Genomic DNA, 57,671 nt, shown 5'->3' with positions numbered 1-57,671 from the left:
GCCGCGCAAAAAATCGTCGGTCGCTCCGGCGTTGAACAGCAGCGCGCCCTGGGTTTTGAGCGCATCGGCCAGCGCCAGCGTCTCGTCGGCGGGCAGGGCGCTGACGAACATTTTGACGCCCCGCGCCAGCAGCGGTTTTGCTGCTTCGACGGGGCTTTCATCCTCGCCAAGCTCGACGTCGCGCAATTCAAAACTCTGGTCGAGAAAGGCGCCGGTGGTGGCGTTGTCCTGCACCGCGAGCTTGGCGCCGTCAAAACCTTCGCCGGGCGGCGGGGCGTCGATCACATAGGGCGGCGACGGGGCGCGGGCGCGCGCGATGAAGGCGATCTCGATCTTCAACGGGTCGGCCCATGCGGCCGCCGCCAACACAAGCGCGAGCCCCGCGAGCGAAAAAGCTCGGCTGAAGCGCCGGAGGGCGAGGGAGCCGGGCGTTGCTTGCGTCATGACAAGAATTCAGCCGATTATTTTTAAGTCGTCAATGTGAAAATCATAAGAGAGTTCTAAGACTCCCGCCCATGCGGCGACAGAAGCTCCGTGCCATAATCATGGTGCGATAGTCTTGCCGCAAGACTTGGCGTTTTTTCGTGGGAGTGTTCGCAAGTCTGGCGTTTTTTCATTTAAAACTGCTTGCGGGCAAGCCGCGCGCGAAAGTGGAGGCTTCTGCGATGCTGAAAAAGCTCATGCAATTCTTCAATATCGGCTCCGACGCCGACTCAGGTTCGGAGACCGCCGGCTCACCGACGTCCAACGTTTCCATGATGCGAAAGGAGGCCCCCATGGCGCTGAAACTTCACCCGTCGATCGATAATGGCGTCAGGAAAGGCAACCCCAATTTCGCGGGCGGGGCGCTCACCTGCAAATGCGCCGATCATCCGGTGCAGGTGCGCATCACCGGCAATGTCGCGCATAATCACGCCTGCGGCTGCACCAAATGCTGGAAGCCCCAGGGCGCGGTGTTCTCGGTCGTCGCCGTGGTCTCGCGCGACAATCTGAAAGTCGTGTCCGGCGCCGAAAAGCTCCATGTCGTCGATGCGTCCGCGACCATCCAGCGCCATGCCTGCCGGGACTGCGGCGTGCATATGTACGGCCGCATCGAAAACGCCAACCATCCGTTCTACGGCCTCGATTTCGTTCACACCGAACTGTCGAACGAGCAGGGCTGGCAGGAGCCGCAATTCGCCGCCTTCGTGTCCTCGATCATCGAATCCGGCTTCCCGCCGGCGAAAATGGGCGAGGTGCGCGCGCAACTCAGGTCGATCGGGCTGGAGCCTTACGATTGCCTGTCGCCGCCGCTGATGGACGCCATCGCCTCCCATGTCGCCAAGGCGGCGGGCAAGCTGGCGGCGTGACTTATTTCAAGGGAATGAAGAGCGTCGGCGCTTGCGCCGGCGCTTTCTATTGCCGCAACACTGGAGTCGTTGATGGAAACCGTATCGACCGCCAAAGCGCATGGGGGCGTTCAAGGCGTCTATCGCCACGATTCGCGCGAGACCAAAACCCCCATGACCTTTTCGGTCTTCGTTCCGCCTCAAGGCGTGACGGGGAAAGTTCCGGTGCTGTGGTATCTCTCCGGCCTCACCTGCACCCACGCCAATGTCACCGAAAAGGGCGAGTTCCGGGCGGCGGCGGCGCGCCATGGCGTGATGATCGTGTGCCCGGACACCTCGCCAAGGGGCGACGATGTGCCCGACGAGAAGGACAATTGGCAATTCGGCTCCGGCGCGGCCTTCTATCTCGACGCCACCCAAGCGCCCTATGACCGCAATTACCGCATGTATTCCTATATTGCGCGGGAATTGCCCGAGCTGATTGCGGAGCAATTTCCGGCCGCCGACCTGTCGCGCCAGGGGGTGTTCGGCCATTCCATGGGCGGCCATGGCGCGCTGACCCTGGCGCTGAAACATCCCGAGCGCTTCAAGAGCTGCTCGGCCTTCGCGCCCATCGTGCAACCCTCCACCAGCGACTGGTCGATCCCCGCGCTGACCAAATTTTTGGGGGCCGACGAGGCGGCATGGCGCGCCTACGACGCCACTTTGCTGATCGCCGATGGCAAAAAATTCAAGGAATTCCTGGTCGATCAGGGCGGCGCCGACTCGTTTCTGGACAAGGGGCTGAAACCCTGGCTGCTGGAGGCGGCCTGCCGGAAGGCTGGCATTCCGCTCACGCTCAACATGCGCGAGGGCTACGACCACTCCTATTATTTCATCTCAAGTTTCATGGCGGACCATATCGCCTGGCACGCCGCGCGCCTGTGACAAGGTTTCAATGCATGTGCCGGTGGTGCAGATCCGGGTAATGCGGGTGGGCGTGGATCAGCCGGGCGTGACGATGCCAGTGCGCATGCGGCTCGACCACCGGCTGTTCGTCGTGCCCGTGCTGGTGATGTTCGTCATGCACATGCGCATGCGCATGGTCCAGAGCCTCGTGTTCATGGTCATGCTCGTGCCGTTCGGTGAGATGCAGCCAGACGCCGGCCGCCATCATCACGCCGGCCACGGCCAGTTTCATCGTCGGCGCTTCATGCAGCAGGCCGATGGCGGCGAGGGCTCCGATGAACGGAGCGAGCGAGAAATAGGCGCCGGTCCGCGCCGTTCCAAGATGGCGCAGCGCAAGGATGAAGAGGACGAGGCTGACGCCGACCCCGAGAAAGCCAAGCAAGGCCGCAAGGCCGATGGCTGTCGGCGAAGGCATCGCGGCGCCGCGCCAAAAAGCCGCCGCGACATTGACCGCGCCGGCGACAAGCCCCTTGATCGTGGCGATGCTCACCGGATCGGCAAAGGACAATTTGCGGGTGAGATTGTTGTCGACGCCCCAGGCCAGACAGGCGCCGGCCACCAGCAGCGCGCCCGTGTCCAGCGACAGCCCGCGCCCCTGCCACGACAGCGCCGCCGCGCCCGCCAGAATGGCGGCGGCGCCTGCGAGCAGACGCGCGTCGACATTCTCCCGGAACACCAGCCAGGCGATGGCCATGGTCGCCAGCCCTTCCAGATTGAGCAGCAGCGAGGCGTTGGCGGCGCTGGTCCGGTTCAGGCCCTCCATCAGCGCCAGCGGACCGAGCACGCCGCCCGCCAGCACAATGGCCGCCAGCCAGGGCAGATCCGCGCGCCGCAACGGCGCCTCGGCCGCCGGCCTGCCAACAGCGCGGCGCGCGAAGACGACCCCGGCGAGGCCGAGTCCGGCGCCGAGATAAAGCCCGCCCGCCAGCAATTGCGGATCGAAGGCGGCGAGCAGACCCTTGGCGAGCGGCGCCGTCATCCCGAACAGGACGGCCGAGCCGAACGCCAGCGGCACGCCCGGCCAGAGATGCGAAAATAGGCGAGTCCCGATCATCGACGCTTGCTCCTGCGACGCAGGGGTGGCGATGGCCCCAGTCCGGGTGCGACACAACCCCGATCCAATCCAAGCTCCCCCGAAAGCGAAAAACAGATTAGGGCCTGATAATGCAGGGAGCGACGCATTTAGAGCAATTTTTGAGCGAAGGGGATGCCGGTTCGCGTCAAGAAAATGCGAAAGACAACAATCCAAAGTCCCGATCCGGTTCAATCTGACCGGAACAGGTTGCAGAATGGCCGCCGGGGCCAGCCGCAACTTGCCGCGTCGTGCTGGCCATGCTAGCGGGAGGGCGTCACGGGGTATAGCGCAGCCTGGTAGCGCGGTAGTTTTGGGTACTACAGGTCGCAGGTTCGAATCCTGCTGCCCCGACCAAACAATCCAAGGGCTTCCGGTCCATCAATAGAGAGAGCCGAACGGCGTTGTCTCGGATTTGGGTCGCGCCGGGGCGCAAATGGCCGAGATTTCGGCCGCCCGATCTGTCGCGCAATAGCTGCAAAGGGCAGAATCGCCGCGCCGCCAACCGGACGATCGCCGGATAGGTGGGGCCGCCATCACCGCAAACGCCGCCGTTGAGAGGCGATCCCAAGGCGATGGGCCTGACCGGCGTCCGGGTCGGCGTCCACAGCGAGGTTACGCCCGCGCTCAGAGGCGACGTTGGCTTAATTTGCGCGCGTGAGGCGTGGAGCGCCGGAGCGCGCCTGTGTCGAATGGGCAATTCCGCGGAAATTTTTCTGTCGGGCCTTGGCCGCGGTGCTTGAACCTCCATAGGTTTTCGTCGCTTATCCGCAAAGGGCGCTGTGGAGGCGCCTCGGACGTTCTTGACTCGCGCGTCCAGACGGCCCGAATCGGCAAGGATGGGAGCGGCGTTTTTTTTCCGCGAATGAGCCGCCTTGGCGTTTTTGCTCGGACTCGGCGCTTTCTCCGGCGCATCAGATCAAGCGAGAGTCTTGACGACCCGATCATGGCCGTCATGTGGCGGAAAATTGTAGTTTTGCCATTGCGCGACCAACGGCTCGCGTGTATCGTTTCTTCATGGTTTCAAGCAATTGTATTACACAAGATTAACTATAAGAAACCCAATGTATAGAAGCACGCAACGTTTAGGAACTAGGGTTCTCGTCTCTCTTGAACCTGACTGCAAACAGCCTGATTCAAATTGATTAATTTTTTTTATTGATTTTTGCTATAATTTTTGCTAGATGGCCAAGCGGCAGGCTTGCCAAAAATGCGGATGGTGTAATGAGCATGTATCCTGGCGGCGTCTTCGGAGACGCGGAGGCATGTATGTCGTAGGGGGTGCGAGTTCCTCTTTATTCAAGTGCGTTCGTTGCACAGATCGTAGACCATCAGGCAAAAAGACAAGAAGACTGAAATGTCAAAGGCAAACACTCAAAAAGCACTAACCGGCGCCAACTCCCGCAGCGATGAGTTGACGAAGTTTTGCGCCGTTTTGCGGGCTGAACTGGGTGACGCCATTTACTCGTCTTGGTTCACCCGGCTTGAGTTGGATCGTATTGCGGATGGTTGCGCCTATCTGTCCGTGCCGACAAAATTTCTGAAAAGCTGGATTCATGCACATTATTACGACAAGCTTCGCGCGATAGCGCTCGCGCAATTGCCCGCGATATCCGAGATTTGCCTTTCTGTACGCACCACAACCTTCAGCGTCGTGGGCGCCGAAGCCGAACCCGCCGGCCAGTCGCGCGTTTCGGGTTCGCAGGCGGCGGCCGGGTCGGCGCGACCGCGTGAGATGTTCAAGGAAGCCAATACGGGCGTCGAGACCTCCGTGCTCGACACGCGCATGAATTTCTCGACCTTTCTGGTCAGCAAATCCAATCAACTGGCGTTCTCCGCCGCGCAGGAAGTCAGCCGCTCGTCATCGATCTACAACCCGTTCTATGTCCACGCGGGCGTCGGCCTTGGGAAAACGCATCTGGTCCAGGCGATCGCGCACAACGCGACGGTGGCCGGGCGCAACGCGCTTTATCTCACCGCCGAAAAGTTCATGTACAGTTTCGTGTCGGCGCTCAAGGCGCAGACGTCGCTGTCTTTCAAGGAGTCCCTGCGCGGCATCGACATTCTCATCGTTGACGACGTGCAATTCCTGCAGGGCAAGACGATCCAGCAGGAGTTTTGCCACACGATCAACGCGCTGATCGACAATGGGCGGCAGGTCGTCATCGCCTGCGATCGCGTGCCGAATGAGCTCGACAATCTCGATGAACGCATCCGCTCACGGTTGGCTGGCGGTCTTTGCGTCGAAATTCATCCGCTGGACGATGAATTGCGCCTGAACATCGTCGAGGCCAGAGTCGCCGCGACCAAAATTGTTCAGCCCGCGTTCGACGTCTCGCCCGCCGTCGTCAAGATGGTGGCGAACCTGATCCGGACCAACGGCCGCGATCTCGACGGCGCGGTCAATCGCCTGCTCGCCCATACCACGCTGGTTGGCTCCGTCTTGTCGATGGAGCAGGCCGAAAACGCCATTCGCGACCTGATCCGGCACCGCGAGGCCAAGCGCATCAAGATCGAAGACATCCAGAAGCTGGTGGCGACACATTTCAATGTCAGCCGCGCCGATATCCTGTCTTCGCGTCGCACGGCGAATGTGGTCAAGCCGCGTCAGATCGCCATGTATCTCGCCAAGATCCTGACGCCGCGCTCCCTGCCGGAGATCGGCCGTCGGTTCGGAGGCCGCGATCACACCACCGTTCTGCACGCCGTGCGTAAAATCGACGGGTTGGTGGCCCAGGACAATTCGCTGAAGCGCGAACTGGACCTGCTCAAGCAGTTGCTTGAGGATTGATAAGCAGGTTTTTTGATTATTGACGACCTTGGCCCTGTGCGTCCGCACAGAGGCCATTTTCAGCGCCAAGGCGCCCGGCTGTTACGCCAGCCAGCCCCAGTAAACCCCGACGATCAAGACAACGCCGAGGATGAAACGATAAAACACAAAAATCCACGACGAGAATCGCTCCAGGAATTTCATCAGGCTCCAGATCGCGACAAAAGCCGAGATTGACGCAACGATCAGGCCGACGCCGAGAATCATCCAGCCGTTCGCCGACAGATGCGCGTGGTAAAGCTCGTAGAATTCCTTGACGCCGGCGAGAAATATCGCGGGAAGTCCGAGCAGGAACGAGAAACGCGCGGCCTCGTCACGTTTGAGATCGAGAAACAGCGCGGCCGTCAGGGTTGAGCCGGATCTGGAAACACCGGGAATGAGCGCGCCGACTTGCGCCAGACCCACCAACATGGCGTCCTTGAGCGACACATTATCCATCGTGCGGCGATGCGCGCAGAATTTCTCCGCCAGCGCCAGCAACAGCGACATCACGATGCAAGCGGCGCCTATGACATAGAGACTGCGCAAGGGCGAACCGCAGGTGTTCAGCGTCTTTGACAGCAAAACCCCGAAGATGACCAGCGGGACGGTGGCGAGCAGGATCCAGCTGGTGAAGCGAAACTGCCAATCGCGAAAGTCGCGCCGCCAAACCGCGTTGAGCGAGCCGCCAACCAATCCCTTGATATCGCTCCAGAAATAGGAAATCACCGCAGCCAATGCCGCCATCTGCATGGCGGCGGAAAACGCCGAGCCGGGGTCGCGCCAGCCCAGCAGCGCCGGAACGATGCGCATATGCGCTGTCGAGGAGATGGGAAGCAGTTCCGAGATGCCCTGAACCACGCCGAGCGCCGCCACTTTCGCGAACCCGAGTTCAATAAATCCGGTGTCCAGTCCCTGTGTACAGGCTTCGGCGGCCATGCGCGCACTCCTGTCGAATCAAAACAAAACCTCCGCCGTTTTTGACCCACACGGCGGAGGCTGGCAATCTCATATGGTTGTTTCAGACGGTTTCGGCGGTTTTTTCCACCACGCGGACGATATCGGCCATGATGGCGTTGAGTTCGTAATCCTTGGGCGTGTAGACGGCGGCGACGCCTTCCGAAAGCAGCAGCTTTTCGTCTTCCGGGGGAATGATGCCGCCGACAATCACCGGCACGTCGGAAATCCCTTGCGCCTTCATCTTGGCCAGCACGTCGCGCACCAGCGGCAGATGCGACCCGGACAGGATCGACAGTCCGACGACGTGAACGCCTTCCTCAAGCGCGGCGTTGACAATCTCCGCCGGCGTGAGGCGGATGCCCTCGTAAACCACTTCCATGCCGGCGTCGCGCGCGCGCACGGCGATCTGCTCGGCGCCGTTGGAATGCCCGTCGAGGCCGGGCTTGCCGACCAGGAATTTGATGCGGCGCCCGATCTTCTTCGAGACGCGCTCGACTTCCGCGCGCACGGCGGCCAGCGAGCCGCCGGTGTCGCGCGCCGTGCGGCCGACGCCGGTGGGCGCGCGGAATTCACCGAACACCTCGCGCAGGGTCTGGCCCCATTCGCCGGTGGTGACGCCCGCCTTGGCCGCCGCGATCGACGGCTCCATGATGTTGCGGTCTTCCTGAGCGGCGGCGCGCAGCTCCGCCAAAGCCTTGTCCACCGCCTTGGGATCGCGCTGGGCGCGCCAGCTTTTCAGGCGCGCGATCTGTTCGGCCTCGACATGCTCGGAGATCACGAGAATGGAGCCGTCGCCCGTGGTCAGCGGCGAGGGCTCGCTTTCGACGAATTTATTGACGCCGACCACGATCTGCTCGCCCGCCTCGATCGATTCCAGCCGGCGGGTGTTGGACTCCACCAGTTTCGACTTGAGATAGCCGGTCTCCACCGCCGCGACCGCGCCGCCCATGGCGTCGATGGCGGCCAGTTCGGCCAGCGCTTCCCGTTTCAGCTCCTCGACCTTCCTGCTCAGTTCAATCGAACCGTCGAACAGGTCGCCATAGTCCAGCAGGTCGGTCTCGTAGGCCAAAATTTGCTGGAGGCGCAGCGACCATTGCTGATCGAACGGACGCGGCAGCCCGAGCGCCTCGTTCCAGGCCGGCAATTGCACGGCGCGGGCGCGCGCCTTCTTGGAGAGCACGACCGCCAGCGTCTCGATCAGAATGCGATAGACGTTGTTTTCCGGCTGCTGCTCGGTGAGGCCGAGCGAATTGACCTGCACGCCATAGCGGAAACGGCGATGCTTCTCGTCCTTGACGCCATAACGGTCGCGGGTCAGTTCGTCCCAAAGTTCGGTGAAGGCGCGGACCTTGGCCAGTTCGGTGACAAAGCGCATGCCGGCGTTGAGGAAGAACGAGATGCGGCCGACGACCTCGCCGAAATCCTCCTCCGCCACCTGACCGGATTTTTTCACGGTGTCGAGGATCGCCACCGCCGTCGCCAGCGCGTAGGACAGCTCCTGCACCGGCGTCGCGCCCGCCTCCTGCAAATGATAGGAGCAGACGTTCATCGGGTTCCACTTGGGAACTTCCTTGGTGGTGAACAGGATGACGTCCTTGGTCAGGCGCAGCGACGGCCCCGGCGGAAACACATAGGTGCCGCGCGACAGATATTCCTTGATGATGTCGTTCTGGGTCGTGCCCTGTAGCGCATTGCGCGGCGCGCCCTGCAAGTCGGCGGCGGCGATATAGAGCGACAACAGCCAGGGCGCGGTGGCGTTGATTGTCATCGACGTGTTCATCTGCGCGATGGGAATGCCATCGAACAAAGTGTTCATGTCGCCGAGATGGCTGATGGGCACGCCGACCTTGCCGACTTCGCCGCGCGCGAGGGGATGATCGGAATCATATCCGGTCTGGGTGGGCAGATCGAAGGCGATGGACAGGCCGGTCTGGCCCTTGGCGAGATTGCCGCGATAGAGCCTGTTTGAGTCCGCGGCGTTGGAATGGCCCGCATAGGTGCGGAAAATCCACGGCTTGTCGCGCCCGGTCTGGGTCTTCGTCATTCGAGCCTCTCACAAGGGTTGCGGCGATCTCTGTCGAGCGATGCTTTGCCCCACTTTTTCGCAAAGCACAATCGGACGTCAAGTCCGGAAAACAGCGCCCCTGCGCCCGCCTGACCCCCAAAAACCAGAGGTTTTCCGGCGCTTTAGCTCTGTCGCCCCGGGGCAAGAGAACAAAGCGGGCCTCGACTTATGGACGAACCGAAACGGCCGCGAGGACACTCGCCAAGCCTCAATAAAATGTATATTTCCCGGCTCAATCGGAGGCGGAGGCGCGAACTTTTCCGGCGCGCTCCCGTTTCCCGACGGCAAATTGCGGCAGCGCAGCAAATTTCGCTTTTGGATTTTGCGAACGCCGTTCTAGCATTGCGCCGCATCAGGGAAAAACAAAGGGAGTGAGCGTTGACCGATCAAACGCCAGCGTCAAGCGTCGATAAGGCGCCGGTCTACAAAGACCTCTACGATATCGGCGAAATCCCGCCCCTTGGCCATGTTCCGAAAAACATGCACGCCTGGGTAATCCGCAAGGATCGCCACGGGCCGCCGGAATCCGCCATGCAGCTTGAGGTCATTCCCACCTGGCCGCTCGACAGTCACGACGTGCTGGTTCTCGTGATGGCCGCCGGCGTCAACTACAATGGCGTGTGGGCGGCGCTGGGCGAGCCGATTTCCGTGCTCGACGCGCACAAGCAGCCCTATCACGTCGCCGGGTCCGACGCCTCCGGCATTGTCTGGGCGGTCGGCTCCAAGGTGAAGCGCTGGAAGGTCGGCGACGAAGTCGTCGTCCACTGCAACCAGGACGACGGCGACGACGAGGAATGCAACGGCGGCGATCCGATGTTCTCCTCCTCGCAGCGCATCTGGGGCTACGAGACCCCGGACGGCTCCTTCGCCCAGTTCTGCCGCGTGCAGGACCGCCAGTTGATGGTGCGCCCCAAGCATCTGACGTGGGAGGAAAGCGCCTGCTATACGCTGACGCTCGCCACCGCCTACCGCATGCTGTTCGGCCATGAGCCGCACCGCCTCAAGCCCGGCGACAATGTCCTGGTCTGGGGCGCTTCGGGCGGTCTCGGCGTGTTCGGCGTGCAGCTCATCGCGGCGGCCGGCGCCAACGCCATCGGCATCATTTCCGACGAATCCAAGCGCGACTATGTGCTTTCGCTCGGCGCGAAGGGCGTGATCAACCGCAAGGACTTCAAGTGCTGGGGCCAATTGCCCAAGGTCAATTCGCAGGAATACACCGACTGGACCAAGGAAGCCCGCAAGTTCGGCAAGGCGATCTGGGACATTACCGGCAAGAAGGATGTCGACATCGTGTTCGAACATCCGGGCGAAGCCACCTTCCCGGTTTCGACTTTGGTGGTGAAGCGCGGCGGCATGGTGGTGTTTTGCGCGGGCACGTCCGGCTTCAACCTCACCTTTGACGCCCGCTACGTGTGGATGCGCCAGAAGCGCATCCAGGGGTCGCATTTCGCCCATCTGAAACAGGCGGCGGCGGCGAACAATTTCGTGCTCGATCGCCGCGTCGATCCCTGCATGTCCGAAGTCTTCCCCTGGGGGAAGATCCCCCTGGCCCACACCAAAATGTGGAAAAACCAACACGCGCCCGGAAACATGGCCGTTCTGGTCAACGCGACAGAAACGGGCCTGCGCACCATTGAAGACGTGATCGAGGCCGGCCGGAAGGCGTGACCCGCCGCAAGCGCGCTATTTCGGGGCGGGAGGTTGCTCCCGCCCTTTTTTTTGGGAGCGCGCCAGTCGCGCCCGCGCCAGCGCCTCGTTCACTTCCGCGCCATAAATGAAAATGGCCGCGAGCGCGTAAAGAAACACGATGGCGATCATCACCGAAGCCAGGCCGGCGTAGGTCGCGACGTAATTGAACGCGAAGCGGGAGAGATAGGCGCTGAAGGCCAGCGCGAAAGCCATCCACGCGCCGAAGGTGAGGATGATGCCCGGCGCGCAATCGCGCAACCGCATGCGGGCGTTGGGCAGCACCCAATGCGCGACGATCAAGGCGATCTGGAGAATGACCGTGGCGACGCCGTAACGCGCCAACGCCACCAGATGACTCGCCGGCGCCAGCGCCGGGGCCAGTTTCAGCACGCCCGCCCAGATCAGCGGACCGAGCACAAGCATGAAAGTCAGCGACAGCAGGGCCAGGGCGCCGATCAGAACATAGCCGATGGACTGAAGCCGCAACCGCCACCACGGCCGCGTCTCCTTCAAGCCATAGGCGCGGTTCAAGCCCGTTCTCAGCGCTTCCACCCCGCTGGAGGAGAAATAGACCGCCAGAACCGCGCTGATGGTCACCAGTCCGCCGTGCCGCGCGCTCAAAACCTGGTGGATTTCGTTGAGAATGGGTGCGGAGACCTGCGGCGGCCAGATTTCGAAGAACGCTCCGGCCGCGTCGTCGGCCATTTTTTGCGCGCCGAAAAAGCCCCCCAGACTGGTCACGAAAATCAGGAAGGGAAAAATCGCCGTCAGACCCTGCAACGCAATATGGCTCGACATGGCGTAGCCGTCGTCGTTCTCGAAACTTCGGGCGCTTTCCAGCGCCAAACGCCAAAATTCACGCATGGGAATCCTTTCGCGCCCGGAAATCCCTCCGCGCCAAAGGCGCCAAGGCTTGGCTACCACGCAGCACGTGACGCGACGATGCAAATATCTGGCGCGCCGACCCCGCGCAGCCTATTTTCAACGCGAACGGAGATTTTTCATGACCGGACAGAACCCGCTCTTGATCGAGTGGACCACGCCTTTCGCCCTGCCTCCCTTTACCCAAATCAGGACGGACCAGTTCCCGGCCGCATTTGACCAAGCCTTGCGCGAACACGAACAGGAAATCGCCGCGCTGACGGCAAACCCGGACGCGCCGACTTTCGCCAACACCATCGACGCGCTGGAACTCGCCGGCCAAAAGCTCAACCAGGTCGGCGGCGTGTTCTGGAACCTGACCGGCACGGATTCGACCGAAGAATTGCGCGCCATCGAGCGTGAAATTTCTCCGCTGCTCACCCGCCATTACACCGCTATTTCGCTCAATCCCGACCTGTTCGCCCGCGTGGCCGAGCTTTATCGCCGCCGCGAGACGCTGACGCTGGACGAGGAACAGGCGCGGCTGCTTGAACTCACCTACAAAGGCTTCGTTCGCACCGGCGCGCAGCTGCAAGGCGCGGCTCGCGCGCGCTACGCGGAGATCGCCGAGCAGCTCACAACCCTCGAAACCGAATTCGCGCAAAATCTTCTGGCCGACGAGACCGATTTTCTGTTCGAACTGGAGGAAACCGACCTTGCCGGAGTTGCGGAGGATGTGAAAGCCGCCGCCGCCCAGACGGCAAAAGATCGCAACACAACCAAGCCCTATGCCCTGACCTTGCAACGCTCGAACGTCGAGGCTTTCCTGAGTCAGTCCAGCCGCCGCGATCTCCGGGAAGATTTGTTCAAGGCCTGGATCGCGCGGGGCGAAAATCCGGGCAAGACCGACAACCGGCCGCTGATCGCGCAAATCCTCGCGTTGCGTCAGGAGAAGGCGCGCCTGCTCGGCTATGAAACTTTCGCCGACTACAAGCTTGAGCCGACCATGGCGCGTGAGCCGCGCGCGGCGATGGCGTTGATGGAGCAGCTTTGGGCGCCGGCGCTGCGCGGCGCCGAAGACGAGCGCGCCGCCCTGCAACAGATCGTGGATGAAGAAGGCGGCAATTTCCCGCTCGCCGCGCCGGATTGGCGCTATTACGCGGAAAAGCTGCGGCGGTCGCGCTACGCGCTGGATCAGGCGGAATTGGCCAACTATTTCCAGTTGGAGCGCATGATCGAGGCCGCCTTCCACTGCGCGGAAAAACTGTTCGACCTGCGCTTTCAACAGCGCCGCGATCTGCCCGTCTATCACCCGGACGTACGCGCCTATGAAGTCACCGACGGGCAGGGCCGCCACGTCGCCATTTTCTACGGCGATTATTTCGCCCGCGCGGGCAAGCGTTCGGGCGCGTGGATGTCGGGTTTTCGCGGCCAGAGGAAGCTGGGCGGCGAGGAGCGCCCGGTGATCGTCAATGTGATGAATTTTTCCAAACCCTCGCCGGATCGGCCCTCGCTGCTGTCCTTGACCGAGGTCATGACGCTGTTCCACGAATTCGGCCACGCGCTGCACGGCATGCTCTCGGACGTGGTCTATCCCTCCATGAGCGGAACCTCCACGCCGACGGATTTCGTCGAATTCCCATCGCAGCTTTACGAGCACTGGGCGCTCCGCCCGGAAGTGCTGCAAAAATTCGCGACGCATCACGAGACCGGCGCGGCCATGCCGCAAGCCATGATCGACCGCATCGTCGCGGCCCGCCATTTCAATCAAGGATTTGGCACGGTGGAATTCCTGGCCTCGGCTCTGGTCGATTTCAAGCTGCATTGGCGGCCGGACGCGCCCGAGGACATCGGCGCCGCCGAAACCGAAATCCTGACCGGGGTCGCCATGCCCGCTTTCATGGTGATGCGGCATCGCTCGCCGCACTTCGGGCACATTTTCGCCGGCGAGGGCTATGCGGCCGGCTATTATTCCTATCTTTGGTCGGAGACGCTCGACGCTGACGGTTTCGCGGCTTTCGAGGAAACCGGCGACATTTTCGATCCCGAAACGGCGCGCAGGCTGCGGGACAATGTTTACGCGGCCGGCAACCGCCGCGACCCCAACGTGGCCTACGCCGCTTTTCGCGGCCGGGCGCCCGATACGGCGGCCTTGCTGCGAAAAAAGGGCTTTGCCTGATCAAAGGTCATATTGCGCCGCAATATGCGGCGCGATAATCCGCCTTCATACGAATTTTTGTCATCCGAAATGCAGGAGCCGACATGACTCAGGCCGCCAACGAAGACCTTTTTGCCCTCGGCCGCAAGGCGACCCACGCCATCCAGGCGCTTTACACCGACGCGGTCGTGAGCCTGCGCGGAAAAGTCGTTGAAAACGGCAAATTGTCCAATGCCCTGATCGAAAAGGAACAGCACGCCGCCCACGGCCTCGCCTGGTTCGCCACTTATGTCGAATCCGTGCGCGAAATGCTGGCCTATGCCGAGCGCATCAATGGCGAAGGCCGCTATGGCGAAACCGAAGACCTGCTGACCCGCATCGGCGTCGGCGAATATCTGGCGCAGATCTTTGGCGGCATCGCCATGAGCCAGGGCGAAATCATCCGCCTGTCGGATTTCGGCCTGTCGCTGGAATCGATCGCCGCCAAGAAAATCCCCGAGATCGACACGCTGATCGCGACCGGCAACACCGTCGCCAATCGCGCCCGCCTGGTCGATCTGGTCGATCACGCCGAAGCCTCGGCCACCGTCGGCGCGCCCGGCCTCGACGAGACGCTGGAAGCCATCCGCGAGGAAATCCGCAAATATGCGGAAGCCGAAGTCGTGCCGCACGCCCATGAATGGCACCTCAAGAACGAATATATCCCGCTCGAAATCATTCAGGGCCTCGCCGATCTCGGCGTGTTCGGCCTGACCTTGCCGGAGGAATTCGGCGGCATGGGCCTCGGCAAGGAAGCCATGTGCGTGGTTACCGAGGAACTTTCGCGCGCCTATATCGGCGTCGGCTCGCTCGGCACCCGTTCGGAAATCGCCGGCGAACTGATTCTGTGCGGCGGCACCCAGGCGCAGAAGGAGAAATACCTGCCGAAAATCGCCTCCGGCGAAATCCTGCCGACGGCGGTGTTCACCGAGCCGAACACGGGCTCCGACCTCGCCTCGCTGCGCACCCGCGCCGTGAAGGAGGGCGATAAATATATCGTCAACGGCAACAAGACCTGGATCACCCATCCGGTTCGCGCCGATCTGATGACCCTGCTGGTGCGCACCAACCCGAATGAGCCGGGTTACAAGGGCCTGTCCATGTTGCTGGCGGAAAAGCCGCGCGGCGACGACGCCAACCCTTTCCCGGCCAAGGGCATGTCCGGCGGCGAAATCCACGTGCTCGGCTATCGCGGCATGAAGGAATATGAAATCGCCTTCGACGGTTTCGAGGTTCCCGCCGAAAACCTGCTCGGCGGCGTCGAGGGCCAGGGCTTTAAACAACTCATGCAGACGTTTGAAGGCGCCCGCATCCAGACGGCGGCCCGCGCCGTCGGCGTGGCGCAATGCGCCATGGAGCTGGCGCTGCGCTACGCCAAGGAGCGCATCCAGTTCGGCAAGGCGCTGGTCCATTTCCCGCGCGTGGCCGACAAGATCGCCATGATGGCGGTGGAAGTGCACATCGCCCGCCAGATCACCTATTTCGCGGCGCGCGCGAAAGACGAGGGCAAGCGCTGCGACCTCGAAGCCGGTCAGGCCAAGCTGCTCGGCGCCCGCGTCGCCTGGGCCGCCGCCGACAACGCCCTGCAAATCCACGGCGGCAACGGCTTCGCCTTGGAATATCCGGTGTCGCGCGTGCTGTGCGACGCCCGCATCCTCAACATTTTCGAGGGCGCGGCGGAAATCCAGGCGCAGGTCATCGCCCGCCGACTGCTTGAAGGCTGATCGATCCGAGAGCGCGCCTTACAGGCGCGCTCATTCGCCCTCGGGCGCGTCGGGACCGATGAGCCGATAGAGTTTTTGCGCCTCGGGATAGGAGCCGCGCCGCTCGGCGCAGCCGAGGATTTCCAGGACAACCACTTTTTGCGCCAGGGCGATGGTCAGCACATTTCCCGAGCCGACCTGTCGGGCCACCTGTTGCGCCTTGCGGCCGTCAACGCGAACATAGCCGTGCTCAATCAACTCCTGAGCCAGCGCGCGCGTTCGCGCCATGCGCGCGAACCACAACCACTTGTCGAGGCGCTGGCGGCCGCAATCGCCGCTCATTCAGCGCGCCTTGATCCGCGCCAGAACGGTCTTGACCCTTTCCCGCAACGAGCGGCGAAACTTTTCGCGTTGCAACACGACATTGAACGCGAAGGCGCGATCCGGCGCGGCGCCCATCATGACGTCGGCGATGCACAAGCGTCCGCGCCAGAGGTGATCGATCATCGGATGATTGGCGACGGCGCAGGAATCCACCGTTGCGACGTCCTTGTCCTCGAGCAGGCGGTCGGTCATGTCCATGGTCAGCAAAACGCCCGGCGACAGCGAACGGTAATCCTCGTCATAGGTGGTTTTCCAGAAATAGGCGCCGCCCCGGGAATCCAGCAAGACGATATTTCCGGCGATCATCTTCTGGTTGAGCGACAGCCAATAGATCCGGCATTTGCCGTCAAGCCCAAGCGTCCGGCTCATCGCACGCAGGAAGGTCGCCAAACCCGCGTCATTGAGAAAGGCCGTGCCTTTCTCGCCCTTCCAGCCCTTGGCCTCCAGCAGCATATAGGCCTCGATCTGCGCGCGGAGGTCGTCGGCGTCGCGCGTCACATGGAACGCCACTGCGCCCAACTCGCGCAAACGCCGATACTGCCGCTGCAATTCCTTGCGTTTCCTGGACGAAATGAAGTCGCGGGCGCCAACCGCCACCGGAGTGGCGTCGAGTCTGGCGCGGTCATATTGCCCGACAATTTTGAAAGGAAGATTGTGTCGCCGCGCATGCTCGCTCATGGCGATGAAATCCGGATTGGTCTTGACCAACTGGGTCGTTTCCAAGACGCTGAGATGGCGGTGATGTTGGCGCAGCCACGCCGTCATCCGCTCCAGCGCGAAGGGCGCGCGGGCGCGGTCGAGCAAGGGCGCGCCGGAGCAACCGTAATCGTGGCTCCAACTCCGCGCCAGCGACGAAAACGTGGATTGCGGCAACAGGAGAGGCCAGACGCCCAGCAGACGGCCGCGCGCCTTCACGCCTTCAGCCTCCCAGCAAAACAGGAATTCGGGTTTGCCGGAGCCTGGAATATGGCGCGCGGCGTTCAAGGCGAAACCGGGCGCGAAGAAGATGTTCGGCTCCAGCGCGCGTTCACAGAGGTCCGCCCATTCGGCCGTATAGTTTTGCGCCTCTTCCACGCCGAGACATTCGAGGAAATGCGGGAAGGGCGGCTGAGAATCGTCGGCCCCGCGCGCGAGGTCCGCCTCCGGGGATCGCGGCGCGTCCAAAGCGCCCGGCGATAGCCCGTTCAAGAATGAGGCAGGAAGCCAGTACGAATCGGTCAAATGCTTCAACTCCGGCCATATCAGCGACAAAGTCCGGCATTTTGCGCCGTTTTGACACCAAATGACCTCACCAGAACAGCTCCAGTTAGAATCATTCAAACTTTGGGCCAGAATTCAGCCGAGCAGTCCGCCCGCTCGCGGCGCCAGCGGATTTGCGCTCAATGCGGTCGCGTCCGGCCTGTCGACGGCGGCCTGACCCGCGAAGGCGCGATAGAGCCCTTCGACGAATTTTTCGTCGAGATCCTTGACGATGAAGACCATCCGGGTGCGCCGATCCGCATCGGGCCAGGAGTCCAGCCGAACCGGCGGATGAAAGACGTGCTGGACACCATGGATGACGAGGGGACGCTCGGCATCGTCCGACAGCGCGATCAAACCTTTGACGCGCAGGAGATTTGGCCCGTGCGCGCTGCGCAGCATTTCCAGAAACAGACCGCAGGCGTTCGGACTCAGCGGTTCCGCGCTGGTGAGACAGAAACTGCGGATAGCCTCGTCATGGTTGCCGTGATCGTGATGGGCATGGTCGTGATGGGCATGGTCGTGGTGCGCGTGATCGTGGTCCTCGCCGCAAACGGCGCAGGTGTCGGTCGATGCTGTGTCGGTGACGGCCGTTTCGGCCAAGGCCTCGGCGTTCAGCCAGGCGCGAACATTCGGGCGCGCGGAGTCGGGATCATGCAAACCCGCATTGAGCAATTCGGCCGCGCCGATCGGATCCTCGGCGCGCAGCAAGCGCGCGGTCGGATTGATGTTGTGGAGCCGGCGCGTCAGAGTTTCGAACGCATGCCTTCTTTCGTCGCTGTCGAGCAGATCGGTCTTGGAAAGCACCAGACGATCCGCGATGGCGGCCTGTTTCAGCGCTTCCGGGTGATTTTGAAGCGTGGCTGCGCCATTGACCGCATCGACCAAGGTCACGATGCCGTCCAACCGGAAGCGCATCAGGAAATAAGGGTGGCTCATGAGCGTGTGCAGCACGGGCGCGGGATCGGCGAGGCCCGTGGTTTCGATGATCACCCGGTCGAATTCCCCCATGCGGCCGTTGTCGCGGTCACGCAGCAGTTTCTCCAGCGCATCGACGAGATCGCCGCGAATGGTGCAACACACGCATCCCGACGCCAGCATCACCATGTCGCCGTCGATCTTCTCGACGAAGAGATGATCCAGCCCGATCTCGCCGAATTCGTTGATCAGCACGACGGACCGGGCCAGGCCGGGATCGCGCAACAGGCGATTGAGCAGGGTCGTCTTGCCGGCCCCAAGGAATCCCGTGAGGATCGTCAGCGGAACCGGCGCGGGGCGTTGCGATCTCGATGAGGCGTCTGTCAATGCGCGGCCGCCTTGTCGTGCTTGGGCTGGTCGGCGCCCGCCTTCGCCTTGTCATCCTTTTTTGTCGCCGCGCCCTTGATCGCGGCCGCTTTGTGCTTGGCGGCCTTGTGGGCGTGGACCGGCTTCGGCGCGGGCGTCGCCGCATGATGGGAGATCGCCGAAGCCGCGGCGGCGGCTGGCGGCGCGGAATAAGCGATGACGCCGATCGGCGTGTCGGCGGGACGAGGACCGGCGACCGGTCCCTGATAGCCCGGCGCCGGGCCAACAAAGAGATCGACGGGTTCATAGCTGGGACGCGGCAAGGCGGCGATTGCCGCGCCGCTGGCCGGCGCCGCCTGTTCGCCTTCCGCCGCCGCGACCGGCGCGGCAAAATCCTCGCTCTCGGCGGCGAGTTGCGCTTGCTTGCTCCGGCCGCCGCAAGCCACGGCCTTCATGTTCGGCGGCGCGCCGCCAGCCGAGGGCAGGTCGGCGATCGTGGTGTTCGAAGCGGAACCGGCGAAGGATTGATTCAGCAGGTCAACCGCGTGAGCGGTGCGCACGCGCGCGGACGTGTCGCCAAAGACCACAACGATCACCCGACGGCCTGACCGCGTGGCGCTGGCGACCAGATTGAACCCCGCCGGACAGGTAAAGCCGGTCTTCATCCCGTCGGCGCCGGGATAGCGGCCGAGCAGCCCATTGTGGGTGGGCACGATCTGGTCCCCGAGCCTGAAGGCGCCGATATTGAAGAGATCGGCGCGCTCGGGAAAGCGCAGCAGGATGGCGCGACCCAAAATCGCCATGTCGCGCGCGGAACTGTAATGATTGGGATCGTGCAGCCCGTTTGGATTGACGAAATGCGACTCCTGCATGCCCAGGGCGTGCGCCGACGCATTCATCTCATCGGCGAAAGCCTCGACCGATCCCGAGACGCCCTCGGCGATGGTGACAGCAAGATCGTTGGCCGACTTGACCATCAGCATTTTCAAGGCATTTCCCAGCGTCACCTGGGCGCCCGGCGCAAAACCCATTTTGGAAGGTTGCATCCGGGCCGCGCGCGCGCTCACGAACAGGGGCGTATCGAGCGTAAGCCGCCCCGACTTGACAGCGTCGAGCGCCACGTAAACCGTCATCAGTTTCGTCACCGAGGCCGGGAACCAGGCGCGGGTCGAATCGCGTTGGGCGATGACGCGGCCGCTCTCCACGTCGATGGCGATATAAGGGGTCGGCACATGCGCGACCGCCGCTTGCGCGGGCGCGGCTTTGGCTTTGGCGTGCTTGCGCGCGGCGAAAGCCTGGTTCGGCGCAGCAAGGCCAGGCAGGAGGAGCGCCGTGAGCAAAGTCAGACGCAGAGAGGAACGAAAGGACTTGGGACTCATGGCGTTCCGCATACCTCCGGATCGCGTTTCAGGCAAATTCGCGTATTAGACGCTCAAGGGCGCGTTATGGACGCCCCCGCCGTCAAATCAAAGCTCAAAAGCGCGTCGGTTCCGATGCGCCTTGCTTGCGGCGATTTAATGACCGCCGTTCATTCGCCCGGCGCGCGCGTATCGAGCGCCAGCGCATGCAATCCGCCGGCGAATTCGTCGGCGAACAGCGCATTGACGGCGCGATGTCGCTCCACGCGGCTTTTTCCCGCAAAGTCGGGCGAGACGATCCGAACGCGGAAATGCGTTTCTCCCCCCTGCGGCGCCCCGCCTTCATGCACGATATGACCCGCATGCTTGTGAGAGTCGTCGATGACCTCGACCTCTGTCGAGGCGAAGGCCTGCCTGAGCTTCGATTCCATGCGTTCGCGGAGACTGAGCGCCATTTTTTTCACCTGTTCCTTCATTTGCGGGCAATTTGGTAAGTCAACGGATTTAATCTCCTCATCATCCTTGCCCCCGGCGCCGACCACGCCATATCATGCCGAACATGAACCTCAACTCACCCTTGTTCGACCGAATCAGGACGCGACGCGAAGCCAAGACGGAGCCTAGCCCCGCGCGTGGGACGGTTTGCTCGCATCCCGGTTGCCAGGCCCCCGGCGAATTCCGCGCGCCGATGGGGCGGTTGCGGGAAGGGCAGTATTTTTGTTTCTGTCTCGATCATGTCAAAGAATATAACGCGACTTACAACTATTTTAACGGCATGAGCGACGAAGATGTCCTCCGCTATCAGAAGGACGCCGTGATCGGCCACCGGCCGACCTGGAAAATGGGCGCCAACCGCGCTGGCGTCGCCAGCGCCGGCATGCAGGATCCTTTCCATATGCAGGGCGCCAAGGCGGGCAAGAGCCGGACGCCCAAGCACGGGGTTGTCGCCCGCAAGGCCTTGCACGTTCTCGGTCTTGACGATGAAGCGCGCCCCGCCGAGATCAAGGGGCGCTACAAGGAAATGGTCAAGAGACTGCATCCCGACGCCAATGGCGGGGATCGTTCCAATGAAGATAAGCTGCGCGAGATCATCAACGCCTACAATGTGCTGCGCTCCTCTCGGGCCGTATGATCCCGGCCTGATCCAAGAAATCCAAGCTTTTGCTTGTAGGCCCGCGCGCCGAAAGGCTATCAAGGATTCCGAGTCTTTGAGGCTAGGCCCGTCGCCGCCCGGACGTGCATGGATAAAACCCGTCGGATCGCGCGCGTCCGCTTCGCACTGGAGAGGAAAAAGCGCGGCGACAATGGAGGACAGAAGCAATTGACGTCGATGACAACGCCCAAGCTCGCGATTCCAGACACATTCATCGCGGTGCGCGAAACCTTCGGCTTCGATTCGGCTATGAAGGTTCCCGCGTTCTCCACGCGAACTGAACATGTGCCGGAACTTGATCCGGATTATCTGTTCGATCGCACCACCACGCTCGCCATCCTCGCCGGTTTCGCCTTCAACCGCCGCGTCATGGTCACCGGCTATCACGGCACCGGCAAATCGACCCATATCGAGCAGGTCGCGGCCCGGCTGAACTGGCCCTGCGTGCGCGTCAATCTCGACAGCCACGTCTCGCGCGTCGATCTGGTCGGCAAGGACGCCATCGTCCTTAAGGACGGCAAGCAGATCACCGAATTCCGCGACGGCATCCTGCCTTGGGCGTTGCAGAACAATATCGCTCTCTGTTTCGACGAATATGACGCCGGCCGCCCGGACGTGATGTTCGTGATCCAGCGCGTTCTCGAGGTCTCCGGCCGGCTGACGCTGCTGGACCAGAATCGCGTCATCAAGCCCCATCCCGCCTTCCGCCTGTTCTGCACCGCGAATACGATCGGCTTGGGCGACACCTCCGGTCTCTATCACGGCACGCAGCAGATCAACCAGGGGCAGATGGATCGCTGGTCGATCGTCACCATGCTGAACTACCTGCCGCACGACAAGGAGGTCGAAATCGTGGCCGCCAAGGTCAAGCACGGTCTGGCGGGCGGCGATGGGCGCGACACGATCGGCAAGATGGTTCGTGTCGCCGATCTCACCCGCAACGCCTTCATGGCCGGCGATCTCTCCACGGTGATGAGCCCGCGCACGGTGATCACCTGGGCGGAAAACTGTGAAATCTTCGGCGACATCGGCTTCGCCTTCCGGCTGACCTTCCTCAACAAGTGCGACGAACTCGAACGGCCGCTGGTCGCCGAATTCTACCAGCGCTGTTTCGGCAAGGATCTGCCCGAATCGGCGTTGAATGTCGCTCTGAGCTGACCATTTTTCGGCGAGGTCGCGCCCTTTGACGTCTTCCAACCAAAAGGCCCCGGGTCCCCGCGAGGCGCCCTCCGAACCGTTCAAGCGGGCGGTGGTCGGCTGTCTGCGCGCCATGGCGGCCAAGCCCGGGCTCGAAGTCAGCTTTGTCGTCGACAAGCCGGGCGCAATTCAGGCTGTGGAGCCTGGCGCGCCGCGGCTGCCCGAACCGCCGCGCCGGATGAGCGCGCAGGATGCGACCGTGCTGCGCGGCCAGGCGGATTCCGCCGCGCTGCGGATCGCCTGTCATGACGCCGGGTTGCATCGCAAGATCATGCCGCGCGGCGAGGCCGCGCGGGCGATCTTCGACGCGCTCGAGCAGACGCGCGTGGAATGTGTTGGCGCGCGGCGCATGGTTGGCGTCGCCCAGAATCTCGAAGCGGCCCTGAACGACCGCTATCAACGCGCGGGCCTGTCCGCCGTCCGCGCGCGCGACGACGCGCCGCTGGAAGACGCCCTGGCCCTGCTGGCGCGCGAGCGGCTGACCGGACGCCCCCCGCCCGACGCGGCGCGCGGAGTCGTCGAGCTTTGGCGCGACGTCATCGAGACCCAGGCGGGCGCGACATTGGCGCGCCTGGACTCGGCGCTGGAAGATCAGCGCGGCTTTGCGAAAATCGTCCGCCACATCCTGGAGGATCTCGATCTGGCGGAAGCCGGCGACGATCGGATCGACGAGGACGATGAAGACTCCAACGATCGCCCGGACAATGGCGAGGACGAGTCAGGGGGCGAGGGCGAGCAGGAACAGGCCTTCGATCAACTCAAGAGCGAACGCGTCGAGGATGCCGACGAGGCCACGCCCGACTTCGAGGGCGACGTGGAGAGCGGTCCGCCGGGCGAAACGCCCGACGATCTCGCGCCCGGCGAGAGCGACGAGCCCTCGGGAACGCGGCGTCCGCCGCCGTCCAACGCCATGGCGCCCGGCGCGGACTATCGCGCCTTCGCGCCCCAATTCGACGAGACCGTCAACGCCGAGGATCTTTGCGATCCCGAGGAGTTGGAACGGTTGCGCGCCTATCTCGACAAGCAGTTGCTCCATCTCTCGGCGGTCGTGGCGCGACTGGCCAACCGCTTGCAAAGACGGCTGCTGGCGCAGCAGAACCGCGCCTGGGAATTCGACCTCGAAGAAGGCATGCTCGACCCGGCGCGGCTGTCGCGCGTGATCGTCGATCCGCAGACGCCGCTTTCGTTCAAGCGCGAGAAGGACGCCGATTTCCGCGACACCGTGGTGACGCTGCTGATCGACAATTCAGGTTCGATGCGGGGCCGCCCCATCACCGTGGCGGCGACTTGCGCCGACATTCTGGCGCGCACGCTGGAGCGTTGCGGCGTCAAGGTGGAAATCCTCGGGTTCACGACCAAGGCCTGGAAGGGCGGGCAGGCGCGCGAAGCCTGGCTCGCCGCGGGTAAGCCGGCCAACCCCGGCCGCCTCAACGACCTGCGACATATCGTCTACAAATCGGCCGACGCGCCCTGGCGCCGGTCGAGGAAGAATCTCGGCCTCATGATGCGCGAGGGGCTGCTCAAGGAGAATATCGACGGCGAAGCCTTGGATTGGGCCTACAAGAGATTGCTCGGTCGTTCGGAGCAACGCAAGATTCTGATGATGATCTCCGATGGCGCGCCCGTCGACGATTCCACGCTTTCCGTAAACGCCGGCCACTATCTGGAGAAACATCTTCGCCAGATGATCGGCCAGATCGAGAGCCAGAACCTTGTCGAACTTCTCGCCATCGGCATTGGACATGATGTCACGCGTTATTACAGCCGCGCCCTGACCATCGTCGACGCCGAGGAGCTTGGCGGCGCCATGACCGAGAAACTGGCGGAACTGTTCTCGGACACGCAAACGCGCGCCCATGGCGGCCGATAAATTGGACGCGGCGCGCCAAGCATGGCTTGCATAGCGTCAACAAAAGCGGTAGCTAGCCGCACATTCATAGTTGATCGCGCGGTTTCAGGTCGCGTGCGGAGAGGATAATGGCCTACGTCGTCGTCGACAATTGCATCATGTGCAAGTACATGGATTGTGTCGAGGTGTGCCCCGTGGATTGTTTCTACGAGGGCGAGAACATGCTTGTCATCAACCCCGATGAATGCATCGACTGCGGCGTCTGCGAGCCGGAATGTCCGGCCGAGGCGATCAAGCCCGACACGGAGCCGGATCTTGAAAAATGGCTCGCGCTGAACGCCGAATACGCGCAGCTTTGGCCCAACGTCACGATCAAGCGCGACGCCATGCCGCAGGCCAAGGAACACGACGGTCGCGAAGGCAAGCTGGAGGCCTTTTTCAGCAAGAACCCCGGCCAGGGCGACTGAGAAAAGGCGACATACGCAAGTCGCATTCGCGACTTGCGGCGCCGATCTTAACCATTGACCGCCTGGAGATTTTGGCGGATCAATAATCCTTTGATTCGTTCGTTAATTTATGATATTGAAGCTCACGCAGTCGCCAGACAGAACGCGCGACAATCTTAAGCTCGTGAGGAAATAGTGACCAAACGGCACAGTCCCCGCTCAGGCGTGGGGCTTATTTTAACTTCGTCGCGTCATGCTTCGTCACGTCTCTCGCTCCGAATGCCGAGCTCACAACGGAGTCCGGTTTCCTGAAGCTCATGTGGTGATCGGGACATCGACTCGGCGGTGCGCGTTCGCTTTGCCGCGGCAACGTTCGGCTCGTAAGCAACAAAGGGAATCCGCATCGAAAAACGCGTCTGCAAGCGATTTCAGCCCCTACCGGGCTGAGAAGGGTGGACTGCCCGCCCTTATCGAAGTTTCAGCTCAAGGCCGATCGGCTTTCGGGCTGGAGATTTGAACTCAAACCTTAGCGAATGGTTCAAGGTGACGCAAAAAAAACTCTCCTTGTCGGCGAACGCCGCGACGACCGCTCCTCGTTCCAACGATCAAAACAAGCCTCAAGCCCCCATCAAACCTGCCAAGGGAGGATCGACGAAGGCGAGCTTCAGAGCCAGTGAATTCATCGTATATCCAGCTCATGGCGTCGGCCAGATCACCGCGATCGAAGAGCAGGAAGTCGCCGGTTTCAAGCTTGAACTCTACGTCATTTCCTTCGCCAAGGACAAAATGACGCTCAAGGTTCCCACGCCGAAGGTCGCGTCGGTCGGCATGCGCAAGCTCGCCGAAGCCGATGTCGTCAAGAAAGCCTTGGACACGCTGACGGGCCGCGCGCGCGTCAAGCGCACCATGTGGTCGCGCCGCGCGCAGGAATACGAGGCCAAGATCAACTCTGGCGATCTCGTCTCCATCGCGGAAGTGGTGCGTGATCTCTATCGGTCGGAAGTTCAGCCCGAACAGTCGTATTCCGAACGGCAGCTTTATGAGGCCGCCCTCGATCGCATGGCGCGCGAGATCGCGGTCGTGCAGAAGTTGACGGACAGCGAAGCGCTGAAGGTCATAGAGGGTCAGTTGCAGAAGAGCCCGCGTCGCACGGCCAAGACCGAAGAACCCGCCGACGACGCCGATGTCGAAGAAGCCGCCTGAGCGCATTCCGGCCATATCACGGATAAAAAGCGGCTTTCGAGCCGCTTTTTTTATGTCTGGCCCGACCGTCAGAAGGTTAAGCGTCGGTTAACCCGGCGACGTTATGCTGAACACCTCCCTAAATGCGCGAGGACAGACCCAGGGCTCATGCGCACGACAACCTTCCCCTTCGGAGATTTCATGCCCGAAACCGCGCGGCTGTTCATGCAGCGTCGGCTTCAGGAGCTTGTCGGCCTTGCGATCATAGCCGCAACCTTGGCGCTGGGCGCGTCCCTGGCGACCTGGTCCATCAACGACCCCAGCCTGAACCACGCCACCGACGCGCCCGTGCGCAATCTGCTCGGCGTCAACGGCGCCATCGTCGCCGACCTCGTCATGCAACTCATCGGCGTGAGTTCCATCGCCTTGCTCGCGCCGCTCGGGTTTTTCGGCTGGCGGGTCGCCGTTCACCAACCCGCCCGCCAGAGCCGGCTGCGGTCCGGTTATTGGCTGCTCGGCATCATCTCGTCGGCGGCGCTCGCGTCCCTCCTGCCCAACACGGAGCGTTGGCCTCTGCCGACCGGAATGGGCGGCGTGATCGGCGATTCGGTTCTTTCGCTGCCCCGTCTCTATTTTTCCGACGCGGGCCTGGTGCTGACCAGCTTCGTGCTCTCGGTCGCGGCGATCTTTTCCTTGTCCCTTGCCGCCGGCTTCGGCAATCTCCCGCAATCCGACAAACTGAAAACGCGCGACGAGGCGCGCCTCGGCTTCCAAGCGAAAAAGGACCGGGCCACGCGGCGGTGGTTCGATCGGTTGACACGATTTCTCCCTTTGAACCGCGCGCGTTCGACCGCCCCCTCCGCCGCTGCGCCTCGCGACGAGCCGGGGTTTGACGCCGATCAACAGGAGGTGGCCAAAGGCCGCGGCGCCAATGCAGGAGAGTCCGCGACGGCGCGAAACGCCGCCGCCCCCTGGCGCCAGCAGGTTCATTCAAAGTCTCGGCTTGCAAACGATCCCTTTGGCCTTCCCGAAACCGAATTGTTGAATCTTCCCAAAGCCGGACCGCGATCCGTTCCTCAGGAAAGCCTGGAACAAAGCGCGGTCCTGCTCGAAAGCGTGCTCGAGGATTTTTCCGTCAAGGGCGATATCGTCAGCGTCCACCCCGGCCCTGTTGTGACGCTTTACGAATTCGAGCCTGCGCCGGGGATCAAGTCCTCGCGGGTGATCGGGCTGGCCGACGACATCGCCCGCTCGATGTCGGCGGTCTCCGCCCGCGTCGCCGTGGTGCCCGGCCGCAACGCCATCGGCATCGAACTGCCCAATCCCCGCCGCGAGACCGTCTACCTGCGCGAACTCATCGCCTCCGCCGATTTCACCGATTCAAAGCACCGCCTCGCCATCGCGCTCGGCAAAACCATCGGCGGCGAGCCCGTCATCGTCGATCTCGCCAAAATGCCCCATCTGCTCGTCGCCGGCACCACCGGTTCGGGCAAGTCGGTCGCCATCAACACCATGATCCTCAGCCTGCTCTACAAGCTGAAACCGCAGGACTGCCGCCTGATCATGGTCGATCCCAAAATGCTGGAGCTGTCGGTTTACGACGGCATCCCCCATCTGCTCACCCCCGTCGTCACCGACCCGAAAAAGGCCGTGGTGGCGCTCAAATGGGCGGTGCGCGAGATGGAGGACCGCTACAAGAAAATGTCCAAGCTCGGCGTGCGCAACATCGACGGGTTTAACGCCCGCGTCACTGAAGCCGCGGCGAAGGGCGAGGTCATCACCCGCACGGTGCAAACCGGTTTTGACCGCGAAACCGGGGAAGCGGTTTACGAACAGGAGCAGATGGACCTGTCGACGCTGCCCTATATCGTGGTGATCGTCGATGAAATGGCCGACCTGATGATGGTGGCCGGCAAGGAGATCGAAGGCGCGATCCAGCGTCTGGCGCAAATGGCGCGCGCGGCCGGCATCCACCTGATCATGGCGACGCAGCGCCCCTCGGTCGATGTCATCACCGGCACGATCAAGGCGAATTTCCCCACCCGCATCTCGTTCCAGGTGACGTCCAAGATCGACAGCCGCACCATATTGGGCGAGATGGGCGCGGAGCAACTGCTGGGCCAGGGCGACATGCTCTACATGGCCGGCGGCGGCCGCATCGTGCGCGTGCATGGTCCGTTCGTCTCGGACACCGAGGTTGAGCGCGTGGTGGCGCATCTCAAGATGCAGGGGCAGCCGGAATATCTCGACGCGGTCACGGTCGAGGACGATGGCGAGGACGACGAGTCCGCGTCGCTGTCTACGGGCGACGACGAGGGGGCCGATCTCTACGACCGCGCGGTGGCGGTGGTGCTGCGCGACAAGAAATGCTCGACCTCCTATGTGCAACGCCGGCTTTCGGTCGGCTACAACAAGGCGGCCTCGCTGGTCGAGCGCATGGAGAAGGAAGGCGTGGTCGGCCCCGCCAACCACGCCGGAAAACGCCAGATCCTCGTCGGAGGCGGCGTGGATCGCGGCGCGTTCGAGGTGGAATAGCGTCCTATTGCCGCCACAAACAAAATTCTATAGTCCGGTCTCATGCGTCGTGGCGCCTCCTTGATCCATAACCCTTCAAGGCCTTGAGCCTCTGCACAGCCGGCCACCTCGGGTCGAAGGTCCGTTTCATGAAACTCAGCATGGCTATCCTCTTGTGCGGCCTGGCGCTGTCGCCGGTCGTGGAGCCGGTTTTCGCGCAAGCCAGCAAGACGGTAGAGAAGAAAGTCGTCAAGCCGGAAGTAAAAGTCGTCAAGCCGGAAATATCGGCGATCAGCGATCCCGAGGTCGCCATTCAAATGGCCGACGATTATTTCAATTCCTCACGCGTCATGACGGCGGACTTTGTCCAGACGGGCCAGGATGGTCGCCGCGCCGAAGGCAAGCTTTACGTGGTCAAGCCGGGACGGATGCGGTTTGAATATGCTCAACCGGCGACGATGGAGATCATCGCCGATGGCGTATCGGTCGCTATACGCGACCGCAAGCTCAAGACGCAGGAACTCTATTTCATCGAACAGACACCGTTGAAATTCTTGCTCAAGAACGATCTGCGCCTGAAAAAAGACGTCAAGATTACCGACGTGGCGCTAACGAAAGACAAAACCGTCATCAGCCTTGAAGACTCGACGACCTTTGGCGGCACTTCAACGATCCGCCTGTCCTTCGACATGAAGAATTTTAACTTGACGCAATGGGCTGTCAAGGATCCGCAAGGATATGAAACGCTCGTGGTCCTGCACAACATCGATCGCGCCACCATACCCAGTCCGAGCCTGTTTCACATCCCGAGCGAAGGCCTCTTTTCCGAATAACCCCAAACAACATCATGAGCGGCGCCGGTCTCGCGTGGCGACATCCAGCGCCAGGGCTGGAGTTTTATGTGAACGTCAAGATCACCACCTGGAACATAAATTCCATCCGACTGCGCATCGGCTTGGTTATCGATTTCCTCGCCAAACATTCGCCTGACATTATTTGCTTTCAGGAAACCAAGTGTCGCGACAGTGAATTTCCGCTCTCCGCCCTGCGGCAAGCGGGCTACGAGCATATTCTCGTCAATGGCCAGAAGGGCTATCACGGCGTCGCGATCGCATCGCGCCTCCCCCTGAGCGAGGCGCTCCGTCGGGATTTTTGCGACAAGGGCGACGCGCGCCATATCGGCGCCGCGTTCACCGTGGGCGACCGATCAATTCATCTGCACAATTTTTACATTCCCGCAGGCGGCGACGAGCCTGATCCGGCCGTCAATGTGAAATTCGCGCACAAGCTCGCATTTCTCGATGAGTTCCATGGCTGGACTCAATCGGACGCCTTGGCCAAGGCCGACACCATTCTGGTTGGCGATTTCAACGTCGCGCCCCATGAGCACGACGTCTGGAGCCATAAGGCGCTGCTCAACGTCGTCAGCCACACGCCTGTCGAAACCGACAAGCTCAAGGCGATCCTGAACGATGGCGCGTGGGTGGACGCCCTGCGCCGTTTCACGCCGATGACCGAAAAACTTTACACGTGGTGGAGTTATCGGTCGCCGGATTGGGCCAAGGCCGACAAGGGCCGGCGACTCGATCACGTCTGGGTCTCGAACAGATTAGGCGACAATCTCACCAGTCTGGAGATTTTCAAGGAAGCGCGCGGTTGGGAGCGCCCTTCCGATCACGCGCCGGTCAGCGTGACGCTGACTCTTTAAGCCATTGCGCGGCGGCGGCGCCCGCCGCTCGGCCGGTGGCGAAACAGGCCGTCAGAAGATAACCGCCCGTCGGCGCCTCCCAGTCAATCATCTCGCCGGCGACGAACAGCCCCGGAAAGGCCTTGGCCATCAGTCTGTCGTCGAGGGCGTCCCACATGACGCCGCCTGCGGTCGATATAGCGCGGTCGAGGCCGGCAACGCCCTTTACCGCCAGAGGCAGCGACTTGATGCGCATGGCGAGTTCAACCGCGTCGGACGGCGGCGGGCCGGATTCCCGAAGCAGCGCGATCGCGACCGGTTCGAGATGGGCCGCCTTGCGCAGAAAATTCGACGTGCTCGCCTTGCCGCGCGGGCGCGCCAGCCGGGTTGCAAGCGCTTCAAGCGAGAGATCCGGCCGCAGGTCAAGCCGGACATCCGCCGTTGCGCCGGCGCGCAGCAGGCTGTCGATGTGATGCGAAAAGCCATAGACAACGCCGCCTTCCAGCCCGCGACGGGTCACCACGCATTCCCCTCGCGCGGTTTGATCTCCCAGGGACAGACGGATGTTTTTCAACGGCTGGCCCGCGAACCTGCTGGTGATTTCGTCGGACCACGCGATCACGAATCCTGAATTGGCGGGGCTCAAGGGCGTCGCGTTCAAGCCGATGGCCTTCAGCGGTTCGACCCAGCCGCCGTCAGCGCCGAGCCGAGGCCAGGAGGCGCCGCCAAGCGCCAATACGAAAACGTCGGCTTGCACGAACTGAACGCCATCAGGCCCCTCGAAACATGCCTTTTGGTCCTCGAAATGATCAAACCGGTGACGAAGATGAAATTCGACGTCCAGGCCGGCAAGGCGTCGCAACCACGCCCGCAGAAGGGGCGAGGTCTTGAAGCTCTTGGGAAAAACCCTTCCGCTGGAGCCAACAAACGTTTCCTCCCCCAGGCCGGCGCACCATTCGCGCAGGCGCTCAGGCCCGAAATCATGCAAAAAGGGCGCGATCTTCGTCGCGGCGTCGCCATAGCGGGTGATGAAGCGGGAAAACTCCTCCGAATGCGTCAGGTTCAGGCCACCCCGCCCCGCCATGAGGAATTTTCGGGCCGGACTCGACATGCGCTCGTAGACATGAGTCTTGACGCCGGCTTGGGCCAGGCATTCGGCGGCGCTCAGTCCCGCGGGACCGGCGCCGATGACGACAGCTGTTTTTCTCATATGTGGGCTTTACAATCTTTTCGCGGACCGTTCTATCGATGTCATGACAACAAGGATCGAGATCGAAGTCGACGCGACCGGGGCGACGCAGCGCCTGGACCAATTTCTGAGCGCCCAAGCCGTGGTGCAGGCCGAGAGCCTTTCGCGCACCCGCATTCAAGCGCTCATCGATGGCGGCAGTGTGACCGTGGACGGCGCCAAGGCGACCCAGGCCAAACTGAAAATTCGCGCCGGCCAAATCATTGTCATCGAGGTTCCGGATGCGACGCCGGCGGAGCCGCTGGGTGAGGCGATTGCGCTTAACATCGTCTTCGAGGACGACCATATCGTCGTACTCGACAAGCCGGCGGGCCTTGTCGTTCACCCAGGCGCCGGCAATGAGACGGGGACGCTGGTCAATGCCCTGATCGCGCATTGCGGCGATACGCTTTCCGGCATTGGCGGCGTCAAGAGGCCGGGCATCGTGCACCGACTCGACAAGGACACGTCAGGACTATTGGTGGTCGCCAAGACCGATGCCGCGCATCACCGGCTATCCCGACTCTTTGCCGACCATGGACGCAGTCTCTCCTTGACCCGCGAATATCTGGCCCTGGTTTGGGGCGCGCCCGATCGGCAGAGCGGAATTGTTGACGCGCCGCTTGGGCGTCACGCGATCCAGCGCGAGAAAATGGCCGTTGTCCCGGAGGCGCGCGGACGTGAAGCCATAACGCATTGGCGGGTCATCGAAACATTCAGCAAGGACCGCGACGGCAAGCCTATCGCCAGCCTGATCGCCTGCCAATTGGAGACGGGCCGCACCCATCAGATCCGCGTTCACATGGCCCACATCGGCCATCCGCTGCTCGGCGACAAGACCTATGGCGCCGGCTTCAAGACCAAGGCGTCACAATTGCCCGAGGCCGCGCGCGCCGCCCTGACGACCCTGGACCGGCAAGCGCTGCACGCGCGCGCGCTCGGTTTCGAACATCCGATCACCGGCGAAGAGCTTCTGTTCGAGAGCGAACCGCCGGAGGATTTCGCGAATTTGGCCCGCGCGCTCAAGAGCTAGAGCAGCGCGCGCTCCATTCGTGACCCTGCCAGGGGACGATTGCTTTTTGCAGCGCGCGCAAAAACAGCTCCATGCCGATTGAAACCAGCGCGATCGTGAGGATGCCGACATGACCACGTCGGCGAGCACAGCGCGTTGACATGGAACGGGTTGTAGCGAAGGCCGCCGCTGGCGCGTTTTTCCAGCGCGGGGGGGCGAAACCGGACCGCCCATGGTCGATGTCGCATCAAAGCCCACGTCCTCCAGGAGGACCAGCAGGACGTTCGGCGCGTTTTTCGGCGCCGTAGGGGGCTTGGGCATGTCGGGAGAGAGCCATGAATTTGACCTCCAGGAACAGGTTGAAGCTTTTTCAGATCGAGGCAAGGTTCAAAGACGGACCCTCCAGAGTCCCGTGGACGCTGAATGAACAATCGGGCAACTATAACAATATTAATCCGCCCGTTAAGATGGCATAATATATTGGGTCATTTCGCCGCAGGACTCCGGAATTGGGACAGGAGGGGAGCCGTGATCGCCTTCTCGGCATGGGGCGTTCCCTCCGGCCCCCATTCATAGGAAACCGCCTGGGCGCGACAGACCTGCGGATTCAGAACGGGATGGCCGTGGCTTTCGCCGTTGGTCTTATAGGGATTTGCAAAATCCCAGACGATTTCGCCGTCCGGGGTGATCTCGAAAACGTTTATCCGCCTCGGGAGCAAGGTCCCCGCTGCGCCTTCCCGATAAGCCTAGAACCCGCGGACCGCTCGACAACCTTGCGAGAGCAGGCCTATCATGCATAGTCGATAGTTATTATCGCCTTTATCAAAAGAGCGCGCTAAGGGGTTTGTGATGTCTTCTTCGGTCTTTCCGCTTCCTGAGGGAACGCATACGGTCGTTCTCGGAGTTGGCGACGTCAACGGCGCGATGCGCGGCAAGCGCATCCCCGCCAGCAACTGGGCCGCGACCTGCGAAGAAGGCAATGCGATCTGCGCCGCCATCTTCGCCATGGACATGACCAGCGACATCTGGGACACGCCCTATTGTTCTCTCGCCAACGGCTATGTCGACATGCACCTGTTTCCGCTCGCCGCGCCGGCGGCGACGCCGTGGGAGCCGGGGGTGGCGATCGTGCTCGGGCGCGCCGAAGCGCTCGACCACGGCCCGGTGCCGATCGACCCGCGCGGCGCGCTGTTGACCCAGATCGAGCGCGCCGCCGCGCTCGGGATCACTGTCGAAGTCGGAACCGAACTCGAATTCTATCTGCTCGATCCGGAGACGAAGCGCCCGCGCGGCAACGGCATCTCGCTTTACGGCATCGACCGCGCGGCCGAGCTCGAGCCGGTCATCGGGCCGATCCGCAATCATCTGGAGGCGATCGGCATTCCCATCGAGCAGTCCAACCCCGAATACGCGCCGGGCCAGGTCGAGGTTAACATCCGCCATGCCGACGCGCTGACCAGCGCCGACCGCGTCGTGCTGTTTCGCAGCGCCATCAAACAGATCGCCGCCCGCCACGGGTCTCTCGCCACCTTCATGGCCAAGCCCTTCATCGATCAATCCGGCAGCGGCTTCCATACCCATTATTCGCTGTGGAAGAATGGCCAGAATCTGTTCGCCGATTCCGGCCGGCTGTCGAAAACCGGCCGTCATTTCCTCGCCGGGCTGGAAAAGCGCATCGCCGAGGCCTCGCTCGCCGCTTCGACGACGCCCAACGCCTTCCGCCGCCGCCGCCCGTCCACCTTCTGCCCGACCAACGTCAGTTGGGGCGTCGATAACCGCACGGCGGCTTTGCGCGTCATCGAAGGCAAGAGCCATCAAGTGCGCATCGAGAAGCGCGACGGCGCCGCCGACGCCAACCCCTATTATCTGTTGGCGACCGAAATCGCCGCCGGCCTGGACGGAATCGAACAGCGGCTGGAACCGACCCCGCCGGTGGAGGGCAACGCCTACGAACGTCCCGATCTGCCGGCGCTGCCGCGCGATTTGAGCCATGCGGTGGCGCTCGCCAAGGGGTCCGAGTTCCTGAAGCGGGTGATCGGCGAGGATAGGTTGACGATCCTGGTGCGCCAAGCCGAGCGCGAAATCGATTTTGTCGAAGCGCAGGTGACTCCCGTGGAGACCGAGCGCTATCTCGTCAATTTCTGAGTCAGCGGTCGAGCGCGACGTTGCTGACCGGAACCGCGTTGCACAACAGGACGGTCACGGTGGGGACGTGAGTTTCCCCACACCCCCTCAGATCCTTACGTGCGGCGCTACCGCATACGGCGCCTGCTTCGAGTCATGACGCGCCGCGCTGATTTGGATAGAAATATGCAAGGTGTGCGCCTTGGAGATATAGAGCGCGATGAAGCGATGGCAACACTCGCAAGTCATGCGCGAACGTTGGCTGCGGCGCTACCGGGAGCGCGCTTCGCAAGCGGCTTTCTCCCGTCGTCCTACACCACGCACGGGGACACGATCCTCGTCGAGGACTTGCGTGTGTGCCTGACCGAGCAGCGCGCGAAGCTCTCGGCCAAGACCGATCTCGCCAAGGACATCTATTACCGCCTGTCGCGACGGGTCGCGTTCACGCGTTTCCTTGACGACGGCCGCGTCTGCCTGACCAATGACGCCGCCGAGCGCCCCCTGAGAGGCATAGCGGTCGGGCGCCGCGACTGGACGTTCGCCGGTTCCGACGCCGGGGCCATAGGGCCGCAGCGGTCTTCACGCCGGTCGAGAGCTGCAAGCTCAACGACGCCGACCCGCAGGCATGGCTTACACGGAAACGCATCCGTGCTCTAGACTCTTTGTTTTCGCACGATCTTTTCCAAAAACCGGTGTCCACTTTTTGCGATCATGCTCTAGGCGGCGGCGGCGACCGCTTCGCAGACATCGTCCACGATGCTCTCGACCAAGGCCCGGTCATCCCCCTCGGCCATGACGCGAATCACAGGCTCCGTGCCGGAGGGACGGATCACCAGTCGCCCCTCGCCGCCAAGCTTGTCCTTGGCCGCCTGGATCGCCTTCGCCACCGAGGCCGTCTCCAAGGGCTTTCCGCCCTTGAAACGGACGTTTTTCAGGATTTGCGGCAAGGGATCGAACGCGTGGCAGACTTCCGAAACCGGCTTGCCGCGCCGTTTGACGACCGCCATCACCTGCATCGCAGCCACCAGACCATCGCCCGTCGTGCAATAATCGGACAGGATCATGTGTCCGGATTGCTCGCCGCCGACGTTATAGCCATGCTCGCGCATGTGCTCGAGCACGTAGCGGTCGCCCACCGGCGTCCGCGCCAGCGACAAGCCGAGAGAGGCGAGATAGCGCTCCAGTCCGAGATTGGACATCACGGTCGCGACGATCCCGGGTCGCGACAATTTTCCGTCCTCTCGCCAGTCCTGCGCGACAACAGCCATAAGTTGGTCGCCGTCAACAAGATGGCCATGTTCATCGACGATCAGAACCCGGTCGGCGTCGCCATCAAGGGCAATACCGATGTCGGCGCGCAGTTCGCGCACCTTTTGCGCGAGGGCTTGCGGCGCGGTCGAGCCGACATTGCGGTTGATGTTGAATCCGTCGGGATCGACGCCGACCGAAAAAACCTCGGCGCCCAGCTCCCACAGGGCTTCCGGCGCCACCTTGTAGGCCGCGCCATTGGCGCAGTCGATCACCACGCGCATGCCTTCGAATGACATGTTGCGCGGCAAGGTGTGCTTGGCGAATTCGACATAGCGGGCGCGAACGTCATCCACGCGACGTGCGCGACCGAGACTGGAGGAGGTCGCGAGTTTCGAACCGAGATCGGACTCCATCAGGACCTCGATCTGCCGTTCGACCTCGTCGGACAGCTTGAATCCCTGGGGACCAAACAATTTGATGCCGTTGTCCTCGAAAGCATTGTGAGACGCGGAAATCATGACGCCGAGATCCGCGCGCATCGAGCGGGTCAACATGGCCACCGCCGGCGTCGGCATCGGGCCAAGCAGAAGAACGTCCATGCCCACGGAAGTGAAACCGGCGACCATGGCGTATTCGATCATGTAACCGGAGAGCCGCGTGTCCTTGCCGATAACAACACGGTGCCGATAATCGCCCGTCTGGAATACGATGCCGGCTGCCTGCCCGACCTTCAGCGCCAGGTCCGGCGTGATGACTTTGTTGGCGAGGCCGCGAATGCCGTCCGTGCCGAAAAACTTGCGGCTCATATTTGCGAATCTCCAGAAATTTTCAGCGAATATATACTAGATGCGGAAGGCTCCCATTCACATTTCGTGAACAGGTTTTACAGGGACAGCCTCCCTAAACGTCAACGGGCGGCAAAGCCGCCCGTTGAACCAGATGAACCGGTCAGGATTGCGGAGCTGGCGCGAGACCGGGGTCGGCGTCCGGCGCCCCCCAGTTTGCTTTCCCCGCAGCCGGGACGGCGGAACGACGCGGCGTTGTCGGCGGCTCGTCACTCTCGCGCACAGGGGGAATACCCTCAAGGAGGTTGCGGATCTCATCTCCCGACAGGGTTTCGTATTCGAGCAATCCCTTGGCCAAAGCCTCCAGATTGTCGCGCTTCTCGGTGATGATCTTGCGCGCCTCGGCCTGTCCGGCCTCGACGAGCCGACGGACTTCGCTGTCGATCTTCTGCGAAGTGGCCTCCGAGATGTTCTGCTGACGCCCCATGGAGTAGCCGAGGAACACCTCTTCCTGGTTCTCCCCGTACATCACTGTCCCGAGTTCGTCGGAAAAGCCCCAGCGCGTCACCATCGCTCGAGCAAGCTTGGTCGCCTGTTCGATATCGCTTTGGGCGCCGGAGGTGACCTTGTCCTTGCCGAAAATGACTTCCTCGGAGACGCGGCCACCCATCAGCACAGCCAAACGCGACGTCATCTGTTCGAAGCTCATCGACAGCTTGTCACGCTCCGGCAGCTGCATGACCATGCCGAGCGCGCGACCGCGCGGGATGATCGTCGCCTTGTGAACCGGATCGGTCGCCGCGACATTGAGCGCAACGATGGCGTGGCCGCCCTCGTGGTAGGCCGTGAGCAGCTTTTCCTGTTCGGTCATGACCATGGTGCGGCGCTCCGCGCCCATCATGATCTTGTCCTTGGCGTCTTCGAACTCGTCCTTCGTGACGACGCGCTTGCCGCGCCGCGCCGCCAGGAGGGCCGCCTCGTTGACGAGGTTCATCAGATCCGCGCCGGAGAAACCGGGGGTGCCCCGCGCGATGACCTTGAGGTCGACATCGGGCGACAACGGAACCTTGCGCGCATGCACCCGCAGGATTTTCTCGCGGCCGATGACATCGGGATTGGGCACGACGATCTGGCGATCGAAACGGCCGGGCCTGAGCAGCGCCGGATCGAGAACGTCCGGGCGGTTGGTCGCGGCGATGAGAATGATGCCTTCATTGGCTTCAAAGCCGTCCATTTCGACCAGCAGCTGATTCAGCGTCTGCTCGCGTTCGTCGTTGCCGCCGCCGAGGCCAGCGCCGCGATGACGGCCAACCGCATCGATTTCGTCGATGAAGATGATGCAGGGCGCGTTCTTCTTGGCCTGCTCGAACATGTCGCGCACGCGGCTCGCGCCGACGCCGACGAACATTTCAACGAAATCCGATCCGGAAATCGTGAAGAACGGCACATTGGCTTCGCCCGCGATCGCGCGCGCCAGCAGCGTCTTGCCCGTGCCCGGCGGGCCGACCAGCAGCACGCCGCGCGGGATGCGTCCGCCGAGGCGCTGGAATTTCTGGGGATCGCGCAGAAATTCTACGATTTCCTCCAGGTCTTCCTTGGCCTCGTCCACGCCGGCGACGTCCTCGAAGGTCACGCGACCATGCGCCTCGGTCAAGAGCTTGGCTTTTGACTTGCCAAACCCCATGGCCTTGCCTCCCGCGCCTTGCATCTGCCGGGACAGGAAAATCCACATGCCGATGAAGGCGATCAGCGGAAGGCCATTGACGAGGAGCGTCACCAGCCAATTGTTGCCGTCCGAAGGCGGACGCGCGGTAATCTGGACGCCCTTCTTGTTCAGCGTCTGAACCAGACTGGGATCGTTGGGCGAATAGATAGAGAACGACTTGCCGTCGCTGTAATGCCCGGTGATCTCAGCGCCGGAAATCGTCACGTCCTTGATGCGCCCCTGATCGGCGTCGGCCAGGAGCTGGCTGTAGTTGATTTCCTGCGCGGGCGCGCGCTCGCTGGGCTTCTGGAACAGCACCACGAGAGCCACGACAAGCAGAACGATGATCACCCAAAGGGCGAAATTGCGGAAATTTGGATTCATCTCTTTCTTGCGTAACCTTCCCGGTCGATGGAAGCGCGCCGGTCGCGGAGAAACATCAATGTAGTTGCCCAGGTTCCACTTGCCAAGGGAAGGCGGACTGCTTCGCGCGCTAAAGTCCCCGTTTGCGCTCGGGTTCCAAAGCGATTCTCAACCGTTTGCTTCTGTTCAGGGCAAGCGTGCAGCCTCCCAGGGTCGCGCGAAGCTCGGTCCCTGCCCGGAGCGCAAGGCCCAGTCTCCTCGCGAAATCCTCCAGGCGCTCTAGGCGCGCCGGCGGCGCCCCGGCGGCCTTGGACAACGCGTCTTGCAGGAAATATTCCATGATCGCCTGTGGCGTATCCTCGGCGGCCGACAGATCATAGGCATTTTTTTCGTTCGAAATTTCGACCTTTGAAAAAAAACGTGTCGCAGCCCATTCGAGAGCGTGATCAAATTTTTCAGCCCGCGCGCACAGCCGCGCAGCGCGCTCTCGCGTCAAACCGAGGCGGTGCAACGGCGCCGCAAGCTCCCGCCATTTCGACCGCTCAAATCGGGGATCTTCATTTGATGGATCGTTGAAAAACGCCTGCCCGTGGCGGCGGCAATAATCGACCAATGTCGCTTTGGACACCTGAAGCAGCGGCCGGACAAGCCGTCCGCCAAAAACTTCCTGATCGCCCGACATTCCGGCCAAGCCAGCGATGCCGCTGCCGCGCGACAACCGCATCATCACGGTTTCCCATTGATCGTCGGCATGATGCGCCGTCGCCACAGCCTCGGCGTCAATCTCGCGCAGGTGTTGACACAGCAGGTGGTAGCGCGCGCTCCGGGCGCGCTCCTGCACGCCAGTGGTCGGCTTCTCGCCGCTCCAGAGCAGAATCCGATGCGGTATGCCCAGCGCTCGAGACCATTCGGCGACTTTTTCCGCCTCGGCCGCGCTTTCGGGCCTCAGGCCATGATCGACCGTGGCGGCCGCCAGAGCCGGGGGCGTCAAGGAACCGTCTCGCCGCGAACCGTCTCGCCAAGCCGCCGCTAGGCGCAGCAGCGCCATGGAATCGGGACCGCCGGACACCGCGAGCAGAAGTTTGGAGCCGGGCGCGAGCGCGGAAAACAGCTTCGCCGGTTCCAAAGCGGCTTCGTCGTCGCTCAACAGGCGGCCTTTTTCGCCTCGCGCGCGGCCGCCTGTTTTTCGGACGCCGACGCATTGGGGTATTTGTGCGGAACCTCGGCGAAGAACGCGCAAGCCTGCTCTTTCGCCCCCAGCGCATTGAGCGAAACACCCAATTTAACCATCGCGCCGGGCGCGACGCTGCTCTTGGAATAATCGGTCGCAATCTTCAGGAACTGCTCGGCCGCCTCGCGATGCCGATTTTGAAAATAATAGCTTTCGCCAAAATGATAGATCGCGGGCGCGTTGTAGCGTGTGCCCGGATGCTTCTGCAGGAAGCTCGAAAACGCCTGCTGCGCGGCGTCGTATCGTTGAGCGTTCAGCAACTCGGCGGCGGCGTCGAAATCCGCCTTCACCGGATCGGCCGGGGCCATCGCGGCTTGGGGCGGCGAAGCCGCCGGTGTCGCGACACGTCCGTTTGCGGGACTGATGTCCATCGGCGCCGTCGGATCGCGACCGTCGGCGCGAAGAGGCTTGCTGGCCGAGTTCGGCGAGCCCAGCTCTCTTGGCGCGCCGGCCGCCCCATTCTGAAGCGACGGATCGAATGCATCGCGGCGGCGCCCCTCGCTTACCGCGGGCGGCGGAGCGTTCGTCGCGGGTTGGTTCAGCGCGTCTTGAGGCGACGGCGGCTGGTCCTGACTATCCGAACGGCGTTGCGGCGCCTGCGGCTGACGCCCGCCATGGTCCTGAAAACGCGCGTCCACGTCCATCTGGAACTTGCGAAGCATCTCTTCCAGGCGTTTGGTCTGATACTGCAATTGCTCGACTTGGCCGTTCAGAGCGCGCACCTGCGACTCCAGACGGTCCACGCGGATGCTTTCGCCCGCGTCGGCGCCTCCGGAACCGCGCTCCTCGATATCGGCGGGCGGCCGCTCATAATTTTGCGCGCAGGTCGTCGTGGCCATGAGGGCCAAAACGATCGAAGCCGCAACCGGCCGCCAGCCGGCGCGAAGATTCGCCCTGGGTTCAAATCGTCCCATTCCATCCTCGGCTCAAGTTTGACTCGCTGAAATTTATCATAGCTCGCGTTGCGATAAGCACGAAAAATGGCTTTTGCGGGCCGAGAAACGCGCAACGAAAAATTCCGACGCCGAAGCGTCGGATTTCCTTATCGGGCAGGCTATTTGAGTCAATCGGCCGGTCAACTGCCGGGTTTCAGCACGGTCACGGCGCGGCGATTCTGCGACCAGCAGGAAATATCGTCGCAAACGGCGACAGGACGCTCCTTGCCGTATGAAATCGTCTTGATGCGCGAAGCCGAGACGCCGCGGGCGACGAGATAGTTTTTTGCCGACTCGGCGCGGCGGGCGCCAAGCGCGAAATTATACTCGCGGGTGCCGCGTTCGTCCGCATGACCCTCGACGGTGAAGGCGTAGCTTCTGTATTGGTTGAGCCAATTCGCCTGCTTGTCCAGCGTGGCCTGGCCCGCGCCGTTGATCTCGGACGAATCGCTGTCGAAGAAGACGCGATCGCCGACATTCACGACGAAATCCTGGGTCGAACCAGGCCGGGCGGACCCGGCGGCGCCGACGCCGCCAGAACCGCCCGCGCCCGATCCGTTGAGACTATCGAGATCAGTCGGGTTCTTGGAGCAAGCGCCCAAAGCCAAGGCCGCGGCGATCGCCACGGCGAATTTCAATCCATGCATCGAGCCAAAACTATTCATCCGACGCGCTCCCTAGGCTGGCGGAATGTGCTTTCCGCCAGTCGTAGCCTGCGAACATTAAGCAAAGGTTTTCGTAACCTTGATGACGGGTAACGAAATCCGGCGAATTTGAGACGTTTAACGTCATGGTTAACAAGATGTTTCTGGCCAGAATGGGGCGAAAGCCTCGCTCTATCCAAGCAGAGGACTCCAGGACGGGTCCGACGCAAAGCCCGGCGTCTGCACGGGGAACTCGGCGCGGCCCAGAATATCGCTCATGAACAGCTTCGGGCCGCCCCCGCCATTGCGGAAGAATATGACGAACAAACCGTTGGGCGCCCAACTCGGACCTTCGTTATGGAACCCTTCGGTGAGAATCCGCTCGCCGGAACCGTCGGGCTTCATGACGCCGATCGCGAAACCGCCATTGCCCTGGCGGGTGAAGGCGATGTAGTCCCCCTTCGGCGACCAGACAGGGGTGGAATATCGGCCGGCGCCGAAAGAGATGCGGTTGGCGCCGCCTCCCCCCGCCCCCATGACATAGATTTGCTGGGTGCCGCCGCGATCCGATTCGAACACGATTTTCGATCCGTCCGGCGAATAGGATGGGGACGTGTCGATCGCCCCGGTATCGGTCAGGCGCGTCGTCGCGCGCGTGCGCAGATCCATCGAATAGAGATTCGCGGAGCCAGCCTGCTCCAGCGACATCACGACGCGCTGTCCATCCGGCGAGAAACGCGGCGAAAAGGTCATTCCGGGGAAATTGCCCACGACTTCGCGCTGGCCGGTGTCGATGTTGAGCAGGAAAACGCGCGGGTCTTCGGAGCCGAACGCCATATAGGTGAGTTCCTGGGAATTTGGCGAAAACCTGGGCGTCACGACCAGATCGTCACCGCGCGTCAAATGCCGAACGTTCGCGCCGTCCAGGTCCATGATCGACAACCGCTTGCGGCGGTTCTCGCGCGGGCCGCTCTCGTCGACGAAGGCGACGCGCGTATCGAAAAAGCCCTTCTCACCGGTGATTTTCGAGAAAATGGCGTCGGAAACGATATGGGCGACCCGGCGTGAATTGTTGGGGTCGGTGACATATTGCTGTCCAGACGCCTGAGCGCCCGAGCCGACATCCCAAAGCCGGAATTCGGTTTTCATCCGCCCGTCGCCACGGCCGGAGCGGCCGGTGACGACATATTGGGCGTTGACGGAACGCGCCGCGTCCAGGTTCGGCGCGTCGGCGCCCATGTCGCCGCCCTCGACAGGATTGATGAAGACGGAACGCTTGAAATTGTTGACGATGATTGAACTCATCGCCGCGCCGCTGTCGCCGCCGAAGGGCGCGACGACGACATTGACCGGCTTGAAATCGCCGCCGCCATGAACGTCGATGTAACGTTCCGCGTGACCAGAGCCGCGCAACAACGGGACCGCGGCCAGTCCGCTCAGCAGGGCAGTTACGTTACGGCGAGTGGGGGCAAAGGTCATTTCTCTCGTCCTGGATGTTGGGATCGTGAACTTTTAAGTCCGGCGCGCGCAGCAAATTTGACGGCGTCAAATGTCAGTCCTGCGGATTGAACGCGACGGTGGAATCCTTCCATTGCTCGTAAAAGGGCGCGAATTGCGCTGGAATTTTCATAGGATCGCACGATCGCACGGCGCGCAAGGCGCTATCGGCCAAGGACCGCGCGGCGGGATCAGCCGGAGGATTGAGCAACACCGGAGTCGCCGCCAGCGATCCATCCTGACGAAACGCCACGCGGATTTTCGGCACATAGCGCGGCGTATCGGAGAAGGACAGATAGTTCCAGCATTGTTTGTAGCGCTCGCGCAAGAAACCATCGAAGGCGTTGGCCATCGAGGGCGACATCTTTGCGGCATGTCCCGAGGCCGCCCCGAGAGACGCGGCATGGCTGACCTCGCGACCCGCCGAACCTTGCGATTGCGCCGCCTCATGACTGAGCAGTTTCGACACCTCCGAAAGATTCGGAGAGGGTCGGGCGTTGCTTTCCTCGCCGGATTTCGGTTTCGCCGGCTTGTCGCTCGGCTTGTCGTTGGCTTTGCCATCGTTGCTCTGCGACAAAAGCTTGGCGACCTCATCCAGTTTCGGCGGTTTTGGCGTCGGCTTTTCCTGTGGCTTTGGCGGCGTCGGCGGAGTCGGAGGCTTCGGAGGCTCCGGCTTGGTCTCGACCTTCTTTTCCGGCGGCTTCGGGCGCGGCGGAGGCTTGACCGGCTCGGCGTCGTCCTTTTCCGGCTCTTCCTCTGGCTCGGCCTTTTCAGGGGGCTTTGGCGCCGGTTTCGGCGTGGGCGTGGGTTTCGGCTCCACGGGCCGCACGGGAGGCGGCGGCGGCGGTTCGCTCGACTCGACAGGATCGGGCAGGCGTTTAAGCGGCGGCGGCGGCGCCGGAACGTCCTTCTGCGCCTGAGGCGTCGGGGGAGTCGGCTTTTGCTCCTCGACGCGCGCGACGCGATCCACCCGTGGCTTGGCCGCAACCTCCTTCGCGGATTTCTCGCCCTTCATGATCTGGCTGAATTGCGCGTCGGTGATGGTTTCGACGGGCACGGCCTCCTGGGCGTCTTCGAATTTGGGCTCCAGGGAGAAATGGACGAGCAGAAGCGCCAGCACGCCCAAATGGACCGCCGCCGACAACAACAGGCCGGGTTCGGAGCGCGAAATCTTCACCGCCGCATCATTCTCCTGAGCAGGATTTCCGAAAAGCAGCCGCCGGTTTTCGGAGATTAATCCTGCCAAAACAAAGGATTCCAAGCATGAAGTCGTTGGCCGCCGCCGAATTCACGCCTGGAGGAAAACCCTATTTTTTCTCCTGCTGGGTCACGAGCGCGACTTTCTTGAATCCCGCCGCGGTCAGATCGGACATGACTTCCGCCACTTTGCCATAGGGAACGTCCTTGTCGGCGCGGACATAGACGCGTTCATCGACGCCTTCCTTGGCCTGAGCCTTCACTTGATCGACCAACTGGGCGAGGTCGATCTTCTGATCCATCAGGTAGATTTCGCCATTGTCCTTGATCGCGACGGCGATCGGCTTCTTGTCTATGTTCAGTTCACCCGCCTTGGTCGCGGGCAGATCGATCGGCACGCCAGACGAAAGCAGCGGGGCCGCGACCATGAAAATGATCAGAAGGACCAGCATGACGTCGATGAAGGGCGTCATGTTGATGTCGGCCATGGCGCCATAGCGCGGCATACCCCGCCGCCGTCGCCCCTTGCCCCCCGCCGAAACAGATATGCCCATGGCTCAAGGTCTCCTCAGGCGCCGCGCGACGTGTGCTGATCGATCTGGCGCGAAAGGATGGCGGAAAACTCGTCCGCGAACGCCTCCATTTTCGCCTGCGTCTTCGCGACGTCGCCGGAGAGCTTGTTATAGGCGATCAGCGCGGGAATCGCGGCGAACAGGCCGATGGCCGTGGCGAACAGCGCCTCGGCGATGCCCGGAGCCACCACCGCCAGCGAAGTATTTTTCGATGCCGCGATCGAGCGGAACGACGTCATGATGCCCCAGACCGTGCCGAACAAGCCAATGAAGGGGCCGGCGGACGCGACCGTCGCCAGCACCAGGAGGTTTGCTTCCAGCTTCTCGATTTCCCTGGCGATCGAAACATCCAGCACCTTCTCGATGCGCGATTGCAGGCCGACATAGGAGGCCGCGGCGTTCTGGAACGAACGTTTCCATTCCCGCATCGCCGCGACGAACAGGGACGCCGTCGCCATGGTCGGCCGCGCGGCCAGCGACTGGTAGAGGTCCTCCAGCGAATTGCCGGACCAGAACACGGTTTCGAATTCCTCCATCGCGGCGCGGGCGCGCCGGATCAGCAGCGTCTTGTTGATGATGATCGCCCAACACCAGACCGAAGCGGACAGAAGACCGATCATCACCAGCTTCACCACGATGGAGGCGTGCAGAAACATGGTGAAGACGGATGTTTCGCTCCCGACTGCGGCGACTTCATTCATCAGGGCGATCCTCATCCTTCCCGCGGCGCTTTTGCCGCGCTGCACATGACGGGAAAATCCGTCAATTCTGCGGCTGAACATGCAAAATGGAGCCGCCAACGCCTCAGTTAAGAGACTCCGATGGTTAACGTTTAGTTACGATTCGCACTTTCCACCGATCGGCGTCAGTTTTTCGCGGACTTCCCGTGGGATACGGCAAGCGCGGCCGCCCGAGACGGCCGCGATCAGAACCCGAGCCGTGAACAGGACCTCGTCACCTCTCTTGACGCGCTGGTCGAGCTCAAGCGTCGCGGCGGTGATCCGTTCGACCCGCGTCTCCACCGTCAAGAGATCGTCCATGCGCGCGGGACGCAGAAACTCGATGCTCATCCGCGCGACGACGAAAAAAATCTGCTCGCCGGCATGGATCTCAGCCTGATGAAGATCCACCTCGCGAAGCATTTCCGTCCGAGCGCGTTCGATGAAACGGAGATAATTCGCATGATAGACGATGCCGGAAAAATCGGTGTCTTCGTAGTAGACGCGGATCGAAAAGACATGCGGCCTGTCGTTGATGCCGGATTCGCTCATTCCCGTTCGCCATCGTCTTGAAACAATCCGGCCTGAAGGGGTTGCGCCTGTTCTGGCGCCGCAAGCCCAAGATGGCTGAACGCCCGCGGCGTCAGCATACGGCCGCGCGGCGTGCGATTGAGAAAACCCTGCTGCAACAAATAGGGCTCGATAATATCCTCGATGGCGTCGCGCGGTTCCGAGAGCGCGGCGGCGATGGTCTCGATGCCAACCGGGCCGCCGCCAAAATTCACCGCGACCATATTGAGGTAGCGGCGGTCCATCTCGTCAAGCCCGATGGAGTCGACATCCAGCAATTTCAGGGCGTGATCGGCGACTTGGCGCGTCACCATGGCGTCGCCGTCGACCAGGGCGAAATCACGCACCCGGCGCAACAACCGTCCGGCGATGCGGGGCGTGCCGCGCGAGCGGCGCGCGATCTCGTTGGCGCCCTCGAAGTTCATCGGACATTTCATCACCCGCGCGCCGCGCGCGACAATGCTCTCCAACTCCTCGACCGTGTAGAAATTCATGCGAATCGGAATCCCGAACCGGTCGCGCAGGGGCGTCGTCAGCAAACCGGCGCGGGTGGTGGCGCCGACAAGGGTGAAACGCGCCAGATCGATCTTCACCGAACGCGCCGCCGGCCCCTCGCCAATGATGAGATCGAGCTGAAAATCCTCCATGGCCGGGTAAAGGATTTCCTCCACCGACGGATTGAGACGATGGATTTCATCAATGAAGAGGACGTCACGCTCTTCGAGATTGGTCAATTGCGCGGCGAGATCACCCGCCTTGGCGATGACCGGGCCGGAGGTCGAACGAAAATTCACGCCGAGTTCGCGCGCGACAATCTGGGCCAAGGTGGTTTTTCCCAGTCCTGGCGGTCCGACAAAAAGCACATGGTCCAAAGCGTCCTTGCGCGCCTTGGCCGCCTCGATGAAAACTTTCAGGTTTTTGCGGGCGGCTTCCTGCCCGGTGAAGTCGGCAAGGGTCAGCGGCCGGATCGAGGCTTCGAGATCCTCCTCGCGCTTTTCAGGCGACATCACGCGCGGCGACGTCACTGCGCCAACTCCTTGAGCCCGCGCCGGATCAAGGCGCTGGTTTCGGCGTCTTCACCCAGAACCTTGAGACTTGCGGCGATCGCGGTCGCGGCCTGAGGACGTCCGTAGCCGAGGTTGACCAGGGCGGAAATCGCCTCCATCGCGGCGCTGGATGCGCCGCCAGCGTCGTTCCCGGCGAGTTGAGCCGCCGTGGAATCGACGCCCTCGAACGCGCCTGCCTTGTCTTTCAATTCCGCGACGATTCGGGCCGCAAGCTTGGGGCCTACGCCCGGCGCCCGGGAGACGGACGCCTTGTCCTGCAATGCGATGGCGGAGGTCAGTTCGGACGGAGGCAGAATCGAGAGAATGGCCAAGGCCACCTTGGAGCCGACGCCCTGCACGTTTTGCAACATGCGAAACCAGTCGCGTTCCGCATCCGACAGGAAACCGAACAGCCGGATCGAGTCTTCGCGCACTTGCGTTTCTATGGCGAGAACCGCCGCCTCCCCTGGGCGCGGCAGCTTCTGCAAGGTTCGGCTCGAGCAGGAGACCACGTAGCCGACGCCATGCACGTCAAGAATCAGATGTTCCTCGTGGAGTGACTCCACCACGCCCTTCAGCTTGCCGATCATCCGCCCCGCCCGATTCGCCGCTGTAGTTTATCCGATTCGCACGACATTCGCGGCGGCTCCCGGTTACGTCCTCAACAGCATGGCTTCGCGATTGCGGGCGCCACGATGTTGCGCGTGGCAAATGGCCACCGCCAGCGCGTCAGCGGCGTCGGCGCTTCGCGCGTCGCTTCGCGGCAACAACACCTTGACCATCATGGCGATTTGGGCTTTTTCCGCATGGCCCGCGCCCACCACCGTCTTTTTCACCAGATTCGCGGAATATTCCGAGACGACCACGCCGGCCAAGGCCGGAACCACCAACGCCACGCCGCGCGCATGACCCAGTTTCAAAGCCGATTGTGGGTCGCGGTTGACGAAAGTTTCCTCGACCGCCGCCTCGTCCGGCTCGTGAGTTGCGATGACCGCCGCCAGCCCCTCATGCAGCGCCCGAAGCCGAAGCGCCAGATCGCCGTCCGTCGGCGGGTGGATAGCGCCCGACGCGACATAGCTGAGTCGCGCGCCCTCCGCCTCGATCACGCCCCAGCCCGTGTGACGCAATCCGGGATCGATGCCGAGGATGCGAACCGCCGCCCGCATCCCCTCACTCCTTGATCTTCAGATCCTTGAGCTTGCCGAACACGGACTCGACATCGAAATCGTCTTCCTCCTCGACCGGCTTGGCGGCGGTGGAGCCGAACACCTCTTCCTGCGAAACCGACTGCGAAACCGGCTCGTAATAATACGGCTGGGTCGTCTGTTCGGCCGGCGCCAGCATCGCGCCCTGATCCTGAACCAATTGCGGACGTTCCTTGCCCGCGCGTTGGACTTCGAAATCCAGATCGATCTGGGAGCAGAGCCCCAGCGTGACCGGATCCATTGGCGTCAGGGACGCGGAATTCCAATGCGTGCGATCGCGAATTGCCGCAATCGTGTTCTTGGTGGTGCCGGCCAGCCGCATGATTTGCGCATCCTTGAGTTCAGGATGGTTGCGCACCAGCCAGAGGATCGCATTGGGACGATCCTGTCTGCGCGACAGCGGCGTATAGCGCGGACCGCGATGGCGCTTGGGTTCCGGAAGGCGAACCTTGGACACCGCGAGCTTGAGCGGATGAGAAGAATTCTTCTCGGCCCGTTCGATTTCTTCGCGGGTCAATTGACCTGAAGTGATCGGATCAAGTCCACGAATGCCGGCGCCCACCTCGCCATCGGCGACCCCCTTGACCTCGAGAGGATGCAGCTTGCAAAATTCCGCTATCTGATCGAACGTCAGAGAGGTATTTTCCACCAGCCAGATTGCGGTCGCCTTGGGCATGAGCGGGGCATTGCTCATCATTCTCTCCTAGAATCTCTTCTTCTCGCCGCCCGCGCGCCATCGCGCTCGAGCCAGCCCGGCTGAGGCGCGGCCTCAAGTTTCCATTCATGACGGGAATTTCGCATATATATGCCGATTGGCCTGGAAAGGCAACTTGTGGCCAAACAGCAGGGGGCAGAATAGATGGCTCGAGATGACGACGATAACTTTGGTCCAAGAAAATCCGCAGGCGCGCATCACGCCATCGGTGAAGCCTTGGATGCGCTTTCGATTGAAGAGCTGGGCGAACGCATCGCCTTGCTGCGCGCGGAGATCGACCGGATCGAAATCGCGATCGCGCAAAAGCGCGCGTCGCTCAATGCGGCCTCCTTGTTCTTCAAGGCTGACCCATCGTAATGATTCAAAATGTTTTTTTGCTCCAAGACGGGTCGCATTGACCTCAATTTAACTTTCGAAATGTTAGATTTTCTATGGTCCGGATATCCCGGATTGGCGCTGACAAGCGCCTTGTCATGCCTCCCTGTTAGACAAACTCCCCAAGAGCCGCGGTTTGCGGCTCTTCTTTTTTCGAGCGCGGTCAAAGGTTTCATCCGCTACACGATTAACGTTAAATAAGATTAAACGAGCGGCCTGCTCAAAATGGCGCTATCTTGTTGCAGTTCCCTGGTGGCCAACAACTGGTCGCTGGCAATCAGCGTTTGCGCGCGTTCCGAGGTGGCGCATGTCTCAGTTTATTCAGCATGATGACGAACCCGTATCTTTCGTCGCTCGTCTCGCCTCCTCCGAGGCCTTTAAGGCCATGTTCCGCGAGGGCATGTCCTTGGTCGAGGAGGCTGCGGCCTATCTCGATGGACCCGGACGGGAACAGGCGCGCGAGCTCGAACGCAACGAATCCCTTGCCTATGCCGCGGAAAGCATGAGGCTGACCACGCGGTTGATGCAACTGGCGTCATGGCTGCTGTTGCAGCGCGCGGTCAACGAAGGCGAATTGACCTTCGAGCAGGCCCTCTCGGAAAAGCGCAAGGTCAAATTGTCCCAGCAGGATATGGCGACCGCCCCCGACGTGTTCGAGAGGCTGCCGCATGACTTGCAGGCCCTGGTCGGCGAATCCCTACGCCTGCAGGCGCGTGTCATCCATTTGGACCAATTGCTCTATCTCGATCCCAAGGTGGCCATATCGAGCCCCGTGGGAAGTCCGGTGGAAGAGCAGCTTGCCCGTCTGCGCGCGGCTTTCAGTTGAACGGTCACGCCGCGTAACGCGCAATTAACACCCGGCAGCTTAATTTGCGCCCGGTCGAAGGCTGAAGCCTCGGGGCGCGCATGACGGAACAGACCGGGATTGCCATCGTCGGTTGCGGCTACATCGCCGATTCCTATCGACATTGTCTGAAACTTCATGAGTCGGACCTGCGTCTCGTCGGCTTGTTCGATCGCGACGCGGTTCGCTTGCGCGCGCACGCCGAATACTGGGGCGGCCGAGTCTATTCTTCAATCGACGATATGCTCGCCGATGACGCCGCGCAAATCATCATCAATCTCACCGACCCCGAGAACCACGCCGAAGTCACGCGCGCCGCCCTGCTGGCGGGCAAGCATGTCTATTCGGAAAAGCCGGTGGCGATGACCCGCGCCGAGGCAATTGCGTTGCGCGACCTCGCGGCGGAGAAAGGCCTGCGTCTGGCCGCCGCGCCGTGCAATATTCTTGGCGAAAGCGCCCAAACGCTTTGGAAGGCCGTGCGTTCCGGCGCCATCGGCGCGCCGAGGCTGGTTTATGCCGAATTGGACGACGGCATGATCCACCGGACCAATTATCGCGAATGGAAGAACCGGTCCGGCAAGGCCTGGCCCGCGCGCGGCGAATTCGAAACCGGCTGCACCTTCGAACACGCCGGCTATGTCCTCACCGTGCTTTGCGCCATGTTTGGCCCGGTTCGACGCGTCACCGCGTTTTCAGCCTTGCTTGTCGCCAACAAAATGACCGATCCGCCCTTGCCAAACCCCGCTCCGGATTTTTCCGTGGGTTTGATTGAATTTGACGGCGGAATCGTCGCCCGCGTCACCAATTCCATCGTGGCGCCCTACAATCACCGGCTCCAGGTGATTGGCGACGAGGGAAGGCTGGAGATTCGCGAAGCCTGGGACTATGCCTGCCCGGTCAAGTGGCGCGGCGTTTCCCAGAATCGCCTCGCGCGATTCCTGGAACGGCGCGTCCAGGGAATAGGATCCGGGAAGACGGTCCCAATGGTCCGCCAGCCGGCCATGCGGCCAGGACGCGGCGAACCGACGATGGATTTCGCGCGCGGGATCGTCGAACTCGCCCGCGCCGCGCGCGACAACAGGCCGTCGCGGCTGGACGGCGATTTCGCGGTTCACATCGCCGAAGTCACCGAAATGTTGCAGCATCCCGATCGTTACGAACGTCCCGGCCTGGTGCAATCGTCTTTCGCGCCGCTGGCGCCAATGGATTGGGCGCAATGAGTCTTCCCGGCCAGATCGACGCGAGCATCGTCACATTATCCTATCGCGGCGACTTCGACTATTGCCGCCTGCTGTGCCAAAGCCTGGACGCGTTCGCCAAGGGCCTGTCGCATCGCCTTTTTGTGCCTGCGCAGGACGAGGAGCTGTTTTCCGTGCTGGCGACGCCCGACCGGACCATCGGGTTCGAGCGCGATCTTCTTCCGTTCTGGCTGCTCAAACTGCCCATGCCCGGTCCGCGATTGCGCCAGTTGCTGCGGTTGCCGCGTCGGAATCTGTATCTGAACTTGCGTGGCGCGCCGATCCGGGGCTGGATCGCGCAACAGATCATGAAGATCGAGGCCGGCGCGCAAAGTCCGACTGAAATTGTCGTGCACATGGATAGCGACGGCGTGTTCATCCGACCGTTGACCAGGGAAATGCTGGTCAACGCGCAAGGATTGGTGCGATTTTATCGCAATCCCGCCGCCGAAACGCGCGCGACCCATGTGCTCTGGCGCGAGGTGGCCTGCCGCCTGCTCAACGTCGATCCCAACAGCATCAACCCCGGCGATTACATCAATTTCTGCGTGGTGTGGCGCCGATCCATCGTCCGCCGCATGATCGAACGCATCGAAAAGGTCGCAGGAACGGATTGGCGCGTCGTTCTCGCCCGCGAGCCGCATTTCTCGGAATACACGCTTTATGGGGTTTTTGTTGAATCCCTGGGAATTGAAGCCGCCGGCCACTTCGCCGCCGAGCAATCGCAAGTCCACGCCATCTGGGACATCGAGCCGGAGACGCCACAGGAAGAGGATGAATTCATCGACGGTCTGGAGACGCATCACATCGCCTTGCTGATCCAGTCCACGGCGCGGATGCCGTTCGGCAAGCGATTGGAGTTGCTCGAACGCGCCAAGGGGCGCGCGCGAAACATGGCGACCGACTGACGGTTATTTCTTGGGCTGATAGAGCGGATAGATTTCGCCAAAGGACAGTTTGCCAAGGACGCCGGCCCAGCGAAACAAATAGTCCGCGCGGCGGGCCTCGCCGGCGAAACAAGCTTTTGGCCCTCCCGCCAAAAGCAAGGCGCCCTGGACCAGCGCCTTCAGACGAATGAGCCAACGCGCCAGGCCGGGGCGGCTTGCGCTTCCGGCAATCGCAGCGGCGAAAACTTGCCCGCCGGCGAAGAAGCGGCGGCGCAGATAGCCTCGATCACAACGGCTCGCGGGGACAAATTCACTCACCACGACATCCGGCGCCCAGAATAAGCGCTTGCCCCGCCGCTGCAATCGACAAAAGAGATCGTAATCCTCGCCGCCCCCCTTGCCGTAAGCCGGATCGAATGGGGCGTCGGAATCCAAGGCGGCGCGGCGAAAGATCGAATTGTTGGTCGCCGGGTTGACGCTCGGCAATTTGCCGGAGCCGAATGCGAACAGTTCGTAACCGAACGGCTCCTGGAGCTCTCGACCGAACAGCGACCGTATCGCGGGCGTCGTCCTTTCGGGCGTTTCAAAAACCCCATGAACGCATCCGAGCCAAGCGTCGCCTTCCTTGTGCGAAAACAGTCGTGCGACGGCGTCCAGCCAGCCCGGGTGCAAGATCTGATCGTCATCGACAAAGGCGACGAACTCTTCCTGGCCGGCCTTCACGCCCGCGTTGCGCGCCACGGAGATATTGGCCGGGTGCGCTTCGAGCCAAGTCATCGGCCAGGGGCTGGTGGCCGCTTGTTCGGCGACGATCCCGCGCGCGTCGCCCTCGTCGCTGTTGTCAACGACGTAAACTTGAACGCGTTCGGCGCAAACCATGGATTGTTGCGCCGCAATGCTCTTCAACGTCGCCCGCAGCAGATCAGGCCGCTTGAACGTGCATACAATGATCGCCAGCGCGGGCTTCTGAGCGCACATTGAGTCATCCATCTGTTCGGCAGCCGAATTCTTAACCCTGGTCCCTTAAGAATTGTTGAGCTTGCCAACGCGCGGATTGACATGGACAGGATCAGCGTCGTCACGCCAACCTTGAACCGCCCGGCCCCCTTGCTGCGGGCGCTGCGAAGCTTGATGGCCCAGCAAAATCTGGCGGGGCTCGATCTGGAAATCATCGTCGTGGACAATTCGCCCGACGCCAACGCACGCGCGGCCGTCGCCGAATTGGCAAAAGCTTCCCCATTCGCCCTGCATTATCTCAGCGAACCTCGCCCCGGCGTGGCCAATGCGCGCAATGCGGGCGTTGCAGCCGCTCGGGGACGATGGGTCGCTTTCCTCGACGACGACGAGGAAGCCGCCCCCGATTGGCTTGCCCATTTGACCGGGATCGCGCGAAGCCGGAACGCCGACGCCGTGTTTGGACCGGTGACCGCGCGCGCCGAGGACGGCGCCAAAATCGGCGCCTTCGCGCCCTATTTCGAGCGCCGCATTTTACGCGCCGACGGAGCTGAAATCACCGATCTCGCGGCCTGCCTTGGCACCAACAATTCGCTGTTTCATCGCGAGTCCTGCTTTGCCGCCGGCCTCAATTTCGACCCCGCGCTGAACGAAAGCGGCGGCGAGGACTCACTGTTCTTGCAGCGTTTGGTCCTGGTCGGCAAACGATTCCATTTCGCTGAAAACGCCGGCGTCCTCGAATGGGCGCCGGCGCGCCGGCTCACCTGGGCCTATGTCAGGAAGCGGAAATTCCTCAGCGGTCAAATCAGGGTTTTCGTTCAAGACATGGCGCGGCCGGGCAATCGCTTGACGATCGCCCGCTGGATGGCGGTCGGCTTTGTTCAAACCGCGCTCTACGGCTTTGGCGCCCTGCTGATGCTCCCCTTCGGCGCGACCAGACGCGAAACCATGGCGGCGCGGGCGTTCGGCGGCCTTGGAAAAATCTTTTGGGGCCGACGTTTTCGGCTCAGGCTTTATGGGCGCGGCCTGGTGTCGTGATTGCGCGCCGCCCTCACAGCGGCTGGCCTTGACCCGTCGCCCGCAAATCTGATTTTTCCAGGCCCTCTCTCAACGAGAGGCGCGGATTGTAGCCGAGCAAGCGACGCGCCTTGTCGCCGGATATTTCGACATCCAGGCCAAACAAAGCCAGTTCGCCCGGCAAGGGCGCGAGCGCGAGGCCGAGGGGCGCCGACACCCCCAGGCGCCCGGAGGCTTTCGCCGGCAAAGCCAACATTTGGCGCGCGACCAGTTCCACAGGCGACCAGCGCCGCAACGGCTCCTGGTCCAGCGCCCGGGCCAAGGCCTGAAAATAGTCATTCCAGCGCGGGCATTCCGGCCCGACGCAATTCAGCGGTTCGAACGCCGCCAAGGACGCGCGCTCGGCGCCCACAAGGCGTTCGACGGCGGCCAGACATTGTTCGGCGAGGTCGTCGATATGAATCAGCGCGGCGCGGCCTTCGCCCTGTCGGCCAAACACGCCCCAGCCTCCGCTCAGGATGCGGCGCGCCATCTTGTCGATCCAAAGCTTGCTGCCGGCCCCATAGACAATCCCCGGCCGAAGCGCGATCACCCGGCGCTCCGGACTCTCGGCCGCCCAATGTCGAAACAGCGCCTCGCACGTCCGTTTCGCGCGGGCATAGCCGCCAAGAGGCGGCGCGGGTTCATCGTCCTCGACGATAACCCCGGTGCGACCGCCATAAATGGCGATGGAGGAAAAAGCCAACAGGTTGACGACCCCGTTCGCCGCCATCGCCGCCGCGAGATTTTCGCCCTGTCGAACCATGGCGCCTTCGTCGCCATAGGCCGCGTGAACAACGAGGTCCACGTCCTCCAGAGCGGCCGCGACCTGGGCGGGAACATCAAGATCGCATGGCGCCCATTCCGCTCCGGCGGCGAGATCGTCCGGGCGACGGCGCGTCCCCGCCCGCACAAAATAGCCGCCGCGCGCCAACGCTCTGGCGACATGCGAGCCGATGAAACCGCCGGCTCCGGTCACCAACACAGTCTGGCGTCGCATGGTCACGTGCGGGGTCTCCGATGCGGCTCGCGCGCCCTCAGGCGGCCTCATTGACCTCGACAAGGATGGAACTGACGTAGCCGGCGAATTTTTCTGGCGGGATGGACAAGTCACGAAGCAAACGCGCGAGACGCGCGCCATCGCAACCATCGCGCGGCGCGACAAAGACAACCTTGCTCGCGGCGGGCAAGAGCATCCGGAGATCCGACGCCTTGGTCGCATCCGGACCATCGAGCACCACGAAATCGAAGTTGCCGTTGATGCCGTCGATGCGCTGATATTCGTTTTCGTCCGCGATGTCGCGACAGAGGCGATCCTCGTTGTCGAGCGAGGGAATAAGATTGAGACTTTGGCCGTAAGGCTGCAAGCGAAACAGCGGACGCCAACGATTGGCCAGTTTGATCAGCGTCTTCGGCGCATCGGCCCCGATGGTCAATCCAAGGGTCGGGTGCTCCTTGTGCGCGTCGATCAACAGGACTCTTCTGCCTTGCGCGGCCGCCGCGCGGGCGATATTCGCCGCGAACGTCGAAGCGCCACATTGCGGCGACGCGCCGGTAATCAGCACCGCCTCGGGACATGACTTCGCGCCAGAGCAGAACACTTTCTCATAAATACGCGCGACTTCAAGACCATAGGGCGACGTAGGTCGGCGCCAGACCTCGGTTTGCGCTTCCGCGACATTCAGCCAACGAAGGCCCTGGCGCGGTGCGATCATCGGGAGCGAACCGATCAGCGGCGCTTCGTCATGAGATTTCACGTCCGCTCTTGCGACTTGCAACGCGTCTTCCTGCGAGTCTTGCAACGAGTTTTGGGCTATGACGCCGACATCGGAACCCACCGAAGGCGACGTCGCATCGCCCTCAAAAATCGTCCGGACAGCGAGACTGGCGATGGCGAGCGCGAGACCGATCAGTCCGCCAAACACGCTCCACAAGGCCGCCGCGAAAACTTTTCCGTCGAGGTTTGGCGCGCGCGCCGGAGAAACCACGCGGAATCCGCCGCCCTCGACACGCCCGCCCTCGCTGAGGCGCTGCTTCAGTTCGAGTTCGGTCAGCGCCCGACGCTTGGCCTCCACCGTGTCTTCCAACTGCCGCAGGGAGGGATCGACCTGTTTGAGCTTGGCCATCTCGTCGGCGGCCAACGTCAGGCGAGCCCTGGCCGCCGCCACTTGAGTCCGCGCCTCCGCGATCTGAGACCGCACGGTGCGGCGCAGGCCTTCCAGGCTCAAGTTGATGCGCTGATTATAGTCCCGCAAACGTGTCCGCGCCGCGATCAGGGCCGGGTGGTGATCTCCAAGCGTGCTGTCCAATTGCTCCACCTCGGCCGCGGTCGCGGCCCGACCGACGATCAAGACCTGGAGTTGTCGAGATTCAGGGTCGGCGCCGAAGGCCGCGACGGCGGCGATATCATTTGGAGCCGCCTCAAGCTGTTTCAGCCGCGCGCGGCCCTGAATCTCGGCCTTTTCGGCGGTGGCGAGCGAATCGGTCGCATCGGCGACCGTGCGTTCGACGATCAGCCTGTCATTCAAGCCGACGAGATTGTTCTCGTTCTTGTACGCCTGGAGCTTGCCCTGAGCTTCGCTCAACACCTTCCGCAGGTCGTCGACGCGGTTGCCGAGTTCCATCGCGGTTCGGCGCGCGAGCGCGACCCGATCGGTCGCGTTGACCTCGCCATAGGCTTTGACGATTGCATTCGCCACGACGGCCGCGTTTTCCGGATCGGGATCCGCCACGGCGACGTTGACAAGGAACGATCGCTCGGCGCGCGCGACCGTCAGCGCCCTTTGCAATTTCAGCAGAGCGCGATTTTCGATGAGTTCCCGCGCGCGGCGGGCTGTCGCGTCCTCCTGCGCAGGCTGGTCGGCGGCCGGCGTCGCGCCAAGGCCCTGGTCGCGGATCACCCGCAGGAGCACGCGCTCCGAGGTGATGACGCCCATCTGGCTCTCGACATAGTTGATCCCGGCATTGGCTTCCAACGTCGCGTTCTGCGATTCACCGATCGTCTGGGGGTAGCGCGATTCAATTTGCGGATCGATGAGGATCTGCGTCGTCGCCTTGTATTTCGCCGGCAGCAGAAACTTGATTCCTCCAGCAAACGCCGCGCAAACAACAGACGCCAGGAGGATCGCGGCAAGGTTTTCACGAATTTTCGTTACGAGCAATTGCGCGGCGCTTCGCCACGGATTGTCCGTGAATGGACTCGGTTCGCGCGCCAGATCGTGATGTTCGTTTGACCGAACGCGCGGGTCCCGGACGAAATCCTGCGAAATCGACATTGCAATCCTAGTCACGACTCGTCCGTTGTGGCGTTGCGTCAACCATGGGGCGCCATGGGAATTCACGCATGACGCGCCGATCGCAGGTTCGATGATTAAGGTTAATACTTGTTTGATTTCCGGTAAAATCACTGCGTTATCAATGTATGCCCTTCGATTACGTAAACGATCCACATGTCAATAAATTGGTATCAACTCTTCGCGATAATACAGGCAGCCGAACGTAAATACGACTCTGGCCCATGGATACAGGGGATATGTTTTGCTACACATCGAGACGATCACCGACCTTTCACGTCTGGAGGACTTGCGGAATGA

At 62.2% G+C, this 57,671-nt stretch carries 49 protein-coding genes, 1 tRNA gene and 1 pseudogene (1 of these 51 only partly in view); 23 read left to right on the top strand and 28 right to left on the bottom strand.

Features of this window, described 5'->3' with window-relative positions; translation table 11 throughout:
* Positions 1–444, bottom strand: the start of a protein-coding gene (locus CCR94_RS07035) for an ABC transporter substrate-binding protein (protein ID WP_104507163.1). The gene continues 774 nt to the left of window position 1, outside the view; the window shows 444 of its 1,218 coding nt (coding positions 1–444); it begins with the start codon at positions 442–444; the stop codon falls past the left edge of the window.
* A gap of 332 nt (positions 445–776) precedes the next feature.
* Here CCR94_RS07035 and gfa point away from each other — a divergent pair, with 332 nt between their 5' ends.
* Entirely contained in the window at positions 777–1,349 is a 573-nt protein-coding gene (gene gfa / locus CCR94_RS07030) for an S-(hydroxymethyl)glutathione synthase (protein WP_104507193.1), read from the top strand.
* Positions 1,350–1,421: 72 nt separating this feature from the next.
* Positions 1,422–2,255 carry an S-formylglutathione hydrolase gene (gene fghA, locus CCR94_RS07025; protein WP_104507162.1) on the top strand — a complete coding sequence of 278 codons (834 nt, stop codon included), beginning with the start codon at positions 1,422–1,424 and terminating at the stop codon, positions 2,253–2,255.
* 7 nt (positions 2,256–2,262) lie between these two features.
* Here fghA and CCR94_RS07020 read toward each other — a convergent pair whose 3' ends face one another.
* Complete coding sequence (locus CCR94_RS07020; protein WP_104507161.1) at positions 2,263–3,330, bottom strand: DMT family transporter; 1,068 nt, start codon at positions 3,328–3,330, stop codon at positions 2,263–2,265.
* Positions 3,331–3,628: 298 nt separating this feature from the next.
* Here CCR94_RS07020 and CCR94_RS07015 point away from each other — a divergent pair.
* Positions 3,629–3,705 (top strand) — tRNA-Pro (locus CCR94_RS07015).
* 1,000 nt (positions 3,706–4,705) lie between these two features.
* Positions 4,706–6,139, top strand: a complete 1,434-nt coding sequence (dnaA, locus tag CCR94_RS07010) for a chromosomal replication initiator protein DnaA (protein WP_104507160.1) — start codon at positions 4,706–4,708, stop codon at positions 6,137–6,139.
* An 81-nt stretch (positions 6,140–6,220) separates the two neighbouring features.
* Here dnaA and CCR94_RS07005 read toward each other — a convergent pair whose 3' ends face one another.
* Positions 6,221–7,096, bottom strand: coding sequence for an undecaprenyl-diphosphate phosphatase (locus CCR94_RS07005; RefSeq protein ID WP_104507159.1), 876 nt, complete (start codon positions 7,094–7,096; stop codon positions 6,221–6,223).
* Positions 7,097–7,178: 82 nt separating this feature from the next.
* Positions 7,179–9,161 carry a protein meaA gene (locus CCR94_RS07000; RefSeq protein WP_104507158.1) on the bottom strand — a complete coding sequence of 661 codons (1,983 nt, stop codon included), beginning with the start codon at positions 9,159–9,161 and terminating at the stop codon, positions 7,179–7,181.
* 399 nt (positions 9,162–9,560) lie between these two features.
* On the opposite strand from CCR94_RS07000, the gene ccrA reads away from it, so the two are divergent.
* A complete protein-coding gene (gene ccrA / locus CCR94_RS06995; protein WP_104507157.1) occupies positions 9,561–10,850 on the top strand; it encodes a crotonyl-CoA carboxylase/reductase in 1,290 nt (429 codons plus the stop codon).
* 15 nt (positions 10,851–10,865) lie between these two features.
* On the opposite strand, the gene CCR94_RS06990 is transcribed toward ccrA, so the two are convergent.
* A complete protein-coding gene (locus CCR94_RS06990) occupies positions 10,866–11,735 on the bottom strand; it encodes a YihY/virulence factor BrkB family protein (RefSeq protein ID WP_104507156.1) in 870 nt (289 codons plus the stop codon).
* A gap of 139 nt (positions 11,736–11,874) precedes the next feature.
* Here CCR94_RS06990 and CCR94_RS06985 point away from each other — a divergent pair, with 139 nt between their 5' ends.
* Both CCR94_RS06985 and CCR94_RS06980 read left to right on the top strand, forming a co-directional pair.
* A complete protein-coding gene (locus CCR94_RS06985) occupies positions 11,875–13,911 on the top strand; it encodes a M3 family metallopeptidase (protein ID WP_104507155.1) in 2,037 nt (678 codons plus the stop codon).
* 83 nt (positions 13,912–13,994) lie between these two features.
* Positions 13,995–15,653, top strand: coding sequence for an acyl-CoA dehydrogenase family protein (locus CCR94_RS06980; RefSeq protein ID WP_104507154.1), 1,659 nt, complete (start codon positions 13,995–13,997; stop codon positions 15,651–15,653).
* Between the two features lie 30 nt (positions 15,654–15,683).
* Here CCR94_RS06980 and CCR94_RS06975 read toward each other — a convergent pair whose 3' ends face one another.
* From CCR94_RS06975 to CCR94_RS06955, 5 genes are all read right to left on the bottom strand, one after another.
* Positions 15,684–15,974, bottom strand: a complete 291-nt coding sequence (locus CCR94_RS06975; protein ID WP_104507153.1) for an RNA-binding S4 domain-containing protein — start codon at positions 15,972–15,974, stop codon at positions 15,684–15,686.
* Positions 15,975–17,204, bottom strand: a complete 1,230-nt coding sequence (locus tag CCR94_RS06970) for a GNAT family N-acetyltransferase (protein WP_158254655.1) — start codon at positions 17,202–17,204, stop codon at positions 15,975–15,977.
* A gap of 147 nt (positions 17,205–17,351) precedes the next feature.
* Positions 17,352–18,560 carry a CobW family GTP-binding protein gene (locus tag CCR94_RS06965; RefSeq protein WP_104507151.1) on the bottom strand — a complete coding sequence of 403 codons (1,209 nt, stop codon included), beginning with the start codon at positions 18,558–18,560 and terminating at the stop codon, positions 17,352–17,354.
* Entirely contained in the window at positions 18,557–19,918 is a 1,362-nt protein-coding gene (locus CCR94_RS06960; protein WP_104507192.1) for a D-alanyl-D-alanine carboxypeptidase family protein, read from the bottom strand. The genes CCR94_RS06965 and CCR94_RS06960 overlap by 4 nt, the downstream gene beginning before the upstream one ends.
* Before the next feature lie 149 nt (positions 19,919–20,067).
* Entirely contained in the window at positions 20,068–20,352 is a 285-nt protein-coding gene (locus CCR94_RS06955; RefSeq protein WP_104507191.1) for a BolA family protein, read from the bottom strand.
* A gap of 320 nt (positions 20,353–20,672) precedes the next feature.
* On the opposite strand from CCR94_RS06955, the gene CCR94_RS26445 reads away from it, so the two are divergent.
* The 8 genes from CCR94_RS26445 to xth all read left to right on the top strand — a co-directional run bounded on the left by CCR94_RS26445 (position 20,673) and on the right by xth (position 29,946).
* Entirely contained in the window at positions 20,673–21,029 is a 357-nt protein-coding gene (locus tag CCR94_RS26445; protein ID WP_338052973.1) for a J domain-containing protein, read from the top strand.
* Between the two features lie 198 nt (positions 21,030–21,227).
* Positions 21,228–22,208, top strand: a complete 981-nt coding sequence (gene cobS / locus CCR94_RS06945; protein ID WP_104507189.1) for a cobaltochelatase subunit CobS — start codon at positions 21,228–21,230, stop codon at positions 22,206–22,208.
* Between the two features lie 25 nt (positions 22,209–22,233).
* Positions 22,234–24,117 (top strand): cobaltochelatase subunit CobT, encoded by a 1,884-nt coding sequence (gene cobT, locus CCR94_RS06940; protein ID WP_104507150.1) that lies wholly within the window; start codon positions 22,234–22,236, stop codon positions 24,115–24,117.
* Positions 24,118–24,224: 107 nt separating this feature from the next.
* A complete protein-coding gene (gene fdxA / locus CCR94_RS06935; RefSeq protein ID WP_104507149.1) occupies positions 24,225–24,563 on the top strand; it encodes a ferredoxin FdxA in 339 nt (112 codons plus the stop codon).
* A gap of 606 nt (positions 24,564–25,169) precedes the next feature.
* A complete protein-coding gene (locus CCR94_RS06930; RefSeq protein ID WP_104507188.1) occupies positions 25,170–25,745 on the top strand; it encodes a CarD family transcriptional regulator in 576 nt (191 codons plus the stop codon).
* Positions 25,746–25,925: 180 nt separating this feature from the next.
* Positions 25,926–28,259, top strand: a complete 2,334-nt coding sequence (locus tag CCR94_RS06925) for a DNA translocase FtsK (protein ID WP_104507148.1) — start codon at positions 25,926–25,928, stop codon at positions 28,257–28,259.
* Positions 28,260–28,399: 140 nt separating this feature from the next.
* A complete protein-coding gene (locus CCR94_RS06920; RefSeq protein WP_244593966.1) occupies positions 28,400–29,071 on the top strand; it encodes an outer-membrane lipoprotein carrier protein LolA in 672 nt (223 codons plus the stop codon).
* A gap of 68 nt (positions 29,072–29,139) precedes the next feature.
* Positions 29,140–29,946 (top strand): exodeoxyribonuclease III, encoded by an 807-nt coding sequence (xth, locus tag CCR94_RS06915; protein ID WP_244593965.1) that lies wholly within the window; start codon positions 29,140–29,142, stop codon positions 29,944–29,946.
* Here xth and CCR94_RS06910 read toward each other — a convergent pair.
* Entirely contained in the window at positions 29,924–31,135 is a 1,212-nt protein-coding gene (locus tag CCR94_RS06910) for a TIGR03862 family flavoprotein (RefSeq protein WP_104507145.1), read from the bottom strand. The genes xth and CCR94_RS06910 overlap by 23 nt on opposite strands.
* Positions 31,136–31,178: 43 nt before the next feature.
* Here CCR94_RS06910 and CCR94_RS06905 point away from each other — a divergent pair, with 43 nt between their 5' ends.
* From CCR94_RS06905 to CCR94_RS25915, 3 genes and pseudogenes are all read left to right on the top strand, one after another.
* Positions 31,179–32,186: an RluA family pseudouridine synthase gene (locus CCR94_RS06905; RefSeq protein WP_104507144.1), complete on the top strand. Its 1,008-nt coding sequence runs from the start codon at positions 31,179–31,181 to the stop codon at positions 32,184–32,186.
* Positions 32,187–33,014: 828 nt separating this feature from the next.
* Entirely contained in the window at positions 33,015–34,310 is a 1,296-nt protein-coding gene (locus CCR94_RS06890; RefSeq protein ID WP_104507142.1) for a glutamine synthetase family protein, read from the top strand.
* A 315-nt stretch (positions 34,311–34,625) separates the two neighbouring features.
* A pseudogene (locus CCR94_RS25915) lies at positions 34,626–34,921 on the top strand (IS66 family transposase); the annotation flags it as partial.
* A gap of 84 nt (positions 34,922–35,005) precedes the next feature.
* Here CCR94_RS25915 and glmM read toward each other — a convergent pair.
* From glmM to CCR94_RS06815, 14 genes are all read right to left on the bottom strand, one after another.
* A complete protein-coding gene (glmM, locus tag CCR94_RS06880; protein WP_104507140.1) occupies positions 35,006–36,346 on the bottom strand; it encodes a phosphoglucosamine mutase in 1,341 nt (446 codons plus the stop codon).
* A gap of 142 nt (positions 36,347–36,488) precedes the next feature.
* Positions 36,489–38,414 carry an ATP-dependent zinc metalloprotease FtsH gene (gene ftsH, locus CCR94_RS06875; protein ID WP_104507139.1) on the bottom strand — a complete coding sequence of 642 codons (1,926 nt, stop codon included), beginning with the start codon at positions 38,412–38,414 and terminating at the stop codon, positions 36,489–36,491.
* Positions 38,415–38,523: 109 nt separating this feature from the next.
* A complete protein-coding gene (gene tilS / locus CCR94_RS06870; RefSeq protein ID WP_275112806.1) occupies positions 38,524–39,519 on the bottom strand; it encodes a tRNA lysidine(34) synthetase TilS in 996 nt (331 codons plus the stop codon).
* A 17-nt stretch (positions 39,520–39,536) separates the two neighbouring features.
* Positions 39,537–40,538 (bottom strand): tol-pal system protein YbgF, encoded by a 1,002-nt coding sequence (gene ybgF / locus CCR94_RS06865; RefSeq protein ID WP_104507137.1) that lies wholly within the window; start codon positions 40,536–40,538, stop codon positions 39,537–39,539.
* A 161-nt stretch (positions 40,539–40,699) separates the two neighbouring features.
* The gene (gene pal, locus CCR94_RS06860; protein WP_104507136.1) at positions 40,700–41,224 is read right to left on the bottom strand and encodes a peptidoglycan-associated lipoprotein Pal; all 525 of its coding nucleotides are present in this window, start codon (positions 41,222–41,224) and stop codon (positions 40,700–40,702) included.
* A 171-nt stretch (positions 41,225–41,395) separates the two neighbouring features.
* Positions 41,396–42,682 carry a Tol-Pal system beta propeller repeat protein TolB gene (tolB, locus tag CCR94_RS06855; protein ID WP_104507135.1) on the bottom strand — a complete coding sequence of 429 codons (1,287 nt, stop codon included), beginning with the start codon at positions 42,680–42,682 and terminating at the stop codon, positions 41,396–41,398.
* A gap of 73 nt (positions 42,683–42,755) precedes the next feature.
* Complete coding sequence (locus tag CCR94_RS06850) at positions 42,756–43,877, bottom strand: cell envelope biogenesis protein TolA (RefSeq protein WP_104507134.1); 1,122 nt, start codon at positions 43,875–43,877, stop codon at positions 42,756–42,758.
* Positions 43,878–44,007: 130 nt separating this feature from the next.
* The gene (gene tolR, locus CCR94_RS06845) at positions 44,008–44,451 is read right to left on the bottom strand and encodes a protein TolR (RefSeq protein WP_104507133.1); all 444 of its coding nucleotides are present in this window, start codon (positions 44,449–44,451) and stop codon (positions 44,008–44,010) included.
* Between the two features lie 14 nt (positions 44,452–44,465).
* A complete protein-coding gene (tolQ, locus tag CCR94_RS06840; protein WP_104507187.1) occupies positions 44,466–45,170 on the bottom strand; it encodes a protein TolQ in 705 nt (234 codons plus the stop codon).
* 135 nt (positions 45,171–45,305) lie between these two features.
* Positions 45,306–45,740 (bottom strand): tol-pal system-associated acyl-CoA thioesterase, encoded by a 435-nt coding sequence (gene ybgC, locus CCR94_RS06835; protein WP_104507132.1) that lies wholly within the window; start codon positions 45,738–45,740, stop codon positions 45,306–45,308.
* On the bottom strand, positions 45,737–46,765 hold the full coding sequence (ruvB, locus tag CCR94_RS06830; RefSeq protein WP_104507186.1) for a Holliday junction branch migration DNA helicase RuvB: 1,029 nt from the start codon (positions 46,763–46,765) through the stop codon (positions 45,737–45,739). Before ruvB ends, ybgC begins: the two co-directional genes overlap by 4 nt.
* Before the next feature lie 14 nt (positions 46,766–46,779).
* Complete coding sequence (ruvA, locus tag CCR94_RS06825) at positions 46,780–47,394, bottom strand: Holliday junction branch migration protein RuvA (RefSeq protein WP_104507131.1); 615 nt, start codon at positions 47,392–47,394, stop codon at positions 46,780–46,782.
* Between the two features lie 63 nt (positions 47,395–47,457).
* Entirely contained in the window at positions 47,458–47,970 is a 513-nt protein-coding gene (gene ruvC / locus CCR94_RS06820; RefSeq protein ID WP_104507130.1) for a crossover junction endodeoxyribonuclease RuvC, read from the bottom strand.
* A gap of 4 nt (positions 47,971–47,974) precedes the next feature.
* Complete coding sequence (locus CCR94_RS06815) at positions 47,975–48,703, bottom strand: DUF1013 domain-containing protein (protein WP_104507185.1); 729 nt, start codon at positions 48,701–48,703, stop codon at positions 47,975–47,977.
* A 165-nt stretch (positions 48,704–48,868) separates the two neighbouring features.
* Between CCR94_RS06815 and CCR94_RS06810 the strand changes: the two genes are divergently transcribed.
* The 4 genes from CCR94_RS06810 to CCR94_RS06795 all read left to right on the top strand — a co-directional run bounded on the left by CCR94_RS06810 (position 48,869) and on the right by CCR94_RS06795 (position 52,089).
* On the top strand, positions 48,869–49,081 hold the full coding sequence (locus tag CCR94_RS06810; RefSeq protein WP_104507129.1) for a DUF1192 domain-containing protein: 213 nt from the start codon (positions 48,869–48,871) through the stop codon (positions 49,079–49,081).
* A gap of 325 nt (positions 49,082–49,406) precedes the next feature.
* Entirely contained in the window at positions 49,407–49,925 is a 519-nt protein-coding gene (gene rcdA / locus CCR94_RS06805; protein WP_104507128.1) for a protease adaptor protein RcdA, read from the top strand.
* Positions 49,926–50,005: 80 nt separating this feature from the next.
* Positions 50,006–51,163 (top strand): Gfo/Idh/MocA family protein, encoded by a 1,158-nt coding sequence (locus CCR94_RS06800; RefSeq protein ID WP_104507127.1) that lies wholly within the window; start codon positions 50,006–50,008, stop codon positions 51,161–51,163.
* The gene (locus CCR94_RS06795) at positions 51,160–52,089 is read left to right on the top strand and encodes a DUF6492 family protein (protein ID WP_104507126.1); all 930 of its coding nucleotides are present in this window, start codon (positions 51,160–51,162) and stop codon (positions 52,087–52,089) included. The genes CCR94_RS06800 and CCR94_RS06795 overlap by 4 nt, the downstream gene beginning before the upstream one ends.
* 3 nt (positions 52,090–52,092) lie before the next feature.
* Here the strand turns inward: CCR94_RS06795 and CCR94_RS06790 are convergent, their stop codons facing one another.
* Entirely contained in the window at positions 52,093–53,046 is a 954-nt protein-coding gene (locus tag CCR94_RS06790; protein WP_244593964.1) for a glycosyltransferase family 2 protein, read from the bottom strand.
* 81 nt (positions 53,047–53,127) lie between these two features.
* On the opposite strand from CCR94_RS06790, the gene CCR94_RS06785 reads away from it, so the two are divergent.
* On the top strand, positions 53,128–54,060 hold the full coding sequence (locus CCR94_RS06785; protein ID WP_104507124.1) for a glycosyltransferase family 2 protein: 933 nt from the start codon (positions 53,128–53,130) through the stop codon (positions 54,058–54,060).
* Between the two features lie 13 nt (positions 54,061–54,073).
* Here the strand turns inward: CCR94_RS06785 and CCR94_RS06780 are convergent, their stop codons facing one another.
* Together CCR94_RS06780 and CCR94_RS06775 are read right to left on the bottom strand one after the other, a co-directional pair.
* Entirely contained in the window at positions 54,074–55,078 is a 1,005-nt protein-coding gene (locus CCR94_RS06780; RefSeq protein ID WP_244593968.1) for an NAD-dependent epimerase/dehydratase family protein, read from the bottom strand.
* 37 nt (positions 55,079–55,115) lie between these two features.
* Complete coding sequence (locus tag CCR94_RS06775) at positions 55,116–57,353, bottom strand: exopolysaccharide transport family protein (RefSeq protein ID WP_104507123.1); 2,238 nt, start codon at positions 57,351–57,353, stop codon at positions 55,116–55,118.
* Positions 57,354–57,671: the final 318 nt, after the last annotated feature.

This window comes from Rhodoblastus sphagnicola, from assembly GCF_002937075.1.
GTDB lineage: Bacteria > Pseudomonadota > Alphaproteobacteria > Rhizobiales > Beijerinckiaceae > Rhodoblastus > Rhodoblastus sphagnicola.
This window is presented reverse-complemented; position numbering and strand designations above follow the sequence as displayed.

What these genes read in the sequence shown, in the direction of transcription:
- gfa (WP_104507193.1), top strand. Translation starts at nt 777, where the DNA reads ATGGCGCTGAAACTTCACCCGTCGATCGATAATGGCGTCAGGAAAGGC.
- fghA (WP_104507162.1), top strand. Translation starts at nt 1,422, where the DNA reads ATGGAAACCGTATCGACCGCCAAAGCGCATGGGGGCGTTCAAGGCGTC.
- CCR94_RS07020 (WP_104507161.1), bottom strand. Translation starts at nt 3,330, where the DNA reads ATGATCGGGACTCGCCTATTTTCGCATCTCTGGCCGGGCGTGCCGCTG.
- dnaA (WP_104507160.1), top strand. Translation starts at nt 4,706, where the DNA reads ATGTCAAAGGCAAACACTCAAAAAGCACTAACCGGCGCCAACTCCCGC.
- CCR94_RS07005 (WP_104507159.1), bottom strand. Translation starts at nt 7,096, where the DNA reads ATGGCCGCCGAAGCCTGTACACAGGGACTGGACACCGGATTTATTGAA.
- CCR94_RS07000 (WP_104507158.1), bottom strand. Translation starts at nt 9,161, where the DNA reads ATGACGAAGACCCAGACCGGGCGCGACAAGCCGTGGATTTTCCGCACC.
- CCR94_RS06990 (WP_104507156.1), bottom strand. Translation starts at nt 11,735, where the DNA reads ATGCGTGAATTTTGGCGTTTGGCGCTGGAAAGCGCCCGAAGTTTCGAG.
- CCR94_RS06985 (WP_104507155.1), top strand. Translation starts at nt 11,875, where the DNA reads ATGACCGGACAGAACCCGCTCTTGATCGAGTGGACCACGCCTTTCGCC.
- CCR94_RS06980 (WP_104507154.1), top strand. Translation starts at nt 13,995, where the DNA reads ATGACTCAGGCCGCCAACGAAGACCTTTTTGCCCTCGGCCGCAAGGCG.
- CCR94_RS06975 (WP_104507153.1), bottom strand. Translation starts at nt 15,974, where the DNA reads ATGAGCGGCGATTGCGGCCGCCAGCGCCTCGACAAGTGGTTGTGGTTC.
- CCR94_RS06960 (WP_104507192.1), bottom strand. Translation starts at nt 19,918, where the DNA reads ATGAGTCCCAAGTCCTTTCGTTCCTCTCTGCGTCTGACTTTGCTCACG.
- CCR94_RS06955 (WP_104507191.1), bottom strand. Translation starts at nt 20,352, where the DNA reads ATGGCGCTCAGTCTCCGCGAACGCATGGAATCGAAGCTCAGGCAGGCC.
- CCR94_RS26445 (WP_338052973.1), top strand. Translation starts at nt 20,673, where the DNA reads ATGAGCGACGAAGATGTCCTCCGCTATCAGAAGGACGCCGTGATCGGC.
- cobS (WP_104507189.1), top strand. Translation starts at nt 21,228, where the DNA reads ATGACAACGCCCAAGCTCGCGATTCCAGACACATTCATCGCGGTGCGC.
- fdxA (WP_104507149.1), top strand. Translation starts at nt 24,225, where the DNA reads ATGGCCTACGTCGTCGTCGACAATTGCATCATGTGCAAGTACATGGAT.
- CCR94_RS06925 (WP_104507148.1), top strand. Translation starts at nt 25,926, where the DNA reads ATGCCCGAAACCGCGCGGCTGTTCATGCAGCGTCGGCTTCAGGAGCTT.
- CCR94_RS06920 (WP_244593966.1), top strand. Translation starts at nt 28,400, where the DNA reads ATGGCTATCCTCTTGTGCGGCCTGGCGCTGTCGCCGGTCGTGGAGCCG.
- CCR94_RS06910 (WP_104507145.1), bottom strand. Translation starts at nt 31,135, where the DNA reads ATGAGAAAAACAGCTGTCGTCATCGGCGCCGGTCCCGCGGGACTGAGC.
- CCR94_RS06905 (WP_104507144.1), top strand. Translation starts at nt 31,179, where the DNA reads ATGACAACAAGGATCGAGATCGAAGTCGACGCGACCGGGGCGACGCAG.
- CCR94_RS06890 (WP_104507142.1), top strand. Translation starts at nt 33,015, where the DNA reads ATGTCTTCTTCGGTCTTTCCGCTTCCTGAGGGAACGCATACGGTCGTT.
- glmM (WP_104507140.1), bottom strand. Translation starts at nt 36,346, where the DNA reads ATGAGCCGCAAGTTTTTCGGCACGGACGGCATTCGCGGCCTCGCCAAC.
- ftsH (WP_104507139.1), bottom strand. Translation starts at nt 38,414, where the DNA reads ATGAATCCAAATTTCCGCAATTTCGCCCTTTGGGTGATCATCGTTCTG.
- ybgF (WP_104507137.1), bottom strand. Translation starts at nt 40,538, where the DNA reads ATGGGACGATTTGAACCCAGGGCGAATCTTCGCGCCGGCTGGCGGCCG.
- pal (WP_104507136.1), bottom strand. Translation starts at nt 41,224, where the DNA reads ATGAATAGTTTTGGCTCGATGCATGGATTGAAATTCGCCGTGGCGATC.
- tolB (WP_104507135.1), bottom strand. Translation starts at nt 42,682, where the DNA reads ATGACCTTTGCCCCCACTCGCCGTAACGTAACTGCCCTGCTGAGCGGA.
- tolR (WP_104507133.1), bottom strand. Translation starts at nt 44,451, where the DNA reads ATGGGCATATCTGTTTCGGCGGGGGGCAAGGGGCGACGGCGGCGGGGT.
- tolQ (WP_104507187.1), bottom strand. Translation starts at nt 45,170, where the DNA reads ATGAATGAAGTCGCCGCAGTCGGGAGCGAAACATCCGTCTTCACCATG.
- ybgC (WP_104507132.1), bottom strand. Translation starts at nt 45,740, where the DNA reads ATGAGCGAATCCGGCATCAACGACAGGCCGCATGTCTTTTCGATCCGC.
- ruvB (WP_104507186.1), bottom strand. Translation starts at nt 46,765, where the DNA reads ATGTCGCCTGAAAAGCGCGAGGAGGATCTCGAAGCCTCGATCCGGCCG.
- ruvA (WP_104507131.1), bottom strand. Translation starts at nt 47,394, where the DNA reads ATGATCGGCAAGCTGAAGGGCGTGGTGGAGTCACTCCACGAGGAACAT.
- ruvC (WP_104507130.1), bottom strand. Translation starts at nt 47,970, where the DNA reads ATGCGGGCGGCGGTTCGCATCCTCGGCATCGATCCCGGATTGCGTCAC.
- CCR94_RS06815 (WP_104507185.1), bottom strand. Translation starts at nt 48,703, where the DNA reads ATGAGCAATGCCCCGCTCATGCCCAAGGCGACCGCAATCTGGCTGGTG.
- CCR94_RS06810 (WP_104507129.1), top strand. Translation starts at nt 48,869, where the DNA reads ATGGCTCGAGATGACGACGATAACTTTGGTCCAAGAAAATCCGCAGGC.
- rcdA (WP_104507128.1), top strand. Translation starts at nt 49,407, where the DNA reads ATGTCTCAGTTTATTCAGCATGATGACGAACCCGTATCTTTCGTCGCT.
- CCR94_RS06800 (WP_104507127.1), top strand. Translation starts at nt 50,006, where the DNA reads ATGACGGAACAGACCGGGATTGCCATCGTCGGTTGCGGCTACATCGCC.
- CCR94_RS06795 (WP_104507126.1), top strand. Translation starts at nt 51,160, where the DNA reads ATGAGTCTTCCCGGCCAGATCGACGCGAGCATCGTCACATTATCCTAT.
- CCR94_RS06790 (WP_244593964.1), bottom strand. Translation starts at nt 53,046, where the DNA reads ATGTGCGCTCAGAAGCCCGCGCTGGCGATCATTGTATGCACGTTCAAG.
- CCR94_RS06785 (WP_104507124.1), top strand. Translation starts at nt 53,128, where the DNA reads ATGGACAGGATCAGCGTCGTCACGCCAACCTTGAACCGCCCGGCCCCC.
- CCR94_RS06780 (WP_244593968.1), bottom strand. Translation starts at nt 55,078, where the DNA reads ATGCGACGCCAGACTGTGTTGGTGACCGGAGCCGGCGGTTTCATCGGC.
- CCR94_RS06775 (WP_104507123.1), bottom strand. Translation starts at nt 57,353, where the DNA reads ATGTCGATTTCGCAGGATTTCGTCCGGGACCCGCGCGTTCGGTCAAAC.